The sequence below is a fragment of the Pontibacter beigongshangensis genome (assembly GCF_014332515.1).
Classification (GTDB): Bacteria; Bacteroidota; Bacteroidia; order Cytophagales; family Hymenobacteraceae; genus Pontibacter; species Pontibacter beigongshangensis.
Window position 1 is genome coordinate 1 of record NZ_VFSD01000032.1, and the last position, 46970, is coordinate 46970.

36 protein-coding genes are annotated in these 46970 nt (G+C 50.1%); 25 read left to right on the forward strand and 11 right to left on the reverse strand.

Features of this window, described 5'->3' with window-relative positions; all coding sequences use genetic code 11:
- Nucleotides 1-22 precede the first annotated feature (22 nt).
- The 3 genes from FJM74_RS20640 to FJM74_RS20650 form a co-directional block, all read right to left on the reverse strand.
- A complete protein-coding gene (locus tag FJM74_RS20640; RefSeq protein ID WP_187264542.1) occupies nucleotides 23-835 on the reverse strand; it encodes a TonB-dependent receptor in 813 nt (270 codons plus the stop codon).
- Nucleotides 836-967: 132 nt separating this feature from the next.
- Nucleotides 968-2605: a TonB-dependent receptor gene (locus FJM74_RS20645; protein ID WP_187264543.1), complete on the reverse strand. Its 1638-nt coding sequence runs from the start codon at nucleotides 2603-2605 to the stop codon at nucleotides 968-970.
- Between the two features lie 27 nt (nucleotides 2606-2632).
- Entirely contained in the window at nucleotides 2633-3097 is a 465-nt protein-coding gene (locus tag FJM74_RS20650) for an RNA polymerase sigma-70 factor (protein ID WP_187264544.1), read from the reverse strand.
- 483 nt (nucleotides 3098-3580) lie between these two features.
- On the opposite strand from FJM74_RS20650, the gene FJM74_RS20655 reads away from it, so the two are divergent.
- The 6 genes from FJM74_RS20655 (at nucleotide 3581) to FJM74_RS20680 (ending at nucleotide 12341) form a co-directional block, all read left to right on the forward strand.
- On the forward strand, nucleotides 3581-4465 hold the full coding sequence (locus FJM74_RS20655) for a hypothetical protein (RefSeq protein ID WP_187264545.1): 885 nt from the start codon (nucleotides 3581-3583) through the stop codon (nucleotides 4463-4465).
- Between the two features lie 567 nt (nucleotides 4466-5032).
- The gene (locus FJM74_RS20660) at nucleotides 5033-5311 is read left to right on the forward strand and encodes a DUF4834 family protein (RefSeq protein ID WP_187264546.1); all 279 of its coding nucleotides are present in this window, start codon (nucleotides 5033-5035) and stop codon (nucleotides 5309-5311) included.
- A 42-nt stretch (nucleotides 5312-5353) separates the two neighbouring features.
- Nucleotides 5354-7801, forward strand: a complete 2448-nt coding sequence (locus FJM74_RS20665) for a YfhO family protein (protein ID WP_187264547.1) — start codon at nucleotides 5354-5356, stop codon at nucleotides 7799-7801.
- Nucleotides 7802-8111: 310 nt separating this feature from the next.
- Nucleotides 8112-10727 (forward strand): T9SS type A sorting domain-containing protein, encoded by a 2616-nt coding sequence (locus FJM74_RS20670; RefSeq protein ID WP_187264548.1) that lies wholly within the window; start codon nucleotides 8112-8114, stop codon nucleotides 10725-10727.
- 10 nt (nucleotides 10728-10737) lie between these two features.
- Nucleotides 10738-11637 (forward strand): 1-aminocyclopropane-1-carboxylate deaminase/D-cysteine desulfhydrase, encoded by a 900-nt coding sequence (locus tag FJM74_RS20675; RefSeq protein ID WP_187264549.1) that lies wholly within the window; start codon nucleotides 10738-10740, stop codon nucleotides 11635-11637.
- A 62-nt stretch (nucleotides 11638-11699) separates the two neighbouring features.
- Nucleotides 11700-12341: a DUF4230 domain-containing protein gene (locus FJM74_RS20680; protein ID WP_187264550.1), complete on the forward strand. Its 642-nt coding sequence runs from the start codon at nucleotides 11700-11702 to the stop codon at nucleotides 12339-12341.
- A gap of 39 nt (nucleotides 12342-12380) precedes the next feature.
- On the opposite strand, the gene FJM74_RS20685 is transcribed toward FJM74_RS20680, so the two are convergent.
- On the reverse strand, nucleotides 12381-12623 hold the full coding sequence (locus tag FJM74_RS20685; RefSeq protein ID WP_187264551.1) for a PLD nuclease N-terminal domain-containing protein: 243 nt from the start codon (nucleotides 12621-12623) through the stop codon (nucleotides 12381-12383).
- A gap of 174 nt (nucleotides 12624-12797) precedes the next feature.
- Nucleotides 12798-13277 (reverse strand): regulatory protein RecX, encoded by a 480-nt coding sequence (locus FJM74_RS20690; RefSeq protein ID WP_187264552.1) that lies wholly within the window; start codon nucleotides 13275-13277, stop codon nucleotides 12798-12800.
- Nucleotides 13278-13698: 421 nt separating this feature from the next.
- On the opposite strand from FJM74_RS20690, the gene FJM74_RS20695 reads away from it, so the two are divergent.
- Nucleotides 13699-16296 carry a DUF5686 and carboxypeptidase regulatory-like domain-containing protein gene (locus FJM74_RS20695; RefSeq protein ID WP_187264553.1) on the forward strand — a complete coding sequence of 866 codons (2598 nt, stop codon included), beginning with the start codon at nucleotides 13699-13701 and terminating at the stop codon, nucleotides 16294-16296.
- A 164-nt stretch (nucleotides 16297-16460) separates the two neighbouring features.
- Nucleotides 16461-16814 (forward strand): hypothetical protein, encoded by a 354-nt coding sequence (locus FJM74_RS20700; RefSeq protein WP_241739277.1) that lies wholly within the window; start codon nucleotides 16461-16463, stop codon nucleotides 16812-16814.
- A 79-nt stretch (nucleotides 16815-16893) separates the two neighbouring features.
- On the opposite strand, the gene FJM74_RS20705 is transcribed toward FJM74_RS20700, so the two are convergent.
- Entirely contained in the window at nucleotides 16894-17844 is a 951-nt protein-coding gene (locus tag FJM74_RS20705) for an EamA family transporter (protein ID WP_187264555.1), read from the reverse strand.
- A gap of 295 nt (nucleotides 17845-18139) precedes the next feature.
- Between FJM74_RS20705 and FJM74_RS20710 the strand changes: the two genes are divergently transcribed.
- The 3 genes from FJM74_RS20710 to feoB all read left to right on the forward strand — a co-directional run bounded on the left by FJM74_RS20710 (nucleotide 18140) and on the right by feoB (nucleotide 23850).
- Nucleotides 18140-20602: a bifunctional UDP-N-acetylmuramoyl-tripeptide:D-alanyl-D-alanine ligase/alanine racemase gene (locus tag FJM74_RS20710; RefSeq protein WP_187264556.1), complete on the forward strand. Its 2463-nt coding sequence runs from the start codon at nucleotides 18140-18142 to the stop codon at nucleotides 20600-20602.
- Nucleotides 20603-21433: 831 nt separating this feature from the next.
- Nucleotides 21434-21691, forward strand: a complete 258-nt coding sequence (locus tag FJM74_RS20715) for a FeoA family protein (protein WP_187264557.1) — start codon at nucleotides 21434-21436, stop codon at nucleotides 21689-21691.
- Between the two features lie 5 nt (nucleotides 21692-21696).
- A complete protein-coding gene (gene feoB, locus FJM74_RS20720; RefSeq protein WP_187264558.1) occupies nucleotides 21697-23850 on the forward strand; it encodes a ferrous iron transport protein B in 2154 nt (717 codons plus the stop codon).
- An 89-nt stretch (nucleotides 23851-23939) separates the two neighbouring features.
- Here feoB and FJM74_RS20725 read toward each other — a convergent pair whose 3' ends face one another.
- The 5 genes from FJM74_RS20725 to FJM74_RS20745 all read right to left on the reverse strand — a co-directional run bounded on the left by FJM74_RS20725 (nucleotide 23940) and on the right by FJM74_RS20745 (nucleotide 32434).
- Nucleotides 23940-28358 carry a PKD domain-containing protein gene (locus FJM74_RS20725; protein WP_187264559.1) on the reverse strand — a complete coding sequence of 1473 codons (4419 nt, stop codon included), beginning with the start codon at nucleotides 28356-28358 and terminating at the stop codon, nucleotides 23940-23942.
- A gap of 466 nt (nucleotides 28359-28824) precedes the next feature.
- Complete coding sequence (locus FJM74_RS20730) at nucleotides 28825-29538, reverse strand: SAM-dependent methyltransferase (RefSeq protein ID WP_187264560.1); 714 nt, start codon at nucleotides 29536-29538, stop codon at nucleotides 28825-28827.
- A gap of 408 nt (nucleotides 29539-29946) precedes the next feature.
- Complete coding sequence (locus FJM74_RS20735) at nucleotides 29947-30714, reverse strand: alpha/beta fold hydrolase (RefSeq protein WP_187264561.1); 768 nt, start codon at nucleotides 30712-30714, stop codon at nucleotides 29947-29949.
- Nucleotides 30715-30817: 103 nt separating this feature from the next.
- The gene (locus FJM74_RS20740; protein WP_187264562.1) at nucleotides 30818-31315 is read right to left on the reverse strand and encodes a hypothetical protein; all 498 of its coding nucleotides are present in this window, start codon (nucleotides 31313-31315) and stop codon (nucleotides 30818-30820) included.
- Between the two features lie 405 nt (nucleotides 31316-31720).
- Complete coding sequence (locus FJM74_RS20745) at nucleotides 31721-32434, reverse strand: pyridoxine 5'-phosphate synthase (protein ID WP_187264563.1); 714 nt, start codon at nucleotides 32432-32434, stop codon at nucleotides 31721-31723.
- A gap of 164 nt (nucleotides 32435-32598) precedes the next feature.
- On the opposite strand from FJM74_RS20745, the gene FJM74_RS20750 reads away from it, so the two are divergent.
- The 14 genes from FJM74_RS20750 (at nucleotide 32599) to FJM74_RS20815 (ending at nucleotide 46356) form a co-directional block, all read left to right on the forward strand.
- The gene (locus tag FJM74_RS20750) at nucleotides 32599-33060 is read left to right on the forward strand and encodes a GatB/YqeY domain-containing protein (protein WP_187264564.1); all 462 of its coding nucleotides are present in this window, start codon (nucleotides 32599-32601) and stop codon (nucleotides 33058-33060) included.
- Between the two features lie 430 nt (nucleotides 33061-33490).
- Nucleotides 33491-34009: a CvpA family protein gene (locus tag FJM74_RS20755; RefSeq protein WP_187264565.1), complete on the forward strand. Its 519-nt coding sequence runs from the start codon at nucleotides 33491-33493 to the stop codon at nucleotides 34007-34009.
- A gap of 201 nt (nucleotides 34010-34210) precedes the next feature.
- Nucleotides 34211-34777, forward strand: a complete 567-nt coding sequence (locus FJM74_RS20760) for an anthranilate synthase component II (RefSeq protein ID WP_187264566.1) — start codon at nucleotides 34211-34213, stop codon at nucleotides 34775-34777.
- A 55-nt stretch (nucleotides 34778-34832) separates the two neighbouring features.
- Nucleotides 34833-35609, forward strand: coding sequence for an alpha/beta fold hydrolase (locus tag FJM74_RS20765; RefSeq protein ID WP_187264567.1), 777 nt, complete (start codon nucleotides 34833-34835; stop codon nucleotides 35607-35609).
- Complete coding sequence (locus FJM74_RS20770; RefSeq protein WP_187264568.1) at nucleotides 35606-36271, forward strand: cbs domain containing protein; 666 nt, start codon at nucleotides 35606-35608, stop codon at nucleotides 36269-36271. The genes FJM74_RS20765 and FJM74_RS20770 overlap by 4 nt, the downstream gene beginning before the upstream one ends.
- A 6-nt stretch (nucleotides 36272-36277) precedes the next feature.
- The gene (locus tag FJM74_RS20775; RefSeq protein ID WP_187264569.1) at nucleotides 36278-37678 is read left to right on the forward strand and encodes a BamA/TamA family outer membrane protein; all 1401 of its coding nucleotides are present in this window, start codon (nucleotides 36278-36280) and stop codon (nucleotides 37676-37678) included.
- Between the two features lie 114 nt (nucleotides 37679-37792).
- The gene (locus FJM74_RS20780) at nucleotides 37793-38680 is read left to right on the forward strand and encodes an NAD kinase (RefSeq protein ID WP_187264570.1); all 888 of its coding nucleotides are present in this window, start codon (nucleotides 37793-37795) and stop codon (nucleotides 38678-38680) included.
- Nucleotides 38681-38789: 109 nt separating this feature from the next.
- Nucleotides 38790-39791: a DUF6089 family protein gene (locus tag FJM74_RS20785; protein WP_187264571.1), complete on the forward strand. Its 1002-nt coding sequence runs from the start codon at nucleotides 38790-38792 to the stop codon at nucleotides 39789-39791.
- A gap of 48 nt (nucleotides 39792-39839) precedes the next feature.
- Nucleotides 39840-40604 (forward strand): type IX secretion system protein PorG, encoded by a 765-nt coding sequence (gene porG, locus FJM74_RS20790; protein ID WP_187264572.1) that lies wholly within the window; start codon nucleotides 39840-39842, stop codon nucleotides 40602-40604.
- Between the two features lie 59 nt (nucleotides 40605-40663).
- The gene (locus FJM74_RS20795) at nucleotides 40664-41410 is read left to right on the forward strand and encodes an isoprenyl transferase (protein ID WP_187264573.1); all 747 of its coding nucleotides are present in this window, start codon (nucleotides 40664-40666) and stop codon (nucleotides 41408-41410) included.
- Between the two features lie 7 nt (nucleotides 41411-41417).
- Nucleotides 41418-43910 carry an outer membrane protein assembly factor BamA gene (gene bamA, locus FJM74_RS20800; RefSeq protein ID WP_187264574.1) on the forward strand — a complete coding sequence of 831 codons (2493 nt, stop codon included), beginning with the start codon at nucleotides 41418-41420 and terminating at the stop codon, nucleotides 43908-43910.
- Between the two features lie 15 nt (nucleotides 43911-43925).
- Nucleotides 43926-44582, forward strand: a complete 657-nt coding sequence (locus FJM74_RS20805; RefSeq protein WP_187264575.1) for an OmpH family outer membrane protein — start codon at nucleotides 43926-43928, stop codon at nucleotides 44580-44582.
- A 38-nt stretch (nucleotides 44583-44620) separates the two neighbouring features.
- Entirely contained in the window at nucleotides 44621-45238 is a 618-nt protein-coding gene (locus tag FJM74_RS20810) for an OmpH family outer membrane protein (RefSeq protein ID WP_187264576.1), read from the forward strand.
- An 83-nt stretch (nucleotides 45239-45321) separates the two neighbouring features.
- Nucleotides 45322-46356, forward strand: a complete 1035-nt coding sequence (locus FJM74_RS20815; RefSeq protein WP_187264577.1) for an RluA family pseudouridine synthase — start codon at nucleotides 45322-45324, stop codon at nucleotides 46354-46356.
- Nucleotides 46357-46970 lie beyond the last annotated feature (614 nt).

Below are 46970 nucleotides of genomic sequence, written 5' to 3' on the forward strand. Positions count from 1 at the left end.
CGAATTTTTAACTTGGCGTAGCCTAAAACCGGAGGGTGTAGCTCACAGAAGGCAGCAGCGGGAACAGCGAGCGCATCACGAGCTTTCTGCCAGTAAACTCCCGCCTATCCTGTGTGGTGGTATAAGTATTTTTGAAATCGAGGTAAAACGGGTTGATGCGGTTGTAGGCGTTGTAGACTCCGAAGTTCCAGGTGGCCGTGCGGTTGCGGCTGGTGGTGAGGGTGTAGCTGGCGCCCAGGTCCAGGCGGTGGTAAGCTGGCATGCGGGCATTGTTCCGGCCGGTGTAGATCATCACCTTGTTCCCGTTTACATCTTCCTGCACCCCTACCGGCAGCGTAGCTGGCTGACCCGTCATGTACACAAAGGTGGAGGAGAGGCTCCAGGCAGCAGATAATTTGTAGTTGCCTGTTATAGAGGCGACATGGCGGCGGTCGAAGTTGGCTACGTACCAGTTGCCTTCATTTATGTTGCTGAACCGGCGCTTGTTCCAGGCCAGCGTGTAGGAGAGCCAGCCGGTAAAGCGGCCTTCGGTGCGGTTAGCGAAAAACTCCAGGCCGTAGGCTTCACCTTTACCATTTATCTCAATGTTGTTCTGCCAGTTGTTGGTGTAGGCGCTGTACAAAAAGTTGTAGCCCTGGCGGTAGTCGATCAGGTTCGTCATGCTTTTGTGGTAGGCCTCCAGGCTCAGCTCCGTCTGCAGCTTAGGCAAAGTTTTGCTGATGCCGAAGCTCACCTGGCTGGCGAACTGCGGCGCCACCTTGCGTGTGGCAGGCACCCAGATGTCGTTGGGCAGGCCGATGCCGCTGCTGGTGAGCAGGTGGATGTACTGCCGCATTTGCGAGTAAGATGTTTTGAGCGCAAATTCGTGTGGCAGCAGAAAGTTAACCGAAAGCCGCGGCTCCAGCGAGGTGTAGGTGCGGCCTTCCTCCCGGAAAGCCGAAGCCCTGAGGCCACCGTTGAACTTGAGTCAGGGGAGCGGCAGGGCTTCGTCTTCGGCATACAAAACATATTCCCAGGCCCCGATCTGCTGGTTCGCCCTTTGTAGTGTGTCGGTATCTAAGGCGCTGTTGGTGCGGATGGCGCCTGGCTGAAAAACATGGTTCGTGATTTCAGAGCCGAGCTTCACCTGGTGGTTGGCTCCCGGAAAATAGTCGATGCCGTTGCGCCAGGTCCAGTCGCGCACCGTAGATTGGGTCGCGTAGGTACTGGTGATCTGGTTGCTTTCGCTTTCCTGAAACCTGTTTTCGCCGGTAAGGTGGTAGCGGTACTGCGAATGTGTGAGCACCGAGCGGTAAAACAATTTTGGGTGAAGCACCCGGCTGTAACGGGCGGTGGCGGTGGTGTTGCCCCAGCCAAGCTGCAGCTTTGTCAGTTCATCGGAGTTCTTCTCCTGCGCGTTCCAGAAGTCGGTGCCGTTGTAAATGCTCAGGAAAAGCCGACTCCCGTCTTTGAACTGGTGGTTTACCTTGCCGTTGAGGTCGTAGAGGTGGTAGTTGTAGTAGGAGGCGGTGCTTTTTCTCTTAAAATCGAAGTAACGCGGCAATAGCAGCAGGCTCAGGTAAGAGGCGCGGCCCGAAAACATAAAGGAAGTCCTATCGCTGCCAATCGGACCTTCCAGGTTAAAACGTGAGCTGATAAGGCCAATGCTCGCCTCCCCCTTCAGCTCCTGGTTGTTGCCTTCCTTCATCGTAATGTCCAGCACCGATGATAGTCTTCCGCCAAACCTGGCCGGGAAACCACCTTTGTACATGTCCACCTTCTTCAGCGCATCTGAGTTGAAGATAGATACAAACCCGAATAGATGGGCGGCATTGTATACAGTGGCTTCGTCCAGCAGAATCAGGTTCTGGTCCTGGGTGCCGCCACGTACCAGCAGCCCGGTGGTGCCTTCGTTGCCGGTGGTAACGCCTGGTGTAAGGGCCAGCGCCTTTATAAGGTCCGGCTCACCGAGTAGTGTTGGCACACGTTGGAGCCGCTCCACCGGCATGCTGAGCAGCCCGGCCGGTGCCAGCTGTTGCTGGCCCGGGGCTGTTACCGTTACCGCATTCATGGTCGTGCTGGCAGCTGTTAAAGGAAGCGCGAGCGTGGTGTCGCGCTGCAGGTGTAACGACAATGTCTGGCTCTGGTAGCCGATGTAGCTAACCTGTAAGGTGGTTTCTCCTGCTGGCAAAGTAAGGCTGTAGAAGCCGTACTGGTTGCTGACCACGCCGCTCCGGGAGGCAGGTGCCTGTACGGTGGCTCCAATCAGGGTTTCGCCGGTGGCTTTGTCTGTTACATAACCGCTCACGGTAACCTTCTGTGGCACAGGGTTGTTTGTTTGGCTTTTGGCAGGCACATACAAAATAATTTTATTTTCCCGCAGGAGGTATGCCACCTGCTGCCCTGCAAACAGCTCCTGCAGATGCGCCTCTACGGTTTGGCTTTTATGCTGTAGCGTCACCTGCCTTTGCAACCCGATGTTGTTGCCATACGAAAAGGTGAAACTGCCTTTCCGGCTCAGTTCCTGCAGCAGCTCCTGCACAGTGCCAGCCGTTTTGTCCAGCTCCACCTGCTTTTGAAGCAAGGCCTGCTGCGCCAGCAGGAGCGGAGCACGCAGAAATAGCAACTTTCTAATTTGACGCAGCAGAAGCATCTAAACAAGCAGCAGGAGCAGGAGAAACAGATCGGCCAAATGGCGGCGCAGTATTTTCAAGGCTTTGCTGATCTGTGTTTCCACCGTCCGCACCGAAAGCTGCAGTTCTTCGGTAATCTCCCTGTTCTTTTTCCCATCGAAGCGGTTCATCTCGAAAATCCTGCGGCATTGCTCCGGCAGCTGTTGGATGGCCTGCCCCAGCCGTGCCTCCAGTTCGGCCTGCTGCAGCGCGTCAGAATTCTCAAAAGTGGAGGATTCGTACAGGAGCTGTTGCTGATGGCTGTGGTGCACAGCTGTTTGTTTGATCAGGTTCAGGCAGGCGTGGTGCACCGATTTGTAGAGGTAAGATTTGAGAGCGGCAATTGCTGGTAGTTCCTCACGCTGCTCATACAACCGCACGAACACATCCTGCACCACTTCACGCGCTTTGTCTAAATCGCCGAGAAATTTTTGGGCAACAGGCACAGGACAGGGTAGTAACGATGGAACAACAGCTCAAAAGCAGCCTCTTCTCCATTCCTGATTCTCCTGATAAATTCCTGGTCTTCCTGCTGCACCGGACTTGCTAGGTTTGTTTTAGGGTAAAATTTGTTTTATTGGAATACAATAGGCGAGCGCCCCGCCAGGAGCGCGCCATTATGTTTAAGCTTGCTTATAGAAGCTTGGAAGTCTCTTGGAAATCAAAAGTATATATAAACGGATAAACTATGAGGTCGAACTTTATATAATTTCCGGTTGGCGGCTTGTCTCTTGCGTAGGCTTTCTCTACTTTTATCCCTGTTTTAATATTTTTTCGGAAGGCATGGCAATGCTACACGTATTTGCCTGCTGCCGGTTGGCAGCTTTGCGTTTTGTGAAGCAGTCTCTCCCGTTACCCATTTTTTATATTTTATTCAGAATTTAAACATGCGCTTTACAAAAGCTCTTTTTTCTAAAGCATGCCTGCTCGTGCTTGTAAGTTTAGCCGTTGGCTGCACAGCCCCCCGATCGGTTATCAACTCAGGCAAGGTAACGGCTCCCGGCCAGTTTAAGGCGGGCATCAACTTTGGCGGCAATATTGCCACTGAGCCCATTAGCCAGCTCAAAGACATAACCGAGGCCGCCGTAGACGCCATCCGCAGCAGAGACTCCGTTTTCTACGACAACCAGCTTGATGTTGCCACCAAAGCCACGATGGCGTATGCGCTGGACCCGGTAGGCCCCACCTTTGATTTTTACCTGCGCTACGGGGTAGTGGAGCGTGTGGATGTAGGTTACAAATATGCCTCTGGCGTGCATGTGTTCGATGCCATGTACCAGTTTATGGGCTCCACCGGCACCATCGATAATCCGGGCAGGGGGAGTGAGAATAGGTGGTATGGCAGCTTTGGTTTGCAGTATGCCGGGCAAAGCGCAGGCCTGCTCGATGCTATTTTCCTGGACAAGCTGCAGCCGCTCCTGCAGTTCACGGCCAAGCGCCGCGACCTGACGATCCCGCTCATATTCAGCAAATCCTTTGGACCCGAAGAAGAAAAAGGCAATGTGTCGTTTGGCGTGGTGTACAACCACACGTTTATCCAATACGGCTTCGACCCGAGCGGTGTGTACAGGAAAGTGGGTAGCAATGCGGTAGAAGTGCCGGCCTTTTCGGGTAAGAACAGCTTCCCTTCCTTTGGGATGTTCCTGAACGCCAAGTTAGGCTTCAAGTATGTATACGTGCTTCCGGCGCTGACTATCTACTACCAGAATTACGGTACTTACCAGATGCTGGAAGGCAAACAACACAGCTACTCCGGTCTTACCCTCATCCCGTCTCTCGGTGTGCAGGCAAGCTTTGGGAAGGGGCGACAGTAGTAACAGGTGTTTTTAACTGCGCCTTTTTGGGTAATTGCTATTAGGCAGCAGCAAGAGCAGCAGAGCCTTCGGAGGGGCATTTTCATTCAAATAATCCGGTGTGCCACAAACCTCGCAGCGTGCGCAGCTCCTGCGAGTGTTTAGTCTGGGAAAGCTGCTACTGGTCCCTAAGACCTTTACCGCTGGCGCGGGCTTGCAGCCTGTGCCTCCATTCCAGCAGGCTAAATTTCACGAGACTACAAACTCATTGCAGCACCCAATCAACAACTACCGATCATCTTAAAGCTCCCAACTTCACCAGGCGGGAGCTTTTTTGTTGCCGCTTAGCCTGTGCCTGCCAGATGGAACTTTACATTTACAGAAGTCCTTTATAAATACAGCTGTATCTTTATGAAAAGTTTTCTTCCGTCGAAATGGCAGGCAATAACGTTTTGGCAAGAGAGTTGTATAACTAAAGTGCCAGGCTGCGAGTCTTTGCAGGTAAGGCTGGCAATTTTTGTCAGGTACAAAATTTTTTGAAACATAGGCAGTGGCTGTTTTGCCAGGAGCTGCTCATTAGGTTATATCATGATCAAATTCATATTCGTTACACTTCTTATTATTTTCTTCATCAGGCTGGTGGCGCCTGTGCTGTTCCGTTGGTTGCTGCAGGCTTTCGTGAAAAAACAGATGCGCAATGGCACCTTCTTCTACACCAATACACAGCAGCCACCGCGCCCACAGAACGGGCAGCAAAATGGCCAGGCCAGGACGGAAAGCAACGTTAAAATAGACTACATTCCGGAGAACCAGCAAAAGAAGGGTTTTGATGGCGGGCAGTACGTAGATTATGAAGAAGTAAAATAAAATCCTATCTTTCAACCTCTATTTTCGAGGTTTCTGAACGATATGATTGCTTCTCTAAATTTTAAGCGCGATGTGTTGCCGCATGCCATCGCTATCCTTATTTTCTTTATTTTAACAGCGGTCTATTTCTCGCCCGTCCTGTTCGACGATAAAAGCGTCGCGCAGCACGACATCCTGATGTCGAAGGGCGGTTCCAAGGAAATACAGGATTACCGGGCCGAAACCGGCGAGGAAACCCTCTGGACAAACTCTATGTTCGGGGGCATGCCTTCTTACCTCATCAACACGCACTACACCGGCGATCTCTCCGGCTACATTCATAAAGTGCTCACGTTCGATATGCCGGCTATGGCAGCCAACCTCTTCATTACGCTGCTCTGCGCCTACATACTCATGGTCATGCTGGGGCTCAACGTGTGGCTGTCGGTGGTGGGGGCTATTGCCTTTGCGTTCACTTCTTACAACATCATTATCCTCGAAGCCGGGCATAACACCAAATCCCTGACCATCGCCTACATCCCGATGGTGCTGGGTGGCATGCTGTACGCGCTGCGCCGCAACCTCTGGATCGGTACAGCTGTTTTTGCGCTTGGTCTTACGCTCAACATCCACTTCAATCACCTGCAGATGACCTACTACATGCTGCTGATGGTGCTGGTGTTTATAGTCGTGGAAATCGTGTATGCCATTAAAAACGGTACGATAGTGGACCTCGTAAAGCGGGGCCTGGTGCTAGGCGTGGCCACACTGCTGGCCGTGGGCGTAAACTTCGGAAGGCTGTATACCACGGCCGAATACAGCAAGCACAGCATCCGGGGCAAATCAGAATTGTCGGTAGCCAACAGTGGCGACAAGACTTCCAGCGGCCTCGACCGTGAGTATGCGTTTAACTGGAGTTATGGCGTGAGCGAAACCATGACCCTGCTGATCCCTAACTTCTACGGTGGCAGCAGCAGCGCCCCCCTCGACTCCGACTCCGAAACCTACAAAGCGTTTACCAGTATGGGCGTGCCACCAGGGCAAGCCGAGCAGATCGTGCAGCAGGGCATGCCGATGTACTGGGGCGCACAGCCTATGACCAGCGGACCGGTATATGTGGGGGCCATCATCTGTTTCCTGTTTGTGCTGGGGCTGTTCATTGTAAACACCCGCACCCGCGTGTGGCTGCTGGTGGCCACGCTGCTTTCCTTTATGCTGGCCTGGGGCAAAAACTTCGAGGCCTTCAACTACTTCATGTTCGATTATTTTCCGGGCTACAATAAGTTCCGGGCGGTTTCGTCGGCATTGGTAATTGCTCAGATCGCGATGCCGCTGCTGGGCATGCTGGCCCTCTACAAGCTGTTCCGCGACAAAGGAATTGTTCCGGATCTGGATAAAAAAGTGTTGTACGCCGGCGGCATTACAGCCGGAATTTGCCTGCTGGTATGGCTGCTGGCCGGCACCTTTAGCTTTACGGCAAGCGTAGACCAGCAACTACTGCAGGCGCAGTATCCTGTAGATGCCATCCGTACCGACCGCGAAGCGCTGATGCGCAGCGACGCTTTCCGGTCGCTGGTCTTCATTGTGCTGGCGGCAGGCTTGTTGTACTTCTACCTGAAAAATAAACTTTCTGCTACACTTGCCATAGCAGGCGTGGGCGTGCTGATACTCGTTGACCTGTGGGCAGTAGACAAACGCTACCTGAACGAAGGTGATTTTAAGGAGCAGGCTGTCGAGAATTACTTTCAGCCTACGCGTGCCGACCAGATGATTCTGCAGGACAAGGACCTGCATTACCGGGTGTATTACCTGCCGAACCCCTTTAACGATGCCCGTACCTCCTGGTTCCATAAATCGGTGGGTGGGTACCACGGAGCAAAGATGCGCCGCTACCAGGATGTGATAGATCATCATATCGCAAAGAACAACCTGGATGTACTCCGCATGCTCAACACGCGCTACGTTATTACGGGCAATGAGCAGCAGCCGGTGCAGCGCCTGCCGGGAGCCCTGGGCAATGCCTGGTTTGTAGAGCAGATACAGAAAGTAGACAGCCCCGATGAAGAGATCGCGTCGCTGACCGACCTGGATGCAAGCACAACAGCTGTGATCGATGTGTCGAAATTTGAGGTGACAGACACCACCTTCAACTCAGGAGGCTCCTCCATTAAACTCACGCAATACGAACCAGACTACCTGAAGTACGAAGCCAATGCAGCGCAGGACGGCTTTGTCGTGTTTTCAGAGATATACTATGCCGATGGCTGGCAAGCCTATCTGGACGGAGAGCCTGTAGAGCATGTAAGGGCGAACTATATTCTGCGGGCCATGCCGGTGCCGGCCGGAAAGCACGTTATAGAATTTCGGTTTGCTCCAATGTCTTATGAAGTAGGAAATACAGTTTCGCTGATTTCGTCGTTCCTGTTGCTGCTGATACTGGTAAGCGCTGCCATTTACGGTGTCAGAAGCAGGCCTAAGGTGAAACCGGTGGAGCCTAAAGAGTTAGTGTAATAAGATAAGAATGACACTGTTGCTTCGAGCGTCCGGGGCAAGAGCCACAACAGCATCAGAGCCTCTGGAAGGGCATTTTCATTAGAATAATTTAAAATGCTCCTCGCCGGATATTACTACCGGAGCCTCAGCTTTTGCTGGGGCTGCTGAGGGAGGTCCGATGGCAGGAAGATAAGCATTATCAATTATAGGGTTATCATTGTATATGAAAAGACAATTACTAGTTAAGCGTATTCTTAAAATCCTTGAAGGGTTTGTAGTAAGAGCAGGACTGGCAAAATATACCTGTGCGTCTGTCTTTAAGACAAGAATGGGTAAACTTTTGCTCAAAAATGTAGCTGCTGTTTTGGTGGTAGCAGGTGCATTTTCTGTTGCCCAGGCACAGAATTTACCAGGCTCCAACGATGCTAGCTTTAATACGGCAGATGCTGTAGTTGCGGCAGGTTTTAATAGTACTGTTTATACTGTCGCCCTGCAGGCTGACAGCAAAATAGTGGTGGGAGGAAACTTTAACTCCCTTGTTGGAGGGGGTAACAGAATTGCCCGCCTCAATGCCGACGGCTCCCTGGATAACTCCTTCAACACAGGAGCAGGCTTTAATACGGCAGTGCGATCTCTCGCCCTGCAGCCTGACGGTAAAATAGTAGTGGGTGGAAATTTCACCTCTTTCAATGGCATAGATCGTAACAGAATTGCCCGCCTCAACGCCGACGGTACCCTCGACGCCTCCTTTAATCCAGGGGCAGGCTTTGCCGGAAGCGCCAACAGCTCTGTTCAATCTCTCGCCTTGCAGCCTGACGGTAAAATAGTAGTGGGTGGAAATTTTACCTCTTTCAATGGCATAGATCGTAACAGAATTGCCCGCCTCAACGCCGACGGTACCCTCGACGCCTCCTTCAATCCAGGGGCAGGCTTTACCGGAAGCGCCAGCAGCTCTGTTCAATCTCTCGCCTTGCAGCCTGACGGTAAAATAATGGTGGGAGGAAGCTTTAGCTACGATAACGGTATAAAACGATATGACATTGCCCGCCTTAACGCAGATGGTACACTAGATACCTCCTTTGACACCCCAACAAATTTGATCGGACCTATTTATTCCATTGCCCTGCAGCCTGACGGCAAAGTAGTAATTGGGGGATCCCTTCTTCTCTTCCATAATGGAACAAGAATCTCTATGATTACCCGTTTGAATGCCGACGGTACGCTTGATTCCTCCTTTGACTCCGGAGGAACATTTGGCAGTTTTAATAATACTGTTCGGTCTGTTGCCCTACAGCCTGACGGCAAAATAGTGGTGGGAGGAGAATTTACTGCCCATAACAGTAGGTGGTGCAACTATATTGCCCGCCTTAATGCCGACGGCACAAACGACGCCTCTTTTAACCCGGGGAAAGGCTTCACCCCCTATAACCCAGGTCAGGGAACAGGTTTTAATTTTCCAGTTTATTCTGTCGCCCTGCAGTCTGACGGCAAAATAGTGGCGGGGGGAGACTTTAGCTCCTATAACGGTACACGTTATAGCAAAATTGCCCGCCTCAACGGCGACGGCACAGTCGACGGTTCCTTTATCGGAAAAGGTTTTAATGATCTTGTTCGGTCTATCGTTCTGCAGCCTGATGGCAAAATAGTGGTAGGGGGAGACTTTACTCACTATAATGGTACACCTCGCAGCAGGATTGCCCGCCTCCACGCCGACGGCACGCTCGATGCCTCCTTTGACCCCGGAACAGGTTTTAACAGTGATGATTGGCCTATTCGGGTTTACGCTCTCGCCCTGCAGTCTGATGGCAAAATAGTGGTGGGGGGATGGTTTACATCCTTTAACGGTACAGAACAGAACAGGATTGTCCGCCTCAATGCCGACGGCTCCTTGGATAACTCCTTCAACACAGGAGCAGGCTTTAATACGGCAGTGCAATCTCTTACCCTGCAGCCTAACGGCAAAGTAGTAGTGGGTGGCTCCTTTGACTCCTTTAACGGTATAGGGCGCAACGGGATTGCCCGTCTCAACACCGATGGCACCCTCGACGACTCCTTTAACCCGGGAACAAGTTTTAATGCTATTGCCGCGCAGCCCGACGGCAAAATAGTACTGGGGAGAAGGATAACTTCCTCTGACGGTACATGGCGCGATATAGTTGTCCGCCTCCACGCTGACGGCACGCTCGACACCTCTTTTATTGAAACAGGTTTTGATGGACCTATTCACTTTATCGCCTTGCAGTCCGACGGCAAAATAGTGGTAGGGGGAAGGTTTACTTCCTCTGACGGTACAGAGCGAAACAGAGTTGCCCGCCTCAACGCCGACGGTACGCTCGACACATCCTTTAACCCCGAATTCAAACCCGGAGGTTCTAACGGAACTGTTTATTCTATTGCTCTGCAGCCAAACGGTAAAATAGTGGTGGCGGGAACTTTTAGCCTCAACACGGGTACAGTGCCAAGCTATTCTATTACCCGCCTCAACGCTGATGGCACCCTCGACGCCTCCTTTAATCCGGGGACTGGTTTTAATAGTGAGGTCCGGTCTGTTGTCCTGCAGCCTGACGGCAAAATAGTGGCGGGAGGATGGTTTACCACTTATAATCAAATTCCAAGAACACGAATAGCAAGATTATTTGGTGACGAAGGTAGCTCCTTAAGTACAGGCAAAGAACTGCAGGCAGGATTGGAAGTGCTGGTGTATCCTAATCCAAGCCAGGGCGATGTTCATCTGTTATTTACAGGAACAGGGGCTTTGGTGGGAGCTGTAAAGCTGGTGCTGCACGATTCTAAGGGCCGGCAGGTGCTTTCTAGGGAAGTAACAGTGGCAGAGGTGCAGGCAGGGGTACAGTTAGATACCTCCAGTCTGCCAGGCGGTGTTTATTTCCTGAACATTCAATCCAAAGAGAAAGCCATTATAAAACGCCTGGTGTTGACGGAATAAATAAATTTCAATGCCAGCTCCCCTTCAACAGCTACGACACCCCCTGCTCGACCAGCAGAATGTGGAGCTTTGGGTTAAGCGCGAAGACTTGCTGCACCCCGCCCTCCCGGGCAATAAATGGCGTAAGCTGAAGTATAATCTGCAGGAGGCGAAGCGGCAACAGAAAAGTACCTTACTCACCTTCGGAGGGGCCTACTCCAACCACATAGCTGCCGTGGCGGCGGCGGGCGAGGAATTCGGATTCAGAACCATTGGCATGATACGGGGAGAAGAGCACCTGCCGCTGAACCCTACGCTGCGTTTTGCCATATCTAAAGGCATGGAATTGCACTATCTGTCGCGGGAGGTTTACCGGCAGAAGGATGCGCCTGACTTTTTGCAGCAGCTGTCCGGGCAGTTTCAGGAACCCTTCATTCTGCCTGAAGGAGGCACGAACATGCTGGCCGTGAAAGGCTGCACCGAGATCGTGACTGACATCGACATGAAATACGACTACATTTGCTGCGCCAGCGGCACAGGCGGCACCCTGGCCGGTATTATAGCCGGACTGAAAGGGGAGAAGCAGGTGCTGGGGTTCCCGGCGTTAAAAGGAGGTGCTTTTTTGAGGCCGGAAATTGAGCAACTGCTCCAAAACTACAGCGGCAGGCATTTCGATAATTGGGAACTGATTACAAATTACCATTTTGGCGGCTACGCGAAAGTAAAACCAGAGCTGCTTACTTTTATGCAGCAGTTCAGAGAGCGGCACCAAGTGACATTGGAGCCAGTGTACACCGGTAAAATGATGTTCGGAGTCTTTGATCTGGTAGCGAAAGGCTTCTTTCCTGAAGGTGCCAGAATTATAGCCGTGCACACCGGTGGCTTACAGGGAAATGCAGGTTTCAGAGAGCGACTGGGGCTGGAGGTATGAACTATTAAATGTAGCATAATAGTTGTAGATACAAAAGCAGAACTCAAACCGAACAGGAAAAAATGCCTCTTTTCAGACTATTTCTTAAGCTTCTTCCCTGGCTCCTGATGGGTGCGCTTGTCTACTTTGCCTGGGTTAGCTTGCGGGATTTTTCCTTTTTCGGAACAAAGGAAGAGGTGAAAAAGCCGGACGTGATCGTGAACCACCACACCATCCTGACTACGGTAGAGGAGTTGGGTCGGATGGAACTGGTGCGCTTCAATTTTAAAGACGTGGTGGAGTACGAAAAGAACACTTCGAGCTGGGTGCCTAACTCGAAGGTCGTGCTGATCGTGGCCGGTGAGGCGGTAGGTTGCGTTGATTTTACAAAGTTGCGCCCCGAGGACATCCAGTTTCTGGGCGATTCGCTGGTGCAGGTGGCCTTGCCTGCCCCCGAGATCTGCTACTATAAAATAGACCACTCCAAAACCAAAGTCTTCTCGAAGGAATATACCTATTTTCAGGATGCCGAGCTGGTGCAGGAAAGCTACCGCTACGCCGAGAAGAATGTTAAACAGGCAGCGCTGAATTCAGGCATCTTGCAGCAGACAAAAGTAAACGCCGAGAAAGTGCTGAAGCCTATTCTGGAAGAAATAACGGGCCGCAAGGTGGTGCTGGTGCCACAGCGAACCATCCAGAATCCGCAGGCTCCACCAAAGAGGTAAGCCTCCCGCAGCCGCAGCCTATGGCTCAATACGAAAAGCTTATTTGATATCGGTGGTCACTTTTTGTCCTCTTCCAATTAAAAGGTACAGTAATGCTCCCAGAACTGGCAAGAAGATGATGGGAATAACCCATATCAGCTTGTTCGTGCTGTTCTTAAAATCGCTCCTAAGCAAATCAACGAGAGCCCACAGCCACAATATGGCCGGAATGCCCAGAAAGAATAATAGGAGAAGTATCTCATTTCCTCCCAATCCGATAAAAAGAAGCGTGTTTAGTGGCATGGTAAGTTAGTTTCAGTAGGCTCCATATAGCTGAAACCATAAATTGATATTTCTCAATATACGATTTTTCTTAAGGAGTACATATCTTAAAACCGCAGGCAGTAAACTTGATTTGGAGAACTCTCTCCATATCCTTCTGAAAAAAGCTTTGTGGCCTCAATCCTTTTTAAAAAGCTACTCCAGCCCCTTCAGCGCATCGTTAACCAAATCGTTTTCATAGCCTTTGCTCATCAGAAAGTAGGCCAGCTTCTGGCGGCGCAGAAAAGGGTTCTTCTCCTTCTCGGTGCTGTTCTTCTTCTCCAGCAGGTGCAGCAGGTTCTGCTCGTACTGCTCCGGGTCAATTTCTTTTAACCCCTGTTTAATGCAGTAATCCGAGATGCCTTTTGCCTTCAGGCCCTGCATTATTTTGCGGCGGCCCCACTTTTTCAGACCATACTTGCCTCTGACGAATGCCTGCGCATAGCGCTCCTCATCGAGCAGTTTCTCCTGGCTGAGCCGCACGATCAGTTCCTCCACCTCATCGGGCGAGAGGCCGTAGCTGTAGAGCTTGGTGCGTACTTCCTGCTGGGTGCGCTCCTGGTAGGCGCAATAAGAGGCTACTTTTAAAAGGGCCTGCTTAGGGGTATAGCTTTTCTTTCTGTTCTCGTTTTCCAAACTCAGGGTTGCTGTTGATGCTCCAAATATAAACAAGCCACGCCACATTAGAGTTCTCAGGAGCGCGAGCCGAGATGGCAGTCAGGAAGAAATTATTCCAATCAAAAAGGCCCTCCAGACCTATTGTTGCCAAGTTCATTTTTTACCTTCGATGAATTCGAATAAGATCTGTCGGGAAAACGGATCAGCAGCAGCAGTAGCTGTCTCCGGAGGGCCTTTTTAATTGGAATAATTTAGGAACTCCAGCCTGTTGCGTCCTATAAAACCGACCGGCAATGCTTCATAGCCAGTACTTCAGAATAAGCAACTAACCTGCCGTAAACAAATTAAGCTGTTTAAGAGTACAGATTTATCAATTCTGGCCTAAAAATTACGTTAGCTACGTAACTTGCCATCTTTACTTTATTCAAAACCTGATTGCATGCGTACGCTTTGCTTACTGCTATTTATTTTAAGCTTACCTTTTAGTTCCCTGGCTGCGGTGTTGCATGGGCGCGTCACCGACGAATCGGGTCAGGGCCTGCCCTACGCCAGCATTTATATACGCGAACTGGCCAGCGGTACCGGCACCAACGAGAACGGCGATTACCAGCTGCAGCTTAGCCCCGGCACCTACACCATCGAGTATAAATTTGTAGGTTACAAAGCCAGCCGGCAAACGGTTACGCTCACCGACGAAAAGCAGCTGCTAAACGTGCAGCTGGAGCCGGAAGTGCTGAGCCTGAACGAGGTGGTGGTGCGCGCTGCCGACGAAGACCCGGCCTACCCGATCATGCGCAACGCCATCCGGCTGCGCAAGTACCACCTCAACGAAACCAATGCCTGGAGTGCCCGTGTGTACATGAAAACTATGGGCCGCATGGAGAAGGTGCCCACCAAAATTCTGGGCGTGAAGCTGGTAGATATAGATACCGGCATTGTGTACCTGTCGGAGTCGGTGTCGGAGCTGCATTTTAAGAAGCCCAACAAGATAAACGAGCGCATGATCTCCAGCAAGGTGAGCGGCCAGAAAAAAGGCTTCAGCTTTAACCAGGCCTCTGAGATGAACATCAGCTTTTACGAAAACCTGCTAAGGGTAGAAGGATTGAACGAGCGGGGCTTTGTGTCGCCGCTGGCCAACAATGCGCTTTTTTACTACCAATATGAATACCTGGGCGCTTTTCAGGAGAACGGGCTTACCATCAACAAAATAAAAGTAACGCCCCGGCGGCGCAACGATCCGGTGTTTGCAGGCAGCCTCTATATTGTGGATGGCACCTGGCGCATCCATAGCACCGACCTGCGGCTTTCCAAGAATTCGGGAATAGAGTTTATCGATTACCTGCGGGTGCGGCAGGTGTACGCGCCGGTGCAGGAGCACGTCTGGATGCCGGTCTCGCAACGGTTCACGTTCGAGGCCTCGGGGCTGGGGTTTAAGGGGAGCGGTTACGCCATGGGAGTGTACTCCAATTACAAGGTGCAGCCTACCTACAGCAAGCCCCCCGTGCTGGCAGAGGTGCCGCCGGAGCCTGAAACAGCCGTTGCCACGCAGTCTGCCAGACGGCAGCAAAAGCCGAAGGTGGTGCTGGTGGAGCCCGAACAAGCCTCCCCACAGGAGCAGCAGCCTATCCACGAAGAAGGCTTGTTCAGCAAGGAGGTGCTGGTGGTGGAGGGTGATGCCAACAAGCATGATGCCGACTACTGGGTCTCTGTGCGGCCGGTACCGCTCACAACAGAAGAGCAGCAGGACTACCAGGTAAAAGACAGTCTGCAGGTAATCAAAGAATCGAGGCCTTACCAGGATTCGCTCGACCGTGTTCGGAATGAGCTTTCTTTCGCCAAGCTTTTCCTGCGGGGCTACACATACTCCAATAGCTACCGGCGCATCGAATACAATTTCGATCCGTTAATAGCTGTTACAGGCGGGCCCAGCATTCTGCAGTTTAATACGGTGGAGGGGCTGGTGGCGGATGTGCGGATGGCCTACACCAGAAGGATGGAAGACCGGCGCCGCTATATCATAGAGCCCGCTGTGCGCTATGGCTTCTCTAACCAGAAGCTCAACGCGAAGCTGCGGATGAACTACAGGTTTGACCCGGTGCGCTACAGTGCGATTTCGCTGGAAGGAGGCCGCTATGTGCAGGATATCAACAACACCAATGCCATTTCGCCCTTCGTAAACACGCTCTACACCCTGTTCTGGCAGCGCAACTACATGAAACTCTACCAGCGCGACTTTGCCACCATTAGTTATGGGTCGGAGTTGCTGAACGGGCTGCGCATTAACATGTCGTTGGATTACGCGCACCGTGTGCCGCTGCAAAATACCAGTGATTTCAGTTTCAGGGAGAGCACCAACGAAGACGGCTCCAGCCGCTTCACCTCTAATGTACCCCTTAATGCCGAGTTGGCCGATGCTGCTTTTTCGCCGCACCAGGCCCTTACTGTTGTTTTCAACGCCGGCTTTAAACCGGGCATGCGCTATATTTCGCGGCCCAACCAGAAAATAAACCTGGGGTCTAAATGGCCCTGGCTCAGCTTTGGCTACCGCACCGGCATAAAAGCGCTGGGAGGCGATGTGAGATACAGTACCGCCGCTTTCCGGATCAACGATAACCTAAGCCTGGGGCTGTTTGGCTCGAGCAACTACAGCCTAACGGCAGGCACGTTCTGGGGCAAGGAAAACATGCAGCTGATCGATTTTAAGCACTTTAACGGCAACCGGACTATTTTTGCAGGGGTGTACAGCGGGTTTCAGCTCCTCGACTATTACCGCTACAGCACCAGCAACAAGTACCTCGAAGGCCACTTTGAGCACCACTTCGATGGCTTTATCTTCAACAAAATTCCCTTGTTCCGCAAGCTGAAATGGCAGGAGGTGGTGAGCCTTAATTACCTGAACACGGTGGCCTCGGGCAACTACCTGGAACTGGGGCTGGGAATAGAACACATTTTTAAAGTTATACGAGTCGATTTCGTGACCTCGTTCCAGGAAGGCAATAAAGCGCGCACCGGCCTGATGATCGGTATAGGGTTTTGATTGAGTGTTTGTTGTTGCTGGCTGCTGATCTGGGATGAAGAGATTTAACCATTTAGCAGTTAAACCATTTAACTATCAACAACTAACAACACCCAACCGCCATTCAAACCAAAATACGCTATTGTCGTTAAAAATAAGAAGAATAAAATTTAACGACTATGAACATGATATTGAATATATTTAAGAAAGGCGCTCTGGTGGCATTTGTAGCCGCAATAGGTTTTAGCTGTGGCCAGGAGAGGCCCGTAACGGAGAAGGATACAAGCACAGGCACTGCAGAGGCTATTGTAGAAGGAAACCCCAGCGCCGCTAACCTGAACAACCCGCGTCCGGCCCCTATCGGCGATACGTCTAAAACAGGCGAGCAAGCCAACCGGTTTGGCGAGATGAACCCGAACCAGGATTCGGCGGCGCGCGCCCGAATTGAGTTAGATAAGCAACGGCAGTTGGAGCAAAACCCGGACCAGAAACCAAGTATTTCAACCCCTGAACGTCGCATAGACGGTAGCGGACAGTAGGTATAATTTCCTATAGAAGCAGGAAGGCCTTACTCTTAAGCAGAGTGAGGCCTTCCTGTTTTCTTCCCTTTTTATTTTATCACTTCAGCACAGCGTTTGTGCCTACAGCAGGTATTACAAGCCCATTGCCTCTTTTCTTTCTGCCTTTCAGGTGCAGGTTGTAGATGATAACGGATATAAAAATTAGCAGGTAAGCTACGGATTTGGCAAGTGTGGTTTGCTCGTTGTAGTACAAAAAAGCCACCAGAAAGTTAATTACCGGATTTATGTACATCATAATGCCGACCGTGCCTGAGGTAAGCTCCTTCAGGGCGAAAAGGTTCAGGAATAGCGGCAGCACCGTAAAGCCAGCGCTCAGAATGGCCACTACCCCAAAAAAACGAGCATCAACAGGCACCGCTGCGGTGTCAGAGAGGTAGGCATACATGGGGGCAATGAGCGCAAAAGAGAGCAGCAGTTGCAGGGTGAGCAGCACAATCTTGTCATATCCCTTCAGGATGCGTTGCGTGATCAAGTACAGCGCATACGTGAGTCCCACCAGCAGGCTGAAAAGCAGACTAACCATCTCGCCGCTACCGATCATGACACAGCTCACAGCGCTTATACCGATAGCCAGCCACTGGTTCAGGCGCAGCTTCTCCTTCAGGAGCAGAAAGCCCAGCATGGCCGTGAGGATAGGGCACAGCAGGTACGAAAAGGAGCCCACCTGTATGCTGATGTGGTTGACCACATAAATAAAAGCCAGCCAGTTAACAGTAAGCAAAAGTCCTCCAAGCAGCGTGTAAAGCAAAAAAGAACGCTTCTCTTTAGCAGAGGAAGCTATTACCTGCCGCCATGTTGCCAGCAGCTCCTTCCGGCGGAAAATACCCGAAACCAGCAACAGCAGCAGCACCGAAAAGGCAATGCGGTAAAACAGGATCTGCGCACTCGAGTATTCGGCCAAGGCCTTGAGCGGTATCGGAATAAAGCCCCAGATAATAAAGGCCGCCAGCCCGGCAGCATAATATGGTTTTGTTTGGATGGGTGGCATGTTATAAAAAAAGAGTACAAAATTACGTCCTGTATCGTTAACTATCTCATGCCAGTGGCAGATATTATTTTCTGAAGTTATATTTACTCTCTTTTGTACGATGCCTGAGGGTAAGCGTGTAAAGAAGCAGCAACAGCAGCGGAAGCCTCGGGAGGGGCATTTTCATTCAAATAATTCAAAAAACCAAGGAAATCAGGAGAATCCTTCTAATCATGGTTCAGACAAAAAATCTGTCTGCCGGAATCTGACTTCTGGCTTCTAAAAAGGTAAATTGCAGCCTGATAACTTACAGCGTATGCTTCATTTTCAAATGCTTGCCTCTGTGGTGGAGGGCCACATAGCGCAATTTATAAACGATTGGCCCGTGCTGGACCTGCTCACGGATAGCCGAAAGCTCTCGCAGCCGGCAGGCACCGTGTTTTTTGCCATCAGCGGCAGGCACAACGACGGGCACAAGTTTACCTCGCAGCTCTATGCGCAGGGGGTGCGGCAGTTTGTGGTGGAGGAGCAGCGCGTGCAGGCGCAACTTAAAAATTATCCGGAAGCTAACTTTCTGGAAGTGAAAAGCAGCCTGGCGGCTTTGCAGGCGGTGGCGGCCTGGCACCGGCAGCAGTTCCGGGTGCCGGTAATCGGAGTTACGGGCAGCAACGGCAAAACCATCGTAAAGGAGTGGCTGGCGCAGCTGCTCAGCCCCGATGAGCTGGTGGTGAAAAGCCCCCGCAGCTACAACTCCCAGATCGGGGTGCCGCTGTCGGTGTGGCAGCTGAACGAACAGCATACGCTGGCTATTTTTGAGGCTGGCATTTCGCAACCTGGCGAGATGGAGAAGCTGCAGCAGATCATCAGGCCCGGCATCGGCATTTTTACGAACATCGGCAGCGCCCACAACGAAGGCTTTACGTCTGTGGAGCAGAAGGTGGCAGAGAAACTGAAGCTGTTTAAACAGGCGGAATTGCTGTTTTATTGCGACGATTACCCACTGCTGCACCAGGCCGTGCAAGCCAGCGGCATAAAGTCCTTTACCTGGTCCAGAACGAGTAAAAAGGCCGACCTGGTAATTTCGGACACGACCGTGGCTGGTGCCAAAACCATTGTGGTGTATAACTGCCAGGGGCAGAAGCAGCGGTTAGCGATTCCGTTTACGGACGAGGCCTCCGTAGAAAACGCCCTGCATTGCCTGGCCGTGCTGCTGCACCGGGGCCTGCCGCTCTTCGACATCCAGAACCGGCTCGACAAGCTGCACCCCGTGGCCATGCGCCTCGAAATGAAAGAGGCCATTAACGGCTGCTACCTTATAGACGATACATACAACAACGACCTGGCTGGCCTGGCCATCGCCCTGGACCTGCTGGCGAGCCAGCCGCAGCGGGGCAGGCGCACGCTAATTCTCTCCGATTTGCTGGAGTCGGGGGTGCAGGAGGAGGAGCTGTACCGGCAGGTGGCCACCCTGGTGCAGGTAAAAAAGGTGGAGCGGCTGATCGGCGTCGGGCCTACCATGCAGAAACATGCGGAAGCTTTTGGCGGCATCGGCACCTTTTATAGCAGCACAGCCGCTTTTCTGGAGAGGTTTGAGGCGGACAGTTTCCGGAACGAAGTTATTCTGATAAAAGGAGCCCGAGTGTTTGGCTTCGAGAAAATTGTACAGGCTTTTCAGCAGAAGGTGCACGGCACGGTGCTGGAAGTGAACCTAGATGCGCTGGTGCATAACCTTAATTACTACCGCTCCAAGCTCGCCTCTGGCACTAAACTGATGGTGATGGTAAAGGCCTTCGCCTATGGCAGCGGCAGTTTTGAAGTGGCCAACCTGCTGCAGTTTCACCACGTCGATTACCTGGCGGTGGCCTACGCCGACGAGGGGGTGAGCCTGCGGGAGCATGGCATTACGCTGCCGATCATGGTCATGAACCCATCGGCCGACAGTTTTGCCAAGCTGCGGCAGTACAACCTGGAGCCGGAAATATACTCGCTGGAGTTGCTGGAGCAGTTCCTGCTTTCCTCTTCTGCGGCAGCTGCCCCCGACCGCATTCACCTGAAGCTGGATACCGGCATGCACCGGCTTGGCTTTATTGAAGAAGATTTTGAGTCGCTTTTCAGGCTTCTGGAGCAACACCCGCAGGTGCAGGTAATGAGTATTTTCACTCACCTGGCCGGCGCAGACGAGGCCCTGCACAACGATTTCTCAGCTCAGCAGATAACTACATTCCGAAAGCTATCGGAGCAGGTGCAGGCGCGGTTGGGTTACCAGGTGCTCCGGCATGTGCTCAACTCAGCCGGCATTGTGCGCTTTCCGGAGCACCAGCTCGACATGGTGCGGCTAGGCATTGGCTTGTATGGGGTAGAGGCTACAGGGGCAGAGCAGGAGGCGCTTCAGTCGGTGAGCACGCTCAAAACCACGGTATCGCAGGTAAAGCGCATTGGCAAAGGCGAAACCGTGGGGTACAGCCGCAAAGGGGTGGCTATTGAGGCCAAAACCATTGCCACCATAGCCATTGGCTACGCCGACGGCTACGACCGCCGTTTCAGCAATGGCGTGGGCGAAGTGATCATAAATGGCAAACGGGCTCCGATTATAGGCAACGTGTGCATGGATATGTGCATGGTAGACGTAACTGGGCTGGAGGTGAAAGCCGGAGACGGGGTGATGGTGTTTGGCCCGCAACTAACGCTGGTGGAGCTGGCGCAGAAAATCGGCACCATACCCTACGAGCTGCTGACAAACGTAAGCGCCCGGGTAAAGCGGGTGTTTTTTGCGGAGTAATGTTTAAGACATAAGACGCAGGACACAGGACACAAGATTTTTGTCTGCATCTCCCTGCGAAAGACTCCAGGCAGCGAGAATAAAAACGAAAAGATGAAGCAGCCAATAACTTATTTCATCTTTACATCTCCAGGTCAACAATCTAACAATTAAGCTATTAAACAACCAGCAATCAAATAATTTGAGTGCATAACATATGTAGGGATAGCCATATGGTAATTATTAATTTCAAAAAGCAATTGCACGGCATCGGACTTGGCTATCGAACCAAACCCAGTTCCTGGCTTGAGGCGCCGGGGGAAGGGGCCCTCTATTTGAGAGGTCCGGTGCCGCAGGCATCCTGAGAGGGAGCGAGTCAAAAAGGGCCCCCTGCACCCCTGGCAGGAGCGAACACAGCGCCGATGGCCAGGGACGAGGCCTCGCTTATATAGGGCCCCTTCCCCAGCCGTGAGCGCTCAGCGCCTATCACATGCAACAAAACAGGAGCAGAGCACCGAGTCAAGCAGCAGCCAAGACAGATGGAACCTATAGGTATTAGAATAGCAGAATATAGACATCCCTACATATGTTATACACTTAAATTTTTCCAATGAAAAACGCCTTCCGCACTAAGACTCAACTGCTGATGCGCCTGCTGCTGCCTATCTTAAGGTTGGGCTTAATATAGGAAAATTTATATTTGTTTGCTGCTTCTGCCGCTAAATAGCCTGCCTGTATGTCTTAAATCTAGTTTTTACATCATCGGTTGCTACATTTATTTTAATCTTTTGCTTTAAAGCTGAACGCCTTGTAACTTGCAGTTGTTTATAAACAGTCTAAATAAAGCAGGTGGTGGCGCAACATAAAGCTCAAAAACAGCAGGCACAGAAAACGGTGTGCGATCTGAAGATCGGGGAATCAGGGGAGATTATTGGCCTGAAAGATCCGGAGATGGCTCTGAAATTGCTCGAAATGGGCTGCCTGCCCGGCACCAGCGTGAAGCTGAACAGTAAAGCGCCACTCGGTGACCCGATCACGATTATTGTAAATGATTATACGCTCTCGTTGCGTCTGGACGAGGCAGAAACCATCTTGCTGAAAGAAAATTAACCCTTATGGCGGTAACTACCCAAGCACAAGAACTACAGGCTGAAAAGGTAACACCAACCCTGCAAGTGGCAAAGGTGGCCCTGATCGGCAACCCAAACTCTGGCAAGACATCGCTCTTTAACCAGCTTACCGGCCTGAACCAGAAAGTCGGCAATTTCCCGGGTGTTACAGTCGATAAGAAAACAGGCATTTGCCAGCTATCGCCAAAGCAGAAGGCGCAGATCATAGATTTGCCCGGCACCTACAGCCTCTACCCCAAGTCGCTGGACGAGCGCATCGTGATCAACTTGCTTTACGATGTAAGCTCCAGCCACCAGCCCGATCTGGTAATTGTGACCGCAGATGCCTCGAACCTGAAGCGCAACCTCTTGCTGTTCACGCAACTGGCCGATCTGCAGATACCGGCTGTGCTGGCCCTGAACATGGTAGATGTGGCGCAGCAGGAAGGAATAAAGGTAGACGTGCAGGTCCTGCAGGAGCAACTGGGAGTACCCGTGGTGCCGGTTAATGCCCGGACCGGCATTGGCATGGCGGCTCTGAAAATTATTATGACGCAGCAGTTGCAGGCCTCCGGAGAAACATTTTATGCCATTCCGGATGCGCTCAAAACAGTTATAAATCCTATACAGGAGCGGTTTGAGCTTCGGAACGAATACATGGCGCTGCACTACGCGCATCAGTACAAAAGCCTTAAATTTCTGTCGGAGGCGGACGTGGCCTGGGTAGATAAACTGCTGGAGCAGGAGGGGTTCCACTCCAACACGCAGCAGGCCAGCGAAACCATTGCCCGCTACACCCGCATAAACGAGCTGCTGCTGGATGTGGTGCGCGTGGAGAAAGCCGACAAGGCCGAAAAGTTCAGCAACCGCCTCGACCAGGTCCTGACGCATAAGGTGTTTGGTTACCTCATCTTTTTTGCGATTCTATTCCTGGTCTTCCAGGCAGTGTTTACGTGGGCCAGCTACCCGATGGATATGATAGACGAAGGCATTGCCAGCCTGAACTCCCTGATCCAGGAGAATTTCAACGGACCCCTGGTGAACCTGCTCACAGAAGGGGTGATTGCTGGCCTTGGCGGCGTGCTGATCTTTATCCCGCAGATTGCCGTGCTCTTTGCGTTTATAGCGGTGCTCGAAGAAACAGGCTATATGGCGCGTGTCACATTTATGATGGACAAGATCATGCGCAAGTTTGGCCTGAACGGTAAATCGGTGGTGCCGCTCATTTCAGGTGTGGCCTGTGCGGTGCCTGCTATTATGTCGGCCCGCACCATCGAGAACTGGAAAGACCGGATGATCACGATCTTCGTGACACCACTTATGAGCTGTTCGGCCCGCATACCAGTGTACACGGTGTTGATTGCGCTGGTGGTGCCTGAAAAGTACTATTTCGGCTTTCTGAACCTGCAGGGCATCGTGCTGATGGGGCTGTATGTACTCGGTTTCCTGGCGGCTATTTTCTCTGCCTTATTGCTGAAGGTGCTCCTGAAAGCCCGTGAGCGCAGCTACTTTATCATGGAGTTCCCGGTGTACAAAATGCCGCGCTGGAAGAACGTAGGACTGACGATCTTCGAGAAAGCAAAGACCTTTGTGCTGGAGGCCGGTAAAGTGATTGTAGCCGTATCGATTGTGCTGTGGGTGCTGGCCTCCTATGGCCCCGGCGACAGCTTTGAAAGAGCCGAGGAGCGGGCGCTGGAGCAGGCACAGGGCATGAACCTGTCTGAAGTGCAGACCGATAACCTTATTGCATCGCTGCAACTGGAAGAATCTTACGCTGGTATAATTGGGCATGTGATTGAGCCTGCTATCAGGCCCCTCGGCTACGACTGGAAAATTGGCATTGCGCTGCTCACGTCTTTTGCCGCACGCGAGGTATTTGTAGGCACTATTTCTACGATCTACAGTATCGGCGAAGAAGAAAACGTAAGCACCATCAAAAATAAGCTGATGTCTGAAAAAGACGCCAGCGGCGATCCTTTCTTTACACCGGCACGGGCATTCTCGCTGATGGTATTTTATATGCTTGCCATGCAGTGCATCAGTACGCTTGCCATTGTGCGCCGCGAAACCAAAAGCTGGACCTGGCCCCTGGCGCAGCTTGTGTACATGACTGGGCTGGCTTACGTGATGGCCTTTATCACGTATCAGATTTTCAGCTAAGGCGAGGCTAAGTTAAATTAGGCTGAGCCAATAAAAGAGGTGGGGCAGGTTTTCATAACGCAAACCTGCCCCACCTCTTTTATTTTTCTTTACTTCTGGATAATAAACTTTTTTAGCAGAGAGTTGCCATCCTTTAGATTTGCTCTTACATAATACATGCCTGTGCTAAGGCTGCTTACATTTAGTAGAGTTTTTTCACTTATATCTTTTGCTTTGAGCGAAATTAGTATTCGGCCAAGTGAGTCGTAGATTTCGATGGCGTTAATAGTTACTGGCGAGGCCTTGTCAATAGCTACAAAGAGCTCTGTAGCGGCAGGGCTTGGGTAAACGGTAAGCAATTCGCTTGCAGAAGTTGCTTCCAGACTTGTCAGAGTCAGTACAATATCAGCGGTGGCTGTTTTTGAGTTGCAGCTGTTTTCCAGCCACAGGGTAGCTGTAGTTGTGCCGGGAGTATGAAATGAAAAAGCTGGTTCCTTTTCTGTGCTGGAGCTGCCATCGCTGAAGGTCCACCGGGTAACGTAGTTTTCTTGAACACCATTCGCCTTAAGCTGCACCAGGTTCCCGGTTATTTGGTAAGTAATGGTAGCGGAATCCAACTCCTCTGGCTGGCACGGTACCTGAACCTGTTGCCACAGCTGTTTTTGGATGCACCCGTTGCTGATGGTAACACGCACCTGATAGGTTCCTGCAACTGAAAATGTATGGCTAACGACGTCCTTCAGGCTTTGAGTAGTGGTGCCGTCTCCGAAATCCCAGGTGGCAGTGTAGGGGGAGCTACTCTGTATCTCAGGAAACTTAAAGCTGACATCAAGGGCTGCTTCTTTGGTGGTGGCGGTAAAGGTGTCTGAAACTGTGAGAGTAACCGAAGTGCAGTTCCCCGTAAGGGACAGAGGTAAAATTTGGGATGTATAGCCATTACTGGTGCTCAGATGGTTTTTGGAAAAAAGCACTAATCTGTCGCATCCGGAAGCAGCCATAACCTCAGCTTCTGTTTTGCCTGCTTTTACAGCTTGCTGCCATGCCCACACCAATTCACCTTCAGGCGTATACTTCAGAATTCCCTGACTTTTTGTGTTTGCAGCGGCAACACCGTATGTCTGCTTGCTCGTCATGGAGCTTATACCACTAACATTTTCGAATTGAGTATAGGCAAAAAGGCTATTTTGCTCTCGGCTAAAATAAAGATTAGGTACCAGCGAGTTATGGAGGAGGTTTGTCCACTGCACATTTCCTTCATGATCATACTTGGTTATCAGGGCTCCATACCAGGAATTGCTTATAGACTTATCACCGATAGTCATAATCGGAGCCTTCTGAAAGTTATCGTTAGCGTGCTCATTATAAGGTCTCCAATCCCAGTTGGCACTTAGATAGATTGAGTTTCCGTCGACTGCAATGGAGCGTTTGAGTCTGGAGAATCCTCTGTCGCTGTAATTCCAGTAACCCAGATACTCTGAAGCATCGGCCAGATAGTTTTTATACGTGCCGAAAGCCTTCGTTATACGCATCTGGTCTAAGTCTACTATTGCTATGTAGCCTTTTTGCCCTTCAAAATCATCTTCAGTTAAAACGTAACTGCCAACAGTGTATTTATGGGGTGCATGGGAATAGAACATGCCCTCAACATACATTTTGTTATCTAATCCAACTTGCAGCTGAGGCGAAAGGGTAAAGGACTGATTAACACTATTCAACCCATTTATGGAGTAGTTGCCGTACGGAACGTCGATATGCCCTTGGTAGTGAGACAACTTAACAGCCCCTAAAGAAGTGCCGTTTGTGTCTACTTTAAGCAGGTAGGAGTAGTAAGCGCCATATTCATTTAACGGATTGGTTAAGGAGGTTCCATCGGGGTATGTTACGGTAACATTCATATTGCTGTGAATAGCAGCATAAATATGCTGGTTCTGATCTATAGTAATGGAAGAGGCCAGCGCAGAACTGTAATGGCTCGAATTTGCCACGGTTGCCCAGACGGCTTTTCCTTCCGCTGTAAACTTTAAAATGAAGGCGGCCTGCGAATCGATATAGTGAGTGGTCCTTGGTAAAACGACTTCGTCTATCTGAGAGCTGAAACTGCTGCTCATGTAGTTGCCGCACAAATACACATTGCCCTCCTGATCAGTGGTGATTCCGGTGCCAAAGGAGTAGCTGGAACGAAGTGTGCCGCTGTGTATTTTGCTCCATAGCAATTTGCCGGATAAAGTGTACTTTTCCAGAAAAAAATAAGTATTGCTTCCGCCCCTGATATTTCGGTAGCCGGTAATGTAGGTGTTGCCAAAGGTATCTGTGTGGCTGCTCAATACGGTGCGGCCATTTAACGTTGATTCGCTTACAATAGTTTCAGGTTCATTGGCAGCGCAGATTTCCTCCTGCTGTAGCGTAGCCTGCTTTACTACCCGGACAGTAAATTTAGTGCTGTCAACACAGCCGGCTGCCGATGTGGCTGTAAGCATAACTGTTTTTTCGCCAGTTGTAGAGAAGCGTACATCGGGTAAGGCTTTGGTGTGATAAACAGTTCTTGTTCCATTGTCTTCAACTGACCATTTATAACTTGCCGCTATGGTGGTGTTGGAGATAACGAGTGGCTCGTTCAGGAAAACAGTAGGTTTGGAAACTTCATAGGCCAATGTCAGGTAGCTGAACCGGTAGATGGCTTTGTTCTGAAGGGTGTATTTGGGAAGGCCGCCAGGGCAGTTTTTATGTCTGACAGTAACCGTAAACTCTTTATAGTAGCCGCCTTCTACTTCAAGCTGTTTTTGGCTGTATGCCGGAATAGTTAAATCGCCGCCATTGCCGAGGTACATACCATGAGCTTCGCTGGTTGAGTAATAAAAATCAGGGTCGCTGTCAGAAATCCGGATGAGAGGGTCCAGGCCCAGGTCATGTGCACAGTAGAATTCTCTTAAAGCCTCCACTTTATTATCAAGTTTGGGCGTAGGAGCAACCTCAATAGAAACAGATGCAGGGGTAGCTTCTATCGTGCCACATGCGTCTGCTCTAATTGCCGTTACAGTATAAGTCGCCGATTTTTTCGGAATAAAGCCCTTAAAGCGGAGATTGTACCCGCTACTCTGAGAAGCTGTTTCAATCAATTGCCCATTGCTCCAAAGCTGGTATTTAGTTGGCCAGGGGTCCGGGTCACTTACAGAAATAATAAGGTTTGTATTCTGATCGCAGAAAAATGTATTGGAGGCGGTAATTATGATCGGGCGTAAAGCTGGTGTTTTTGCGGTGCGGATGCTTTGGGTGACGGAACTGGTTTGTCCCTTATGCTCTGCTATCAACTTTATGTCGTAGAGAGTGTCCTCTTCGAAGGTGGTGGTAAGATGGTAGGAGGTGGCGAGCAATTCATTGTTCAGGTACCATTTGTAAGTATAATGGCTGGGGCCTTTGTTTATAAAGGTAAACGAGGTGTCAGGGCAGTAGGAGGAGGTGGCAGGCAGGTCAAAGCCAGCCAGCGGCTTTACTGCTCCGCCCAGATTGGAGGTTGTATAGATTTTGCCATTGTTGTCTACGGCTATACCGTTGGTCGCATTTAAAAAGTAGGCGGCTCTTAGATCGGCATTTACGGGCTGCTGCAGGCTTTCCCAGGTTTCGCCGCCATCGGTTGTTTTCCAGGTAAGGTAGTTGCCTACAGCCATGCCCTCCTGCCTGTTCAGGAAGTGGATATCATTTATTTGGCCGTTTGTTTTGTTAGCCCACCCTGGCAGGTTCGGCTGCATAACCTGCTTCCAGCTCTGGCCGCCATTCGTTGTCTTAAAGATATAATTACCATCACCGCTTACGTTTGCAGCTGCAAATCCGTTTAATTCATCAAAAAAGTAAAGGTCATGTATTTCAGCTAGAGGCGTACTGCCGGTAGCGACGATTTTTTGCCAGCTAAGCCCCCCGTTGCTTGTTTTATATAAGCCCGAGCCTGCCACATAGCCGCTTGTGGCGCTTGTAAAGAAAATACTGTTGAAGACACTGCCTGCTATTTCGTTATCAGGCATTGGCACCGAAACAGAATGCCAGTTTTCGCCACCATCAGTAGTTTTAAAAACGTTTCCTCTGGCGCCTGCTACGTAGCCTACCTGCTTGTTTACAAAAGTGATAGTTCTGAACCCAAGGTTAAAGATGTTGCCAGTGGGGGCGCTCAGGTACACAACCCTCCAGTTTACGCCTCTATCTATTGTCTTTAGGATAATGTTATGACCAAAAAGAGTCCAGCCAGCTGCAAACCCTATGTTAGCATCCAGGAAATGAATGGTTTTATAACCCATCGTTTCGATGTAAACAGAATCCTGGGTGTTTTTCTGTAGCTTAAACCGCTGCCAGTTCAGTCCGCCGTTGGTTGTCTGGTAAATGCCATCTGAACCTCCTAAAAAGAATACCTGCTCATCAATCATCTGCACCGATTGCAAGGCATTGGAGGTGGGTGAAAGCTGCTCAACCCACTGGGCTATGGCCGTTGAGGAATACAGGAAGAGAGGTAAAAGGTAAAGTAAGCGTAAAAGTCTGGCCATCGGATATGTTCAGTTAGTATTTAAGAAACCAATGTTTTTCGTGTTGCGGGCAATAATATTCATCAAAACCCTTCCAGCGATCATTCTCTTTGCCGCTGCTATTCCGACAAAAACCTTTCTGCTCCACTAAATACAAACAAGTAAGATTTTTTGTGTGAATTGGTGCTGAAGAATGAATCTGGATTTCCGGATTATTCTAATCAAAAAGACCCTCCGGAGTAACCTTCTGCTCCGGCTGCTGCGGATAGTACAGCTCCTCCGACAATACTAAGTTGAATGCACTCAGTATATTTCTGAATTTGTGTAATCCCATAAAAGCAAAGCTGCAGAGCAGAACGAGTTTCAGTTGTTAGTATATGAATTTTTTATCTGCTGTTATAGAAGTTAATGTAAAAAAGTAGAGGTTGCGTTTTGCAGCAATTTGCCAATGCCAGGTAATTTGGCCGCAGTACCATAAGCAGTAATCCTACTTATAAATCAGAAAAACAGCCGGTTGCTTGTGTATATCGGGCAGCTCCTTCTTCCAATCGGCAATGGGTTTGGTCTGGATGAGTTCGTGCTCTGGTGAGGTAATGTTGGCGGCAATGCAGAGGCGGGTGGTGGGGTGGAGCGTTTGCACCAGGTCCTCGAGCAGCTTGTTGTTGCGGTAGGGCGTTTCCATAAAGATCTGTGTCTGGTCGCGCTGCTGCATCTCTTTTTCGAGTTGGCGGAGCGTCTGCAGGCGTGGGCCGCGCTCTATGGGCAGATACCCATGAAACGCGAAGCGCTGCCCGTTAAAGCCGCTGCCCATCAGGCTCAGCAGGATGGCCGACGGGCCGGCAAAGGGCACCACTCTTATATTTTTCTGATGCGCGTATTTTACTACCTCCGCTCCGGGGTCGGCCACGCCCGGACAACCCGCCTCGGAAATAATGCCGGCATCCTGCCCCTTCAGCACCCGCTCCAGCGATTGCTGCACCTCGGCAAGGGAGGCGTCTTTATCAACCTGCACAAAATGCAGCTGCTCTATCACCAGCTCCGGGCAAATGCTCTTGACATATCGCCGGGCCGTGCGCAGGTTCTCCACAATAAAATACGTGAGCTTTTGTACCGTTTCCTTTACCTGTGGAGGGATAACCTGGTCGGCGGTGCCTTCGGCCAGAATGGTGGGTATCAGATATAAGATGCCTGGTTGTGCCATAGGGACTTCGTCAAATTAGAAATTCAAAATTAGGGATTATGACCAATATGCTTTCATAACAGCTGTCGGAGCATTGTAAACTGTTTATAAATCGCATGCAATTTTGAATTTATTCTCACTGCTTTATACAGTAGCGGTAAAGGTAGAAAGAGGAATTGTTTATGCGGCGTGCTGTTGGTGTTAAAATATAGCTGCCACAGCACTTGCACGGGCTGTGGCAGCTATGTGGTTTTGAGCACAAGGCAGTAAGCAGCAGCCAATGGCCGGACATTAGCCATCGCCTTTCCTGTTCAAAAGGGGCCTGGAAGGCCATTTTCATTAGAATAATTTGCGCTTCGTGCAGCGCAAAGCCACCGGCTGCAGACCCATTTTATCCCTTTGATCTTTCAGGTTTAACCGGGCCAGGTTTTAATGCTCCAGAAAATTGTGCACCAGTTCGTACACCTGGTCGGGGGCTTCGGCGTGTACCCAATGGCCTGCGCCCGGCACGGTCTCTATCTCGACCTGCGTGAAAAGGTGCTGGATGCAGGTGTACTGGTCTTCCTGGCTGATGTACCGGCTGCGGCCGCCTTTTATAAATAGGGCGCTTTTCTTGAACGGCACATCGGATGTGACAGCAGCGCTGATGTTCTCGTAATTCTCGTCTATGCCGTCCAGGTTCATGCGCCAGCCAAAGGTGCCGTCTTCTTTGCGGTAAATGTTCTTCATCAGAAACAGGCGCACATCCTGGCTGCTGATGGACCTGGCCAGTTGCTCGTCTATGTGGCTTCGGGTGGTGGCGCTGCCCAGGTCTACTGATTTGAGGGCCTCGATTATCTCGTCGTGGTGCGGCGGGTAGGCTCTGGGGGCAATATCGACCACAATCAGTTTGGTGAGGCGGGTGGGGTGGGTAAGGGCGAATTTCATAGCCACTTTGCCGCCCATGGAGTGCCCCATAATAGCTGGCGTAGGTATGTTCAGGTCATCAATCAGCTCCAGCACGTCCTGGGCCATTAGTTCGTAAGTGTGCTCGTCGGCATGAGGGGAGCGGCCGTGGTTGCGCAGGTCCACCAGAAATACGTTGTAGTGCTCGGAGAGCCGCTTTGCCAGCGTTTGCCAGTTGTCTAATGTGCCGAAGAGGCCGTGCAAAATGAGCAGCGGCTGGCCGTGGCCCATTTCCTTGTAGTGTAATTTCATATTTTTCTATCTGTCGGTTAACAGTTTTGATGCTCTATAGGTAGCATACGGAAGCCCGTGTGATAATGCTGAAACTAGTGGCGCCGGGGTGTATGGGCTTCCGTTACACTCTTCTCTCTTTTTCAGGTACGGGCGTGGCCTTATTCTCCTTATCAAAATCGGGATTGACGAAAACTTTTTTGTAACCGAGCCTCTGACTGATAAAGGTAATGAAGCTGTCTGTCTGATGTGCCTCCACCAACGGGTTCATGAGCAGCACCACCTTCTTGTTTTTACGCCTCACAACCATAATGTCTTTTGTCTGCAAGGCCTTGATCGTGGCACCGATCCCGATAAACAGCGAGAGGGCAGGTAGCACCATCTTATGTAGCTGAGCGCTTTCGGAGCCTGGAAAAACAAAGGAGGTGAAGCTGGAATAAAAGGAGAACAAGAGGCAGCATAATCCAAAAAGCAGGAGCAGCGGCCAGTTCTTGACAACTTTCCCGCTTTTGAGGGAAACAGATTCGATGTCGGCGTAAGAGATAAATTTGTGTTTGCTGCGCAGCAGATGCAGGCCTTTGTTATCTACCCCGAACTGATTGGTTGAAAATTTGTATTTCATCTGCTCTCCTGATATACTGATTTAAGATGCGCAAAAATTTGCATTCATGCAAGAAAATCGATATTCAATATACAAAAGCTAAACAGCCTTGGGCGACCAGACACGCCGGGGCTAAAGCCTTGCCGGAGAAACATGGCATTGCTGATAGCTGGTTATAAGAAATTGTATTCTTGCCGCCTATCTTAAATCAACTGCATTATAGTCGGTGCCTTGCCTTATCAGCATCAGAAATGGCATCACCTTGAGAATAACGACACACAAAGCACGACACACGAAACATCCCTATTTGTCGCTTGCAGAAGAGGTGAACAAAATTCCGAAGGGTTGTATGACTGTCTAAAGCAACAAGCAAATTATTCTAATCAAAAAACCCCTCCGGAGGCGCCGCTGCTCCTGCTCCATAGCCTACTTTAACTGGCGCAGATACAGCTGTATAGTGTTTTCCAGGCCCAAATACAGCGCATCGCAGATCAGGGCATGACCGATGCTAACCTCTTCCAGCCCCGCCAGGTTGTCTTTCAGGTATTTGAGGTTGTCGAGGTCCAGGTCGTGGCCGGCATTCAGGCCCAGGCCCAGCTCCTGGGCTCTAAGGGCGGCTTTGGCGTAGGGGGCAAGCGCCGCCTGCCGGTTTTGGTGGTAGCCGCTGGCGTAGGCCTCGGTGTAGAGTTCTATGCGGTTGGTGTTTACCAGGGCGGCGCCTTCTACCATGCCCTCGTCGGGGTCTACAAAAATGGAGGTGCGGATGCCCTGTTCCTGCAGCTCCAGAATCACGTCGGTCAGGAAGTCTTTGTGCCGGATAGTGTCCCACCCGGCGTTGGAGGTGATGGCATCGGGGGCATCGGGTACCAGGGTGGCCTGGTCGGGCTTCACGTCTTTTACCAGCTTCAGAAACTCCGGCGTAGGGTTGCCTTCTATGTTAAACTCGGTGGTTACGATCTGCTTCAGGTCATATACATCCCGGAACCGGATGTGGCGCTCGTCGGGGCGGGGGTGCACCGTGATGCCCTGCGCCCCGAACCGCTCACAATCTTGGGCTACCTGCACAACATTTGGCCTGTCGCCACCGCGGGCGTTACGAAGCGTGGCTATTTTGTTTATATTTACGCTCAGCTTAGTCATAATCTTTTAATACTTCTGGCAATAGAGGCCGGGTTAGCACATTAATAACGAAGTGACTAAATTAAGGAAATTTGTTTAAGATGATACAAAATGGTGCCGGCGCAATCTGCCGGTAGCGGCAGAAGCCGCACCAAATCAAAAGTTTAAGAAAAAAATATAAAGCTATGACGCTAAAAGAACGAATTGAGGCCGACATTAAGCAAGCCATGTTGGCGAAAGAGAAGACCCGCCTGCAGGCGCTCCGCAGCATTAAGTCGCAGATCTTGCTGGCCGAAACCGAGAAAGGCGGCGGCGATGGCCTGGCGCCGGACACTGAGATGAAGCTGCTCACAAAGGCTGCCAAACAGCGGCGTGAGTCGGCAGAGGTGTTTGCCAAACAGAACCGTCCCGACCTGGAGGAGGTAGAACTGGCCGAACTGGCCGTAATAGAGAGCTACCTGCCCCAGCAGCTCGACGAAGGCGAACTGCGCGTGCGCCTCGTGGAAATTATTCAGCGGGTGGGAGCCACCGGGCCTTCTGACCTGGGCAAAGTAATGGGAGTGGCCTCCAGAGAGCTGGCGGGCGTGGCCGATGGCCGTGCTATTTCGAATGCCGTGAGTGCGCTGCTCAACAACACTGACTTTTAAGGGCTGATTGAAGTAATTTTGAATGAGTGATTGAGTGGATGAGTAACGTTTTTCTTCAAAGCATACCTCCGGGAGCATCCTGAAATTTTCTGAAAGAGGACTCTGTATAAGAGGCCAATAAACAAGTCTTGTGTCCTTTTTCAATAGGAGGAGGAGGGGCAACAGAGTCTCCGGATGGCCATTTTGATTAGAATAATTTAATGCAGGAGGCTAAGTGCTCCTCCAATCTGATTTTTAGAAAAGTTGAGTGCTTTTGAAGCCGCCAGAAAGCAGATCTGCCATCATTTCTAAATTTGAATTTCTGGGTTTTAATTTGGCGAAGCACCAGGGAGGAGCTGGCGCGCCTCTTTGCCATTGAAATTATTTATAGTAAAATTAGGTTGAGTATCAGGCGGGAGCAGCTGTAGCTTCTGCTTAAATTTTATTTAGGTTGAGTACATTCGATATTTTTCTGGCGCTGCCACTGTTGTACGGGGCCTTTCTGGGCTTCCGGAAAGGACTCTTGCTGGAGCTGGTGTCGCTGTTTGCCCTGGTGCTGGCCATCCTGCTCGGGCTCAAGCTGCTCGACACGGCACTGCCCGTCATGAAAGAGTTTGTGGGCGATGCCGGCATGTTGCTGCCCTATGTCACATTTCTGGTGGTGTTTGTGGCAATCATCCTGGGAGTTAGGGTGATAGGCCTGCTCCTGAAAAAAGTGCTGGACTTTACTCCCTTTGGTTTCTTCGATAATTTTCTGGGAGGCGTGCTGGGTGCCCTCAAATGGTGCTTCGCCCTGAGTCTGCTGCTCTACGTGTCGGAGATTGCCGGCATCAGCGTAACCAACGAAACAGCGGCCGGCTCCACTATCTACCCCTATGTGCTGAAATCAACGCCTTACGCACTTGATGTGATCGGATACGTGGTGCCGTTTGTAAAAGCGCTGTTTGAATCTGTTACGGAGCATTTTTAGTTAATTTGAAGATGCGAAAATCTGGAGGACGTTTCTACCATCCTACTTGAGAGCAAGCAGCAGCGCCGCCGGAGGGCCATTTTGATTAGAATAATTCTGAATCGATTCCTGCCGTTCCATCATGTAGTTGTCAGAACATGGTATATCCGGGCACTCCTTCATCTTCAAATCTTCTCATCTCCAAATTCCCAAAACAAAAAAATGCTTCTGCTGCTCGATAATTTCGACTCCTTTACCTATAACCTGGTCGACTATTTCGGGCAGCTGGGGGTGGAGGCGCATGTGGTGCGGAACGATGTGCCGCTGGAAGAGCTGAAGCAGTTGCCCATAAAAGCCATTGTGCTGTCGCCGGGGCCAGGCGTGCCGGAGCAGGCAGGCAGCCTGATGGAGGTTATCCGGGAGTACCACGACAAGGTGCCGATGCTGGGTATTTGCCTGGGGCATCAGGCCCTGGGCGAGTTTTTTGGGGCTCGGCTGGAGAAGGGGCTGCGGCCCATGCATGGCAAGCTGTCAGAAATTACCTGCCTCCCCGACCCTGTTTTCAAAGGGCTGCCCGAAAAGATGCAGGTCGTGCGCTACCATTCGCTGGTGCTGCAGCACACCCCGGCCGCTATTTTGCCGCTGGCGCACACTGCCGAAGGAGAGCTGATGGCTTTCCGGCATAAGAGCCTCCCTTTGTATGCGCTGCAGTTCCATCCGGAGGCTGCCCTCACGACTTATGGTTTACGTATGCTTCATAATTGGCTTACAATTGCTAATATTGCGTAAACGTAACATACAGGATATCCTGTTTCCATTACCGTATTAACTATTATTGAAACCAATGAATCTACAGGTCAGACAAGAAGGCGACTTTAAATTTATAGACGAGGGAGAAGGCGAAGTATTATTGCTGCTGCACGGGCTTTTTGGCGCCCTGAGCAATTGGCAGGGGGTAGTCGATTTTTTTTCTAAAGAATACCGCGTCATTATTCCGCTCATGCCTATCTACGAAATGCCACTCCATAAAGCAGGCGTGTCGGGTCTGGTTGGTTTTGTTGAAGATTTTGTTAACTTTAAGAAGTTAAGCAACCTGTCGCTGCTTGGCAACTCGCTCGGCGGGCATGTAGGCCTCGTCTTTACGCTTAAAAACCCGAACAACGTGAAGCGGCTGGTGCTGACAGGCAGCTCCGGGCTTTTTGAGGACTCTATGGGTGGCTCCTTTCCGAAGCGGGGAAACTACAACTACGTAAAAGAACGCACAGAGCATACCTTTTACAGGCCCGAAACAGCTACAAAGGAGTTGGTAGACGAGGTGTTCGACATCACGAACAGCAACTCTAAATGCCTGCGCATTATTTCTATTGCCAAGTCGGCGCAGCGGCATAACATGGCAAAGGATATTACCCAGATTACGGTGCCTACACTACTCATATGGGGGCTGAACGATACCATTACACCGCCCCACGTGGCACATGAGTTTGCCCGGCTGATAAAGAATTCGGAGCTTTATTTTATAGATAAGTGCGGACACGCCCCTATGATGGAACATCCGGAGAAGTTTAACAGTATCTTAAAGAGATTCTTAAGTAGAACCAAAACAGCAGAAACCGTCACATGATTGCAGAAGAGCTCATAAACCAAATGATTCCACCGCTCAAGGTTTACGATACCGTAGACAAGGCCTTGCGTTGGATGGAGGAATTTCGTGTAAACGAGCTCGCCGTTGCCCGAAATCGGAAATACATTGGGCTCGCCACCGAGGTAAGCCTTATTGAACTAAACGACCGCAACCTGACCCTGGAACAGGTGAAGCTGGAGTTTCAGGACGTGCATGTGATGCACTTTCAACACTTTTATGATGTGATGGAGGTGGCCATAAAAAATAAAATACAGGTAGTGCCCGTGCTGGACGAGGTGCAGGAGTTTATGGGCATTATCACCATTAACGATACGCTGGCGGCATTTGGGCAGATGTCGGCGCTGCAGGGGCAGGGTAGTATATTGGTGCTCTCTATGCCCGAACGCGACTACTCCCTGAGCCAGATCAGCCGCCTGATCGAAGAAGAGAGCGCCAAAATACTGAGCGCCTATGTTTCGCCCGACGAACTGGACCCCTACAACATCAAGCTTACCCTTAAGCTGAACACGACGGACCTTTCCCGGATTATCGCCACGCTCGAGCGATTTGAGTACCGCATAACAGCCCAGTTTCAGGACGGGTCTAAGTACGATGTGGGCAGAGACCGACTGGATATGTTGCTCAAGTACCTGGATATCTAATACCTTATGCCCCAGTTCCGGCTGCGTTTTGTGTTGTTGCTCTTGGTGGGGCTGTTGGGGAGCCTTGGGGGGCAGGCACGAACCTGCTATAATAATTTCTCTGTAGTTTCGGATGTTGATTTTGAGGGTAATGAAACCACCCGGGAGAATATATTGCTCTTGGAGCTCGATTTTGCCACCGGCGACACCATTGCCACCGACCAGGTGGAGGAAAGGCTGGAAGAGAACCGGAAAAGGCTTCTGAACCTGCGCCTGTTCCACGAAGTAGGCTTCCGTTACGATTGCGAGGGCGGGCACCTGTCTGTCGTGTTTTTTATGCAGGAGCGCTGGTACCTTTACCCGGTGCTCATCTTCGACTTTGCCGACCGGAACTTTAATGCCTGGCTCGAGAAAAAGGACCTGAACCGGCTGGACTATGGGATTACGCTTACCAGGCGCAATTTTCGTGGTAGAAATGAGGATGTACGGCTAAAGGTGCAGCATGGGTTTAACCGCAGGCTGGAACTTACCTACCGGGTCCCCTATGTTAGTCACCGCCTGAAACTTGGCCTCGACCTTGGCCTGGCGCATTATCGCAGCCGCACCATAAACTACACCAATAGTTATAACCGGCAGCGCTTTCTGGTGCAGGATAACGTTTACCCCATTCAGCGCACCGCCTTCTCGGTGGGGCTGGTGCACCGGCAGAGTGTGCAGCGGCAGGAAACATTCCGGTTTTCGCTTCACCAGGAGGCTATCTCAGACTCTGCCCTGCGCATGAACCCCGACTATTTCCGGAACCAGTTCCGCGAAAGGCGATATGCCCGGTTCGAGCTGTCGAAGGTGGTGAATCTCCGCAACAATTTTTCTTACCCCCTGGCAGGCCGCTACTTCGATGCCTCGGCTTCACAGGTTTTGTTTTTCCATAACGCAGGAGCCCCGGTTACTACCTTCAGGGCAAAGTTTGCTGAGTATTTCCAGCTGTCAGACAAGTTCTATTACGCAGCCGCTGCAGAAGGGCAGGTGCGGTTATCAGAGCAATATGCCTTTGCCGATAATGTGGCTTTAGGTTTCCGGTCGCTGGTGCGGGGCTACGAACTGTTTGTGGTGGGGGGGCAGCACTATGGCCTCCTTAAGCAGGGCTTTTCAAGAGAATTGGTAAATATTAGCGGTTTCAGGATAAAGCAGCTAAAAAGTGCTAAATTTAACCGTGTTCCGCTGGCAATTTATTTAAATGCCTTTGCCGATGCAGGTATGGTGAGCGACAATATTTATCATGAAAGCAATCCGTTTACCAACAGGTTGCTTGTTGGTGGGGGGCTTGGCCTGCATGTGGTTACGTTCTACGACATGGTGCTCCGCATGGAGTGCACGGTGAACCGCGAAGGAAATAAAGGGATATACTTCACCACCGGGTTTCCGTTTTAACCAGGATTAACTATTTTTAGCCTGGGTTGTCAGCGCCTATGAAAAAGGCCATTGTAGTAACAGCTTTTACATCCGGAGCCTGACATCCCGATTCCAGCATTTAATTCCTGATTTATGAGAATAGCTATACTTGGCAAACCATTTTCTGATGAAACGGCTCCTTTTATACAGGTGTTGTTTGATGAACTGATTCGCAGAAAAGCAGATTTGTATGTGGTCGATCATTTTAAGCAATTCCTGAGCAATACGATAAACATTCCGGAATATGTGCAGTCGTTTAACAGGGGCGATCAGCTGGAAGGAGTGGATGTGGTCTTCAGTATTGGCGGAGATGGCACCCTGCTTGATTCTGTAACCTATGTGGGTGCCCGGCAAATTCCAATAATGGGCATTAATACGGGGCGCCTGGGTTTTCTGGCCACCATTCCGCACGACAGCATTACAGCTGCGCTTGATGCGCTATACAAAGGCCGCTATACCCTGGACGACCGCGCCCTGATTCGGGTCGATTCTGATCTGGATGTTTTTGACGGGATTAACTTTGGACTAAATGAGTTCAGTGTACTGAAACAGGATACCTCCTCCATGATTGTAGTGCATACCTACATCGATGGGGAGTACCTGAATTCTTACTGGGCCGATGGTTTGGTGGTGGCTACGCCTACTGGTTCTACGGGTTACTCCTTAAGTTGCGGCGGCCCTCTGGTGCTGCCACAGACAAACAATTTCGTGATCTCGCCGGTATGCCCGCATAATTTAAACGTGCGCCCGATGATCGTTTCGGATAAGAGTGTGATTTCATTTGAAGTGGAGGGGCGCAGCAGCAGTTACCTGGCTTCGTTAGATTCCCGCTCCGTAGCTGTGGACATGACAGTGCAATTAGCCGTAAGAAGAGAGCGGTTTACCGCCCGGCTGGTAAAGTTGCATCACGTAAATTTTTTATCGACTTTGCGTAATAAATTAAACTGGGGCTATGATAAACGCAATGTTCTTTTGGGATAATTAGAGATGAAATATTTATATATTATTTCATTTGTAATTGTTTAGCTATATATTTGCCAGTCATCATAATAATTTGGAAGAGTTGCTGCCACAATACTAAACGAGTGCCATGAAGAAAATTTATACCCTTACGCTGTTTATATTAACTATTGTGCTTGCAGATGTAACAGATGCAGATGCTCAGCGCCGCTTTACTGCGCGTCAGCGGTATAATTCTGTGGGCGTTACAGTTGGTGCAATGAACTACTTTGGGGATGTAGTGCCAAAAGTGAATTTTTCAAGCTTCAGCACGAATGCCACCAGACCTTCTGTGGGTGTTAACTTCACACGGCGTGTAAAGCCAAGGATTTCTTTGAGGGGTGCGTTTACCTGGGGCAGAGTTTCCGGAGATGATGTGAACAGCAACTTAGGGAATGAGGCAGAAAACGTTGGCCGTTTCAGACGTAATCTTTCTTTCAGAAATGATATCAAAGAACTGAGCGGTGTTGCCATTTTCGACTTGTTTGAGAACAGAAGCAGGTATCAGCTGCGACCTGACTTTGTGCCCTATGGCTTCATTGGTGTGGCGGTGTTCCACCATAACCCAAAAGCCTATTATGAGAGAGGTTCACATCCGGGCCTTTCCCAAAATGATGATATAAATACAGGATGGTATGCCTTGCAGCCCTTGGGTACAGAAGGGCAGTATACTAACCTGGAAGGCACTCCCAGCCCCTATAGCCGCGTGCAAATCGCTATCCCGATGGGGGTGGGGCTGCGGTACAAGCTAAACAGATTCTGGGACTTAAGCCTGGAGGTGGGCTGGAGAAAAACTTTCACAGACTATTTGGATGATGCCAGCAGAGGATATGTAAATAAATCTGATATCCTTGCCGGAACAAGCGGTAACCCACGTGCAGCAGCCATTTTTTCGGACAGAAGCGCAGAAGGTCCTTTCCGTTCTGAGGTACAGCCAGATCCAAGTGGTACTCCTTACAGCAGGCTTTCCGGCTACGGCACGCCTCAGAACCAGACCCGCGGCAACAGAACAGACGACGACTGGTATGTTACCACTAGCTTTCAGTTAAACTATATCCTTAACACAGCACCACGAAGACCTAAGTTTAGATAATAGTTTGAGCAACCCGTCGTTGTTATCCAAACTCAGTTCATTTACTACATGACTTTAAGTAATATCAAGCATACACTCCTTATTTGCCTATTGGTGCAAGTAGGGAGTGTTTTTTTTAGCGAGACGGCCCGTGCGCAACGCTACATCACCACCAGCGAGATTGGGGGAGGCATTGGCGGCGTGAATTACAAAGGCGAAATAGCGCCATCTTACCGGTTATTAAGCAATCAGCCTGCTATTACAGCTTTTTACAGAAGAGATATTTCTGCCCCCATCACCCTGCGTGGAGGCCTGGTGGCAAGTCACCGCATAATAGACGATAACACCTTCAGTGATGAGAGTTTCAACCTGCCCCTGGCGCACTACAGGCAGGCTGAGCTAAGGTTTTCGTTACTGGAGCTGTCAGCTGTTATGGAGTATAACTTTCTTGATTATTACGATTTTGACCAGCCTATCAGAATATCGCCGTACTTCTTTGCAGGAGTTGCCGGCTTTCTTTACAACCAGAAAACTACCTTCGGGAACCCCGACTTAAGATCTCAGGAAGATCCGTTTAGAACTACTCTGGGTGTGGCGATTCCTGTAGGCGTAGGAATTAAATATGCCTTGAGCAGGCACTGGAATCTGGGGCTGGAGTTTGGAGCCCGCAAACTGTTGAGCGATAACATTGACAATCTTCAGGGCCAGGATAAAAGAATATCAAACCCCTATGATAACGACTGGTATTTTTATAACGGAGTAAGCCTATCTTATACCTTCTACAGAATTAATTGCCCCCCAGTATACAAGAACAAGCCGGGCCTGCTAGATTAGCAGGTTTAAATTTTACAAATTTGTCTTGCTTTTTGTAACTTGCAAGGAAATTTGATTAAATGACTCTAAAGGAACAAGTTGATCTGGACAATTTACCCAGGCACATTGCCGTTATCATGGACGGCAACGGGCGCTGGGCGAAGCAACGAGGCGGACTAAGGATCTTCGGGCATCAGAGTGCCATAACTGCTGTAAAAGAAACAGTAGAGGGTGCCGCAGAGCTCGGAGTAGACTATCTGACTCTATACGCCTTTTCTACAGAAAACTGGTCCAGACCGGCTGTCGAAGTTTCGGCGCTGATGCAGTTGCTGGTCTCTACTATCCGGAAAGAAACAGCTACCCTGAATAAGAATAACATCAGGTTACAAACCATTGGCAATACAGCCAGTCTCCCAAAATCCTGCCAGAGAGAGTTGCTGGAAGCCATGGACCTGACCAAATCCAATACCCGCATGACGCTGGTGCTGGCATTGAGCTACAGTGGCCGCTGGGATATTAAGCAGGCGGTACGGCGGGTGGCAGAAGATGTGGCCAGGGGAAGCCTTGCTGCTAACGACGTAGAGGAAGCTTCTATAGAAAAATACCTTTCTACAGCAGGCATGCCAGAACCGGAGCTCATGATCAGGACGAGCGGCGAAATGCGGATAAGCAATTTCCTGCTGTGGCAACTGGCTTACACCGAGCTGTACATCACAGAACTGTTATGGCCGGATTTTAGAAAGGAGCATCTGTATGAAGCGATTTTGTCTTACCAGCGCCGTGAGCGCCGCTTTGGGAAGACCAGTGAACAACTAACTAAGCAATAATTTATTAATGACAAAGTACATCTGGGTGCTTGTGTTTCTGCTTTTCACAGGCACGGCTTCGTCCCAAGTTCAAAATAATTCCCTGCAGACTAATCCTGTTGATTATGCTCAGCCAAAGCAATATACGCTGAGAGGGATCACCGTGAGTGGCGCAAACTTCCTGGACCCTAATGCGCTTATTTCTGTTGCCGGCCTCAAAATTGGTGACCAGATTACGGTGCCGGGCGATGAGATAAGCAAGGCCATTCAGAAGCTCTGGGACCAGGGTATTTTGGGCGATATTGAGGTATACGTCACCCGCATAGAAGGAGATAATATTTATCTTAACTTTAACCTCAAGGAGCGCCCCCGCCTTTCGCGGTTTAACTTTACAGGCATCAACAAAACACAACGCGATGCACTGGAAGGAAAAATTGCCCTAACCCGTGGAAAAGTGGTGACAGATGAAGTCCTGAACAGAACCCGCAATACGATCCGTAACTATTATCTGGAGAAGAGCTACCTGAATGTGAAGATTAACATTACGCAGAAGCCGGATTCAGTGCTTCCGAATAGTGTTGTGCTAAACATCAATGTAGATAAGGGAAACAAAGTAAAGATTGCGGACATCACCTTTGTAGGCAACGAGGCCTTCCCGGAGAAGAAGCTGCAGCGCCAGTTGAAAAAGACAAAAGAGAAGCGCTGGTACAAGCTTCTGACCTCCTCAAAGTTTGTCCGTTCAGAGTACGAAAACGACAAGCAGCTGCTGATCGATTTTTATAACAACGAAGGTTATCGCGATGCTGTTATTGTGTCAGACTCAGTTTATAGAATTGGCGACGACCGACTCGGCATTATTCTGACATTAGATGAGGGCACCCGCTACTACTACCGCAATATTTCCTGGACGGGCAATTACATATATGATGATGAGTACCTCTCCAGGGTGCTGGGCATTACAAAAGGGGATGTATACAACAAGCAGGAACTGGAGAAACGCCTTTCTTTTAACCCTACTGGCGGTGTGGATGTATCTGCGTTGTACCAGAACGATGGCTACCTGTTCTCTAACATTGAACCTGTGGAGGTAAAAGTAGAAGGCGACTCCATTGACCTGGAAATGCGCGTGACAGAGGGGCCTCAGGCTACCATCAACAAAGTTACCATTACCGGAAACGACAAAACTAGCGAGCACGTGATCCTGCGAGAGGTGCTGACCTTGCCAGGACAGAAATATAGCCGTGCCGACCTGATCGATACCCGTAACAGACTTTCGAACCTCGGTTATTTTGACCCTGAGACAATTGGGCTGGTGCCGGAACCTAACCCAGCAGACGGAACAGTAGACATTCATTACAGCGTAACAGAGCGGGCTAACGACCAGATCAGTTTGTCTGGTGGCTGGGGTGGTGCCATTGGTGCCGTAGCTACCGTGGGGCTTACACTGAACAACTTCTCGAGCCGCAAAATGCTGAACCTCTCTAACTGGAGGCCTATACCAGCGGGCGATGGCCAGCGTCTGGCACTTAACGTGCAGGCAAACGGTAAATATTACCAGTCGTACTCGCTATCTTTTACAGAACCGTGGCTGGGAGGCCGCAAGCCAAACGCATTTACAGTAAGCTTGTTCAAGACTGTCATCAGGCAGCCAACCTCAGAAGGTCTTGATAGCAGACTAAATGTAGATGGAGCAACTATTGGTTTGGGCAGAAGGCTTACATGGCCTGACCAGTGGTTCCAGATGAGCCACTCCATCTCATACAGCAGGTATAGGCTGGGCAACTACAGATCGTTTGAGACACTCCTGGGTTTCTCCACCGGAGACTCGCATAGCTTTACCCTGAATAACACGCTGGCACGAACGAACCTGGATAACCCCTTGTTTCCAAGAAGAGGTTCTTCCCTGTCACTTAGCCTGAATGCAACGCCGCCATACTCGCTGCTGTCTAATAAGTTTAATACATCTGAGTTTGTAGAGTACCATAAATGGATGTTCGACGCATCTTACTTTATAAATCTGGCAGGAAATTTGGTATTGAGTACAAGAGCGCACTTCGGCTTCTTAGGGAGCTATAGTTCTGATAGGAATGTAGGGCCTTTCGAGCGATTTAAGTTAGGTGGATCAGGCATGGCAGGAGGCAATTTCTTTGTCGCCACCGAGTTTATAGGGTTAAGAGGCTATGATGATCAGCGGGTAGTGAATACGTCAGATCCTACGTTGCTCAATTCGGGTGGTGTGGCTTATAACAAGTTTGTGATTGAGCCCCGTTACCTCATTTCGCCAAACCCGGCAGCCACCATTTATGGTCTGGCCTTTCTGGAGGCAGGTAACAACTTTGGTTCTATCGATACCTATAATCCGTTTAGACTGTATCGTTCAGCTGGTTTAGGTGCCCGTATTTTTATGGCACAATTCGGCTTGCTGGGATTTGATTATGGCTGGCGACTGGATGACATTCCGGGGCGGCCAGATATGAAGAAGGGCATGTTCCACTTTATTATAGGGCAGCAGATTCGGTAGCAGGAGGGAATTTGTATGAAGAAATATTTGTTAGCGCTCTTAGTTAGTTTTTCTGTCTGTTTCGTTTCAGAGGCTCAGAAGTTCGGGTATATCGACTCTGATTTTATTTTGAGCAAGATGCCTGCCTACACCAAAGCCCAACAGGAGCTCGACAAATATACGGATGCATGGCAGAAGGAAATTGAAACCATGCACCAGGAGGTTGAGAAGCTGAAGCAGGAGTACAAGGCCGAGGAAGTGCTTCTGACGGACGAAATGAAAAAGAAGCGCCAGGCAGAACTAACCAAAAAAGAATCAGAGGTAAGAGATTACCAACGCAAGGTTTTCGGTTATGAGGGCATGATGTTTAAGCGCCGGCAGGACCTGATCCGCCCGATACAGGACGAAGTCTTTACGGCTGTAGAGAAAGTAGCCAAAGCAAGAGGCTTGCAAGTCGTTTTTGATAAGTCCGGAGACCTGGTTATGATCTATACCAACCCGGTGCACGATTATACAGAGTATGTGATAGAAGAACTAGGCCTCGCATCTGACAAGCAAAATACGGCAGGCAATAGAACAAATACTGCTATAGATTCTCCGGATAACCTGCCTGAAGTAGGGGAGACCAGCGGTACACAAGAAGAGAGCACAAACCCGCCTGCCAGAAGCAAGGCGGCACCCAAAAAGAAGTAGAACAACCAACATCTATTAATTTATTATTAAACCAACCAATGATGAACAAAATCAAAACATTAGTAGTGGCTTTCCTGTTAATCGGCTTTACGTCTGTTGCGCAGACAAGTAACCAGCCTATTAAGATTGGGTATACCAATGTGGAATATATCCTGTTGCAGTTGCCCGAAAGCCGTCAGATTGAATCTGAGCTGAAAACGCACAGCACCCAACTGGAAAACCAGCTGAAAGCGAAATACTCAGAGTACGAGACAAAACTTGCTGCCCTCGAGAAAGGTGGACCCACTATGGATAAAGTAGTGCGCGATGACAAAGAAAGAGAACTGATGAACATGCAGAACTCAATCCAGGAGTTTCAGCGTAATGCGCAGGCCTCTTTACAGCAAAAGGAGAAGTCTTTAGTTGATCCGGTTATCACTAAAATTGACCAGGCGATCAAAGATGTAGCCAAAGAAAATGGTTATACCTGGGTTATCAGCAACCAGGCATTACTTTCAGGTCCTGAGGATGGCGATATCTCTCCGCTTGTTCTTAGAAAATTAGGTGTAGATCCAAGCAAAGCAACTGCTGAGCAGCCTGCTCCGGCTGCAACCAATCCTAACACTACTACACCTGCAAAAGCACCTGTTAAGACAACACCAGCCAAAAAGAAATAATTAATTTCTTCCTTTACTTATCAGAAAGCCGATGTGTTCTACTTCGGCTTTCTTTGTTTTTAGTAACCTTTAGTAATTGATTTGTGATAGATTATACAGAGCAGGAGTCGGCAGAGGACTCCGATGAGCTCTATGAGCATCATCGGATAATAGTGGATAAGGGCCAGGCACTATTGCGCCTGGACAAGTTCCTGATGGACCGCCTGGCGAACGTTACGCGCAATAAGCTACAGGAAGCTATCCGGGCAGAGTCGGTGCAGGTTAACCAGAAGCCTGTTAAGGTGAGTTATAAGGTAAAGCCTTTCGACATCATTACCATAACCCTCCCTGACCCTCCTCGCGATACGGAGGTGTTGCCGGAGGCTATTCCCCTGAACATACCGTATGAGGATGATGAACTGCTGCTGGTAAACAAGCAGGCGGGCATGGTGGTGCATCCGGGGTATAGCAACTGGAGCGGCACGTTGGTTAATGCGCTTACCTACCACCTTCAGAACCTGCCCACCACGCAGCATGGAGCAGCCAGACCAGGATTGGTGCACCGGATTGACAAAGACACCTCAGGACTTCTTGTAATTGCCAAAACAGATTACAGCATGGCTTACCTGGCCAGGCAGTTTTTTAACCATACTATAGAGCGTACCTATTATGCCCTGGTGTGGGGGGTGCCGAAAGCCCTGCAAGGCACCATTATAGGCCATGTGGGCCGGAGCGCCAAAGACAGAAGAGTAATGGCGGTGTATCCGGATGGTGCGTACGGCAAGCATGCCGTAACGCATTACAAGGTCCTCAAAAGCTTCCGGTACGTGTCTTTGCTGCAGTGCAACCTCGAAACCGGCCGAACACACCAGATCAGGGCTCATATGAAGTACCTGGGTCATCCGCTCTTTTCGGATGCAACTTATGGAGGCGATAAAATTTTGCAGGGTACGCCCAACGGCACCTATAAAGCGTTTGTTGACAATGCTTTCAAACTGATGCCTCGGCAGGCTTTGCATGCCAAGTCGTTAGGCTTTAAACATCCTCTTACAAAAGAGTTTATGCAGTTCGATTCTGTTTTGCCGGAAGATTTTGCTGCTGTTCTGGAAAAATGGGCAGTGTATGAGGAGCCTCTTTAACTTTATTAATGGCGTAGGAGCGGTGCCTGGTTTCTACATGAGTGCAATCTGAATATAAAAGTATAACTTCCCTACAGCTGCTGCTATGGATCAAACTTCAATTATTCTAATGAAATCGTGCCTTCAGAGCCTTTGCTGCTCCTGCTGCCTGATAGCAGCAGGAGCAGCAAGAGTGAAGGGCTATTTTTGGTGCAGGCTCACAAGTCATAACTTATTCTCCTGAAAAAGCCGATTATACCTGGCCAGCTTTGGTTGATTATTCTAAATTATTCTTGTGTAGAACACATCATGAGGAATGGGTATACTTATACTTCTATTAACAAGGTTCCACTTGGCTTAGCTACTGCTTTTTCTGGTGCCCTCAAGCTGTTTTAATTGCATAGCCTGGGTTATGAGCGCTCAAGGCTAGAGAGAAGGCCTCTATATGCGAAGCCTTCTCTCTAGCCATCGGCGCTGTGCTCACTCTTCCTTGGGAGGCAGAGGCCCCTTTTAGACTCGCTAGCGCTCAGGCTGCCTGGGTACCCCCCTGCCCCGGCACCTCAAGCCAGGACTGGGGTATCCAAGGTAGCCAGTTCAAGTCAATCATTTCCAAATCATCTCATCTTCAAATTTTC

Bases quoted from the DNA above. Each gene is read 5' to 3' on its own strand.
- FJM74_RS20640 (WP_187264542.1), bottom strand. From the start codon at position 835: ATGCGGCAGTACATCCACCTGCTCACCAGCAGCGGCATCGGCCTGCCC.
- FJM74_RS20660 (WP_187264546.1), top strand. From the start codon at position 5,033: ATGATCAAATTCATATTCGTTACACTTCTTATTATTTTCTTCATCAGG.
- FJM74_RS20665 (WP_187264547.1), top strand. From the start codon at position 5,354: ATGATTGCTTCTCTAAATTTTAAGCGCGATGTGTTGCCGCATGCCATC.
- FJM74_RS20670 (WP_187264548.1), top strand. From the start codon at position 8,112: ATGGGTAAACTTTTGCTCAAAAATGTAGCTGCTGTTTTGGTGGTAGCA.
- FJM74_RS20675 (WP_187264549.1), top strand. From the start codon at position 10,738: ATGCCAGCTCCCCTTCAACAGCTACGACACCCCCTGCTCGACCAGCAG.
- FJM74_RS20680 (WP_187264550.1), top strand. From the start codon at position 11,700: ATGCCTCTTTTCAGACTATTTCTTAAGCTTCTTCCCTGGCTCCTGATG.
- FJM74_RS20685 (WP_187264551.1), bottom strand. From the start codon at position 12,623: ATGCCACTAAACACGCTTCTTTTTATCGGATTGGGAGGAAATGAGATA.
- FJM74_RS20695 (WP_187264553.1), top strand. From the start codon at position 13,699: ATGCGTACGCTTTGCTTACTGCTATTTATTTTAAGCTTACCTTTTAGT.
- FJM74_RS20700 (WP_241739277.1), top strand. From the start codon at position 16,461: ATGATATTGAATATATTTAAGAAAGGCGCTCTGGTGGCATTTGTAGCC.
- FJM74_RS20705 (WP_187264555.1), bottom strand. From the start codon at position 17,844: ATGCCACCCATCCAAACAAAACCATATTATGCTGCCGGGCTGGCGGCC.
- FJM74_RS20710 (WP_187264556.1), top strand. From the start codon at position 18,140: ATGCTTCATTTTCAAATGCTTGCCTCTGTGGTGGAGGGCCACATAGCG.
- feoB (WP_187264558.1), top strand. From the start codon at position 21,697: ATGGCGGTAACTACCCAAGCACAAGAACTACAGGCTGAAAAGGTAACA.
- FJM74_RS20725 (WP_187264559.1), bottom strand. From the start codon at position 28,358: ATGGCCAGACTTTTACGCTTACTTTACCTTTTACCTCTCTTCCTGTAT.
- FJM74_RS20730 (WP_187264560.1), bottom strand. From the start codon at position 29,538: ATGGCACAACCAGGCATCTTATATCTGATACCCACCATTCTGGCCGAA.
- FJM74_RS20735 (WP_187264561.1), bottom strand. From the start codon at position 30,714: ATGAAATTACACTACAAGGAAATGGGCCACGGCCAGCCGCTGCTCATT.
- FJM74_RS20740 (WP_187264562.1), bottom strand. From the start codon at position 31,315: ATGAAATACAAATTTTCAACCAATCAGTTCGGGGTAGATAACAAAGGC.
- FJM74_RS20745 (WP_187264563.1), bottom strand. From the start codon at position 32,434: ATGACTAAGCTGAGCGTAAATATAAACAAAATAGCCACGCTTCGTAAC.
- FJM74_RS20750 (WP_187264564.1), top strand. From the start codon at position 32,599: ATGACGCTAAAAGAACGAATTGAGGCCGACATTAAGCAAGCCATGTTG.
- FJM74_RS20760 (WP_187264566.1), top strand. From the start codon at position 34,211: ATGCTTCTGCTGCTCGATAATTTCGACTCCTTTACCTATAACCTGGTC.
- FJM74_RS20765 (WP_187264567.1), top strand. From the start codon at position 34,833: ATGAATCTACAGGTCAGACAAGAAGGCGACTTTAAATTTATAGACGAG.
- FJM74_RS20770 (WP_187264568.1), top strand. From the start codon at position 35,606: ATGATTGCAGAAGAGCTCATAAACCAAATGATTCCACCGCTCAAGGTT.
- FJM74_RS20775 (WP_187264569.1), top strand. From the start codon at position 36,278: ATGCCCCAGTTCCGGCTGCGTTTTGTGTTGTTGCTCTTGGTGGGGCTG.
- FJM74_RS20780 (WP_187264570.1), top strand. From the start codon at position 37,793: ATGAGAATAGCTATACTTGGCAAACCATTTTCTGATGAAACGGCTCCT.
- FJM74_RS20785 (WP_187264571.1), top strand. From the start codon at position 38,790: ATGAAGAAAATTTATACCCTTACGCTGTTTATATTAACTATTGTGCTT.
- porG (WP_187264572.1), top strand. From the start codon at position 39,840: ATGACTTTAAGTAATATCAAGCATACACTCCTTATTTGCCTATTGGTG.
- FJM74_RS20795 (WP_187264573.1), top strand. From the start codon at position 40,664: ATGACTCTAAAGGAACAAGTTGATCTGGACAATTTACCCAGGCACATT.
- bamA (WP_187264574.1), top strand. From the start codon at position 41,418: ATGACAAAGTACATCTGGGTGCTTGTGTTTCTGCTTTTCACAGGCACG.
- FJM74_RS20805 (WP_187264575.1), top strand. From the start codon at position 43,926: ATGAAGAAATATTTGTTAGCGCTCTTAGTTAGTTTTTCTGTCTGTTTC.
- FJM74_RS20810 (WP_187264576.1), top strand. From the start codon at position 44,621: ATGATGAACAAAATCAAAACATTAGTAGTGGCTTTCCTGTTAATCGGC.